The organism is Pseudomonas sp. LBUM1671, from assembly GCF_059695685.1.
The window spans coordinates 5,690,897-5,748,567 of the sequence record NZ_CP166782.1; the positions used below are offsets into that span (position 1 = coordinate 5,690,897).

The following is a 57,671-nucleotide window of genomic DNA, read 5'->3' on the forward strand; positions in this document are numbered from 1 at the left end:
CCATCGGCCAGCGCGCCTGCACGCTGATCGCCAGGCTTTCGTGCTGACCAGCCTGCAAGCGCTGGCAACCGGCAAACGCGATCATCGCGCCATTGTCGGTGCAGAACTCCGGGCGGGCATAAAACACATCGCCTTTCATGTCGCCGAGCATTTTTTCCAGTGAAGTGCGCAGTGCCTTGTTGGCGCTGACGCCTCCAGCGATCACCAGACGCTTCATGCCCGCCTGTTTCAGGGCGCGCTTGCACTTGATGGTCAAAGTCTCCACCACGGCCTGCTGGAACGCCAGCGAGATGTCGCAACGGGCTTGCTCGCTGTCGTCCCCGGCGCTGACGCTCTGTTGCCAGGTGTTCAGGGCGAAGGTTTTCAAGCCGCTAAAGCTGAAGGCCAAGCCCGGGCGGTCGCACATCGGACGCGGAAAGGTGAAACGTCCTGAAACGCCCCGCTCAGCCAGTTTGGCGATTTCCGGACCGCCTGGATAATTGAGGCCCATCATCTTCGCGGTCTTGTCGAACGCTTCACCGGCGGCATCGTCGAGGGTCTCGCCCAACAACGTGTAATGGCCGATCCCGTCGACCTGAACGAGCTGCGTATGACCGCCCGACACCAACAAAGCGACGAACGGGAATTGCGGCGGTTGCGGCTCCAGCATTGGCGCCAGCAAGTGCCCTTCCATGTGGTGCACACCGAGCGCCGGAATACCCCAGGCAAACGCCAGCGCCTGCGCGCAGGAGGCGCCCACCAGCAAGGCACCGACCAGGCCGGGACCCGCGGTATAAGCGATGGCATCGATCTCGGTCGGCACACAGTCAGCTTCGGCCAACACCTGACGAATCAAGGGCAGCATGCGTTTGACGTGGTCGCGCGAGGCCAGCTCCGGCACCACACCGCCATAGGCGCGGTGCAGGTCGATCTGACTGAACAGCGCGTCGGCCAGCAGGCCGCGTTCACTGTCATATAATGCGACACCGGTTTCGTCGCAGGAGGTTTCTAATCCCAGTACTAGCATGGGTTTGCGCCTTGTTTAGGCTGAATTCGAAGGCGCGCATAATAGTCGCCATGGGATGCCCCGACTAGCGGTTTTCGATCAGAGGCTTTGCATTCCGGTCGATGAGGAGTTAACATCCGCAACCCTTAAAAACCGACGTCTTCAAGTGCTCTTTTGCCGCGAGGATGTTGACCCCGGTAATGAATGAAGGTAGCTCTGGATGCCAGCCGTCAAAGTAAAAGAGAACGAACCCTTCGACGTAGCTCTGCGTCGTTTCAAGCGCTCCTGCGAAAAAGCCGGTGTACTGGCTGAAGTTCGTAGCCGCGAATTCTACGAGAAGCCTACTTCTGAGCGTAAGCGCAAAGCAGCAGCCGCTGTTAAGCGTCACGCGAAGAAAGTTCAGCGCGAACAGCGCCGCGCCGTTCGTCTGTACTAATACACAGACGTTCGTAGCAAGCTTCTGCCAAGCCCGGCCCTCAGCCGGGCTTATGGCATTTGCGGAAAACGCTTGATGCTTCACCGTCAAAGCCGCAGACGCGACCGAGACAAACCTGCTTCACAGCGTCAGACCTGGCTCTTTTGCCAGCGGTGCACGTCTTTTCTGACGAGCCTTCCAAGGCTACTGACGAGCACACCCACTGATTCCTCTCACGACGATCAGCCCAAGGCACCTTCTTGCGTGCCCGCTTATGAGCTATCCGAGGCCCTCGACTGGCCGCAGCGGATTTCAGCGCAACACTTTCAAATAGTCGAATACTGATTGGTACTAACGTCAGTGGATTTTCGGCAGATACACTTCCCGACAGCGATTACGCAGACGACACCGGTCGAGCCGCACATTTTGCGTGCCTCAAACAACGACCCGCGTTCGGCAGCTCATCGTTTTGGGTCCATTCAAGCGCAGATGACGAGAACGCCATGGCCGGGCTAATTCCCCAGAGCTTCATTGACGACCTTCTGAACCGCACCGACATCGTCGATGTGGTCAGCTCGCGCCTGCAAATGAAAAAGGCCGGCAAGAACTACACCGCCTGCTGCCCTTTTCATAAAGAGAAAACCCCGTCTTTCAGCGTCAGCCCTGATAAACAGTTCTATTACTGCTTCGGCTGCGGCGCTGGCGGCAACGCCCTCGGCTTCATGATGGACCACGACAACCTGGACTTCGTCCAGGCTGTTGAAGAACTGGCCAAAGCCGCCGGCATGGAAATCCCCCGCGAAGAAAGCGGTCGGCCGCACAAACCGCGGCAACCGACCGATTCGCCGCTGTACCCGCTGCTGACTGCGGCCGCCGATTTTTACCGCCAGGCCCTGAAAAGTCATCCATCGCGCAAAGCCGCTGTGGATTATTTGAAAGGTCGCGGGCTGACCGGCGAAATCGCCCGGGACTTCGGCCTCGGTTTCGCCCCGCCCGGCTGGGACAACCTGTTCAAGCACCTCAGCAGCGACACCCTGCAACAGAAAGCCATGGTCGACGCCGGCCTGCTGATCGAGAACGCCGAAACCGGCAAGCGCTATGACCGCTTTCGCGATCGCGTAATGTTCCCGATCCGCGACAGTCGAGGGCGCATCATCGCTTTCGGTGGCCGGGTATTGGGCGATGACAAGCCGAAATACCTGAACTCACCGGAAACCCCGGTATTCCATAAGGGCCAGGAACTCTACGGCCTTTATGAAGCACGCAAGAACAACCGCAACCTCGACGAAATCATCGTCGTCGAAGGCTACATGGACGTCATCGCCCTCGCCCAACAAGGCTTGCGCAATGCTGTCGCAACCCTGGGTACCGCCACCAGCGAAGAGCATATGAAGCGGCTGTTTCGCGTCGTGCCCAACGTACTGTTTTGCTTCGACGGCGACCAGGCCGGCCGCAACGCCGCATGGCGTGCGCTGGAAGCTACCCTGCCTTGCTTGCAAGACGGGCGGCGCGCACGCTTTCTGTTCCTGCCTGAGGGCGAGGACCCGGATACGCTGGTCCGCTCAGAGGGCACTGACGCGTTTCGCGCGCGAATCAACCAGCATGCCCAGCCATTGGCGGATTATTTCTTTCAGCAACTGACCGAGGAATCGGACCCGCGCTCGCTCGAAGGCAAGGCCCACATGGCCACCCTCGCCGCGCCGCTGATCGACAAGGTACCGGGCGCGAATCTACGCATCCTGATGCGTCAACGCCTGACCGAAATTACCGGCCTGAGCGGTGAAGCCGTGAGCCAGTTGGTGCAGAGCGCACCACAGGATGCGCCGCCGGCGTACGACCCAGGCATCGATTACGACGCCATGCCGGATTACAGCGACTACCATCAGCCGCAGGCACAAGAGATGTACGTGCCGCAGCAGGAGTGGACGCCGAAGAAACCCGGTGCAGGCGGCAAGAAGTGGGACAAGAAGCCCTGGGACAAGAATGGCAAGCGTGGTGGTGATCGCGATCAACCGAGCGCCCCACGCACACCGATTGCGGTGGAAGCCCCGACCCTGATTGCACTGCGCACACTCATCCATCACCCGGATCTGGCTGGCAAGGTGGAAACCGCCAACCATTTCGCCAATGAGAGCAATACCTACGCTCAGCTGCTGGTAGCTCTGATCGAGGCCGTGCAAAAAAATCCTAAGCTAAACTCAATTCAGTTAATGGCCCGGTGGCACGGGACCGAACAGGGTCGCTTGCTCAAGGCTTTGGCGGAAAAGGAGTGGCTGATTGCGGGTGACAACCTTGAACAACAGTTTTTAGACACCATTACTAGGTTATCAGCCTCTCAACACACCGATAGCCTGGAAGCACTAATCAGAAAAGCAAGGCAGCCAGGACTGACCGCGGAGGAAGCAAATCAGATCGCAAATCAGATGCGCGACCTATTAAAACGCAATATGGCTGTATCAACCCCGACCTCAACTGGCGCGTGAGGTCATAGCTCAGGTATAATCCTCGGCTTGTTTTTTGCCCGCCAAGACCTTCAGTGGATAGGGTGTTATGTCCGGAAAAGCGCAACAGCAGTCTCGTATCAAAGAGTTGATCACACTTGGTCGTGAGCAGGGTTACCTGACTTACGCGGAGGTCAACGACCACCTGCCGGAGGATATTTCAGATCCGGAACAGGTGGAAGACATCATCCGCATGATCAATGACATGGGGATCAACGTATTCGAGGTTGCGCCAGATAAGGATTCCCTTATGCTGGCCGACGCCGATACCGACGAAGCCGCGGCCGAAGAGGCAGCAGCAGCGTTGGCAGCGGTCGAGACCGACATTGGTCGCACCACCGACCCAGTGCGCATGTACATGCGTGAAATGGGTACGGTAGAGCTCCTCACACGTGAAGGCGAAATCGAAATCGCCAAACGTATTGAAGAGGGTATCCGTGAAGTGATGGGCGCAATCGCGCACTTCCCTGGCACGGTTGACCACATTCTCTCCGAGTACACTCGCGTCACCACCGAAGGTGGCCGCCTGTCCGACGTCCTGAGCGGTTATATCGACCCGGACGACGGCATTGCGCCGCCTGCAGCAGAAGTGCCGCCGCCTGTCGATCCGAAAGCCGTGAAAGCGGACGACGATACCGACGACGATGACGCCGAAGCGGCAACTGATGACGAAGAAGAAGCCGAAAGCGGTCCGGATCCGGTCATTGCAGCTCAGCGCTTTGGCGCTGTCTCCGATCAGATGGAAGTCACCCGCAAGGCGCTGAAAAAGCACGGTCGTGGCAACAAGCTGGCAATTGCCGAGCTGGTGCTGCTGGCTGAGCTGTTCATGCCGATCAAACTGGTTCCGAAGCAATTCGAAGGCCTGGTCGAGCGTGTTCGCAGTGCCCTGGATCGTCTGCGTCAGCAAGAGCGCGCGATCATGCAACTTTGCGTTCGTGATGCCCGCATGCCGCGTGCCGACTTCCTGCGCCAGTTCCCGGGCAACGAAGTTGACGAAAGTTGGACCGATGCACTGGCCAAAGGCAAAAGCAAATACGCTGAAGCCATTGGTCGCCTGCAACCGGACATCATTCGTTGCCAGCAGAAGCTGACCGCGCTGGAAACCGAAACCGGTTTGACGATCGCCGAGATCAAGGACATCAACCGTCGCATGTCGATCGGTGAGGCCAAGGCCCGCCGCGCGAAGAAAGAGATGGTTGAAGCGAACTTGCGTCTGGTGATCTCCATCGCCAAGAAGTACACCAACCGTGGCTTGCAATTCCTCGATCTGATCCAGGAAGGCAACATCGGTCTGATGAAAGCGGTAGACAAGTTCGAATACCGCCGCGGCTACAAATTCTCGACTTATGCCACCTGGTGGATCCGTCAGGCGATCACTCGCTCGATCGCCGACCAGGCACGCACCATCCGTATTCCGGTGCACATGATCGAGACGATCAACAAGCTCAACCGTATTTCCCGGCAGATGTTGCAGGAAATGGGTCGCGAACCGACCCCGGAAGAGCTGGGCGAACGCATGGAAATGCCTGAGGACAAGATCCGCAAGGTATTGAAGATCGCTAAAGAGCCGATCTCCATGGAAACCCCGATCGGTGATGACGAAGACTCCCATCTGGGTGACTTCATTGAAGACTCGACTATGCAGTCGCCAATCGATGTTGCCACTGTTGAGAGCCTTAAAGAAGCGACTCGCGAAGTTCTGTCCGGCCTCACTGCCCGTGAAGCCAAGGTTCTGCGCATGCGCTTCGGTATCGACATGAATACCGACCACACCCTCGAGGAGGTTGGTAAGCAGTTCGACGTGACCCGTGAACGGATTCGTCAGATCGAAGCCAAGGCGCTGCGCAAGCTGCGCCACCCGACGAGAAGCGAGCATTTGCGCTCCTTCCTCGACGAGTGATCACAGAACCCCCGGCCCAGGCCGGGGGTTTTGCTTTCTACAGATAAAATCCCCCGTACCTCCCCCCCGCCGAATTGCCCGTCTACACTCGAAACATTCCCCGAGCCATAACGAGACCGTTATGCCCAGACTGCCGACCGTGCTTTTTTTGCTGTCGCTGATGACCTGGACCGCAACGGCTGGCGCGCTGACTCTGACCGACGAAGAACGTAGCTGGCTGGCGGCTCACCCGGACTTGCGCCTGGGTGTCGACGCGTCTTGGCCGCCGTTTGAATTTCGTGACGACCAAGGCCGCTATCAGGGCCTGGCGGCGGACTACATCAACGTGATCCGTCAGCGGCTGGCCGTCAAACTGACGCCCATCGAACCGATCAGTTGGACCGAAGTCCTGCAGCAGGCCAAGCAAGGTAAGCTGGACGTCCTGCCGGGCATCATGTCGACCCCTGAACGCCAGTCGTACCTGTCATTCACTCGCCCCTATCTGGACTTTCCGATTGTCATCCTCGCCCATGTCGGCGGCCCCCAGCCGCGCAAGCTCGAAGACCTCTACGGGCTGAAGATCGCGGTGGTGGAAAACTATGCGCCCCACGAACTGCTGCGCACGCACCATCCCGACCTGAATCTGGTAGCGATGCCCAATGTCAGTTCGGCCTTGCAAGCGCTGGCCACCGATGAAGTGGACGCGGTCGTGGGCGATCTCGCCTCCAGCGTCTGGAGCCTGCGCCAGCTCAAGCTCGACGGCCTGTATGTCAGCGGTGAAACGCCCTACCGCTATCAATTGGCGATGGCCGTGCCCCCAAACAACAAAATGCTGGTCGGTATCCTGGATAAAGTTCTGGCGGACATGAGCTCAAGTGAAATCAGCGCCATTCAGGAGCACTGGATCGGTAACGTCCTGGATCATCGAACTTTTTGGTCGGATCTGCTGGTTTACGGTCTGCCAGGGCTGCTGTTTCTGATGATCATGCTGGCAGTGGTCATCCGGATCAACCGCCGCTTGAGTTCGGAAATTGCCCGGCGAGTCGATCTGGAACAAGAGCTACGCAGCAGCGAATATCATTACCGCGGGCTGGTGGAGAGCCTTTCCGCGATAGCCTGGGAAGCGCGAATCAGCGATTTCACCTACAGCTATGTGTCACCGCATGCCGAAGAACTCCTTGGCTATCCCCTTTCCCACTGGCTGATTCCGGGCTTCTGGCGCAACATCATCCACCCTGCGGACCTGACCCGGGCCCAGACCTTCTGCGATCACGAAGTGCTGGCCGGCCGCGATTACAGCGTCGATTACCGGGTCATCACCGCCGACGGCCGCTGCCTGTGGGTGCGCGATATCGTCAGTCTGATCGAGCACGGGCATGAGCCGGTGATGCGCGGACTGATGATCGACATCAGCGACGCCAAGCGCACGGAAGAGGCGCTGAGCCTGTCCGAGCAAAAATTCGCCTCCGTGTTTCAGCAATGCCCGGACATCCTGGTGATTGCGCGGCTTTCCGACGGTTGCCTGCTCGAAGTCAACAAAGCGTTCGAAGAACAGATTGGTCTCAAGGCCGAAGATGTCATTGGCCAGACCGCCACCGACCTGAATATCTGGGGTATCCCCGGCGTTGGCCCGGGTTTGCTGCAGCGCCTGCAAGCCGGCAGCATCCGCAACCTGGAGATGCCCTTTCGCCGCAATAATGGCCAGGTGTTCACCGGCCTGATTTCCGCCGAGCCCTTCGACCTCGACACGACTCCCGCGCTGGTCGTGGTCGTGCGCGATATCAGCCAGCTCAAGGAAACCCAGCAACAACTGCAAACCTCTGAAGAAAAGTTCGCCAAGGCCTTCCACGCCTCCCCGGATGGCCTGTTGCTGTCGCGGCAGAGCGACGGGTTGCTGCTGGAGGTCAACGAGGGTTTCAGTCGCATCACAGGCTTCAACAGCGCGATGTCGGTGGATCGTTCAGCCCTGGAGCTGGGGATATGGGTCAATCTCAACGAGCGCAAACAGATGCTCGATTTGCTGCACCGGGATGGCTTCGTTCGCGACTTCAGTTGCCATATCCGCCGCAGTGACGGGCAGATCCGTCTCTGCGAGGTGTCCAGCCGTCCGCTGCCCATCGGCGACGAAGACTGCATGTTGACCATTGCCCGGGACATCACCGAGCGGCATTTGATGCAGGAAAAACTGCAACAGGCCGCCACGGTGTTCGAGAGCACCGCCGAAGGTGTATTGATCACCGACACCCAACAACACATCAGCGCGGTCAACCGTGCGTTTACCGAGATCACCGGCTACAGCGAGAGCGAAGCACTGGGCCACACCCCTCGCCTGCTCGCCTCGGGCCTGCACGACAGCGCGTTTTATGCGGCGATGTGGCATCAACTGACAGACGAAGGTCACTGGCAAGGCGAGATTTCCAACCGACGCAAGAATGGCGAGCTCTATCCGAGCTGGCTGACCATCAGCGCCGTGCGCAACCGGGATAAATTTGTCACCCACTTCGTGGCGGTGTTCGCCGACATTTCCAGCCTCAAGCACGCGCAGGCCAAGCTCGACTACCAGGCGCACCACGACCCACTGACGGGCCTGCCAAATCGCACGCTGTTCGAGAGTCGACTGCTGACCGCACTCAATACCCAACAGGAAAACGGCGGTCAGGGCGCAGTGTTGTTCCTCGACCTGGACCGCTTCAAACACATCAACGACAGCCTTGGCCACCCGGTCGGTGACTTGCTGCTCAAAGGCATCGCCGTGCGCCTCAAAGAGCAGCTGCGCGATATCGATACCGTTGCGCGCCTGGGTGGCGACGAATTCATCATCCTGCTGCCCGGCCTGCAGCAGTCCAGCGATGCCGACAACATCGCCACCAAACTGCTCAATTGCTTCGCCGCACCGTTCCAGGCCGGCGAGCACGAGTTCTTCATCAGCGCCAGCATTGGCACCAGCCTGTATCCCAAGGACGGCTGCGACGTTGCCACGCTGGTCAAGAACGCCGATGCCGCGATGTATCGCTCCAAAGCCAAGGGCCGCAATCGGGTGGAAAGCTACACCCGCGACCTTACCGCCCAGGCCAGCGAGCGCGTGGCGCTGGAACATGAACTGCGGCGCGCCATCGAGCGCAACGAGCTCTATCTCTACTACCAACCGAAAATCAGCCTCGCCGACCATCGACTGGTCGGCGCCGAAGCGCTCATTCGCTGGCATCACCCGACCTTCGGTGCGGTACCGCCGGAACACTTCATTCCCTTGGCCGAAGAAAACGGCATGATCCTGCAAATCGGCGACTGGGTACTGGAGACCGCCTGCCGACAAATGTTTGAGTGGAACCAGGTCTATGAGTGCCTCGGCCCGCTGTCGGTCAACCTCGCCGGCGCTCAACTGCGCCAGCCGAATCTGCTCGGGCGGATCGAACAACTGCTCAAGGACAACGGCCTGGCACCCGGTTTTCTGCAACTGGAAATTACCGAAAACTTCATCATGAGCCAGGCCGAAGAAGCGCTGGCCGTGTTGCACCAACTCAAACACCTGGGCGTGCAATTGGCGATAGACGACTTCGGTACGGGCTACTCGTCCCTGAGCTACCTCAAGCGCCTGCCGCTGGACATCCTCAAGATCGACCAGTCCTTCGTCCGCGGCCTGCCTGACGATCCGCACGATGTGGCGATTGTTCGCGCAATTATCGCCTTGGGGCGCAGCATGCAATTCACCATCATTGCGGAGGGCGTCGAGACCCTGGCGCAGCAACAATTCCTGGCCGAAGAAGGCTGCGAACAGATCCAGGGCTACATCGTCAGCCTGCCCCTTCCCCCCGATGAATTCGCCGCGACGTTTCTTCGTATAGCCGTATCGGATTTTTCGGATAGCACAGCCGAGAAACCATCGCTATAATCCGCGGCCTACTGAGGGCCTATAGCTCAGTTGGTTAGAGCAGAGGACTCATAATCCTTTGGTCCACGGTTCAAATCCGTGTGGGCCCACCAATTAATAACTTAGGTCAACCCTTGCGGTTGGCCTTTTTTATTTCTGACGTACTTTTAAGCACTTCGTAAGCATTCAGCATAAAAAACCATTTCAGGGGACTTAGCCGGATGGTCTTGCGCGATCAAATCAGACCTACGGCAGCGCATTTTTCGGCAAGTCTTGCCCATAGCAACAATCAGATGGTCCCTGCCGCTTTTTTGCTCGCAACAACAGCTAACCTTGCAGCCGAATTCAAAAACTTCAGAGATAGGCTAGGAGTCAGCATGAACCCATCCGAGCATCAGGATCAGCTTCTGAAGATTGCTCGTCATGAAGCGGCCCACTTTACCGTCGCTGAAGCGATGGGATTCGTTGGAAAACGGATCTCGATTCATTATCAGGATACCGAGCGCTACCACGGTAAAGCGGATCATGATTTAACAGAGCGTTGCGGTTCTCTGCTTGCAGTTCAGCAATATGTCACTCGGCGAACCATAACTCTGATGGCTGGGGCCATCGGTGAGGCCCTAGGGTCTAACGGTCAAGTCGACGGGAAGGAGGCTTTCCGAATCTTCGAAGGTCCAAATACAGGGGCCGGCAGCGATAGATCTATGTCCCATGAGTTTATCCACCTCATCCATCACGTCAGTGAGCCTCAAACCTTTTCCCCTGCCGAGATAAAGAATCGACTATGGAAGCTTGCTTTGGCCGTAACGCTGATGCACTCAAATGTCGTGGAGAAAATCGCACAAGCGCTTCTCGCTACTATGGATCTTAAGCCCGACGGCCTTTATATGGAGCTGACCAACCAACAAGTCGGAATTCTGCTGGATGGAAATATTCCTAGGATGGATAGTCAACTGGACGAAATCATAATTCAAATTGAGGCCCTGCCCTCACCGTCGATTTAACAGAAATAGTCTGCTGTACGGTGCTTCCGGACTGGATCAACGGCAGTAAATCCAGATGCACAAGGTCAGTTGTCGGGTATGGACTCTTACCTTTGAGGGCTTACACTTCATCATCGCTCGTCGAACAATCTCAAGGAATGTGCGATGGACCCTAAAGCATACGGTGTGGCGCTGAATGCCCAACTCAGCTATCTCTTCACCTATACACAACTAATTAATGAGATCGACGTGGCTGCGGCACTGTTTGGGGAGTTTCGAGGCGCGCAAGACGCCGGATGGAACACTGTCGCGACCGCCCACGAGGTTTTTCATGAACTTCACACTCTTGCTAACAAGGGTTCACCCTTAACTATTCCGGAAATCCGGCAGCTCCTATGTCTGTACTCTCAGCTATCGGAAGCAGGCGGGGTATATGAAGGCCTGCTGAACACGATGCAGGTTGCTCAGTTGAAGCCCTACAGTCTCTGGCCATTCCAGAACTTGGTCCGCATCCGCAAAGAACCACGTGCAGTGATTGGCCCTAATGCCAACCTTATGTTTAGACGACTTGCTGAAGTAGCCTCCGAGATTGGAATGGTCGGGCTTTCGAAGCTTCTAGAAATGACCTTTCGCGATGATATCCGTAACGCGATAGCTCACGCGGACTACATTTTAATGCCCGACGGCTTAAGGGTTAGGCGAAGGAATGGCGGGCAACCCTTGCTAGTGACGAACCTTCAACTGGTGGCTGCGTTGCAGATTGGTTTGTTTTTCTTCGAGCTACTCCGCAACGCTCAACAGGCCATAATGCTGTCTTACCGTCCTGCCCGCACCGTGATTGGAAGGTTGAGCGTAAACCCGCCGATGCCTTGTACTATCGAATCCACTAACACGGGATTTAGCATTTCCAGTAGCTCACCAGGAGCGGTCGTTGATGCTGCCTATAAGCGACAGCAGCGAATAAATGATCTTCTTGGCGGTAGAGTAATATCTGCCTACCTAAGCCCCGAAACCGTCGTTCCGACTGGCCTATTTGAAGAGGCTTATTCATCAGGGTTTGATGTACTGAAGATTGATTTTGCGACAGAGTCAAAGCTTGATGATCTTCTGCGTGAAGTGACAGAGTCAGGGCTTTGGGACTTGCGGTATGTGCAGCATGACGATGCCGACGGCACGTTAATGGCTAGCCCTTTCGGGTTCCGACTGATTACATCCGGTGCAGAGTTCAAGTCGTGGCTACCGCCAGTCGAGGCGCTCAGCTTCGAATGAGCGCTGGCTTCGTAGCGTTGCGAACCTCTCAAATAAATATCGGCTGAGTGACCAAACCAGATGGTCTTGAACGATCAAGTCAGGACTGGGGCACGGTGCATTTGCCATTGAGCATCCGGCCATAACAGGTCGCTTGGGGTTGCACTGCGTCGGTGCTGCCATGACACACACCATTGACCATCAGCCCGAATCGCTTCTTCGGTCGGCCTTTATCTTGAAGCCAATACTGGCGAAGCGGATCTGATGGCGGCTATCAATACCATCAACAAATTGAACCACGACCTCTACAAACTGAATCTAGAGTTTGAAGGCGAATGGCACAACGTTTGGATGAAGAAATCAAAGCAGCCTAGCCATCCAGGCGACGACAACAATTGTTACCAAGGCCAGCGCGGCACCGAGCCCAAACGGCAACAGGATCGCACGGATGGCAGTCGGAGCCGGGCTGCGCATGTCTTCTGCCAAGGCGGCCACCTCTCGGCGCAACTGCTCAATGTTGGCTTGAGTCGTGGGTGGTGTGGACATATTGCGTCTTCCTGTAAGGATCACGGGTAGTGCCGTATGCGCGGCTCCGCAGCGGGCGTACGTCATATTTCCTGTCTGCCGCTTAGGTTAAATTTTACGCGCACATCGGTTTATCGGATGACGTCCCTTAAGGTTGTAGGCAAACTCCGAGAATTGCGTAGTGGGTGCGTTTGGGCACTTTGCCGCCTTGTTGGCGTTCTCTTCGACGGGATACTCTCCGGACGTCGCTGCAAATGCAGTGATCGGGTGTGGTAACCCGGCGAAACCAGCGCAACAGTGCACTCATCACGAAGATAGGCAGTTTTTTATGCCTGTAATCTCGATATGGCGGCTGTGCGTGGGACGCCTTTGGGCGTGCCGGTTTCCTTGGTTCCCGGTTTACCACCCTGCGTACAGCTGCCTCCCTTTCGTGTGGTAACGGAAGTGGCAGCTCCTCGAACCCAGGAGTTTTATCTTGAACAAAACAAATACATCCGCAATTTCAGACCTGAAAACCATCGGTTTCACCCCGCTCATCTACTGCTCGGATGAGGCGTTGTTCAACGTCCGCGCCGGCGTCCCCATCGTCGAAGCACTGGCACAGGCCTCCGATCTGCTGTTTCTCGCCAAATCATTTGCCGAGGACGCAGCCTACGCAAGAGACACCGACCGCCATGCTTGGGCCGCGCACTATCTGACGGCGATGGGTAAGGCAGTGATTGATGATGTGGTGAAGGTGCTTACACCGCGGCCTGCTCGGACGGCGACGGAGTCTGAAGAATAGCGCCAAATAAGACGCGGGATACCCCAAAGCAAGTCGCGCGTTCCACTTTAGAAATGCGTAACACTGGAAAATCCGTTTGATAGGCAGCACAAAGCCCCGGTGCTTTCGCATCGGGGCTTTAGGTAAGCATCTCCAATACTCTCGATCTAGCTAGCGTACGAGCCTTGCCTTCGCAATGCCCTGAAAATCATTGCGGGGCATGGTGAAGCAGGATGTAGACCAGTATCGTCAGGCAAGCTGATTTATAAGGAAGCCGGCAATGGCCGTGGGTAATTACATAGAAGCGGTTGAGATCATCCGGCGCTTGGAAGGCGGCATCACGCGTCCCTTCCTGTGCCGTGCCAGCAATGACAAGCACTATGTGGCCAAAGGGCTAGAGTTGCCGCCCAATGAGCGCATCGCCGAACTACTTTGTGCCCGCCTAGCCGCTCAATTCGGCTTACCGATTCCCGAGCATGGCTATATCTATATTGACCCCGCTCTTCTGCGCTACAACTTAGAGGCACGTAACGATCTCGGGCCCGGAGATAGCTATGCCCTGGCCTATGTCGCGGACGCTGCCGACCTGTTGTACTCACAAGCACAGCAGGTGCCGAGTGACCTGCAAAAAGCCGTTTTCATCTTTGATTACTGGGTAGGTAACGGTGATCGTCAATTAGGCCCCTTCGGCGGTCGCCCCAACCTACTGATGTGTGGGATTGACAATCGGCTTCAGCTGATCGATCACAACCAGGCGTTCAAATGGCCTCTGGATGCTCAAAAATTCGCGGAAAGCCATGTGTTTGGTCCGAGTAATCGAACATGGAAACTGGATCTGGTCGACAGAGTTGAATACAGCCAGCGGATGCACGACACTGCCATGCGATTTCATGACCTATGCTTGGACGTACCCGATGAATGGCGTGAATCCATTGGCAAACCGGGGCTCGACATTCTGCTCGAAGAAATTGAAAGTAACCTGATGCTTTGCCAATCGGACGACTTCTGGAGCGTCCTGCAATGAAATACACCTGCCTTTACAGCATCGTGCGCTTCGCGCCTTTTGCCGAAACCGAAGAGTTTGCCAACGTCGGCATCGTTCTCTCGGCACCGGCTATCGGGCGCATGGAGTACAGGCTCGCCCGTAAAAACCTGAAACGGGTCAATCAGTTCTTCGAATGCAGCAACCTCTTCGCTAAGGCTATGGAAATAGCCCAGAACGAACTGGATAGCGTTCGCCTCATGACAACAGAAGCTCAAGAGTCACAGATTGTTAACCACTTTCGCTTCCTGACCGAGCCGAAGGAATCACTGATTCGCTTCAGCCCCATGCGCTCGATCTTGGTGGAAAATTTCGACGCAACCCTTGCGACACTCTTTAGTCGTTATATCGACCGTCAAGGCATAGGCCGTGATCGACGCGAAGAGATCATGGTTCGGGAAATTCGAACCCTGTTTTCGGAAGCATCTATCCGTAGCTTTCGTGATGACACCCTTACCGGTGAACTGACCAAACTGCACCTGCCTCTGGTTCACAGAAATGAGATAGTGGCCGCGATCAAGCCCTTAGCCTTTGATCAGGCTGAGCCAAGCGCAATACTCGACCACTGCGACCAGTGGCTGATGAAGTTCGTACGCGCCGAACAGGAAGGGATTATTCAACTGAAAAACGTACTGATCCCTATATCCACTCCAGCGGAGAGTGAATCGCCCCGCCACCGTAAAGCAGTGGAGATTGCCAAGGCTAGCATTCAAGAACGTGGCCTGCAGCTGGTCGACTTTCAAGCTACTCAGGCAATTGCTGCTTTCGCTCAGAACTACGCTCAGTAATTTGTCTAAAGCTCGATTACTACGCTCTTCGGACATTCGTTAATGAAAAGCCGCGCAAATGCGCGGCTTTTCCGTTTTCAGCGTTCAAGTTTCCCAAGCGATTTTTCCGTCAGAAACATCTGAATTACCCAAAACCAGTTAACCTCGACCTGTCAGCAAACTAAAGTCGAGGACCAAAAGAAAAGGTGGAATTTATGTACCACTACGTAGAAAGCGGCCTAGCGAACGTATGGCTTAGCAATGGCTTCGTGGTGAAACAGACCGCATATGGCGAGTCTGTCGCCGTCACGGATGTGCAGGGCCTACATGACGTGATCGGTAAGGCCGTCGCTGAAAAGCCTTCAGTGCTGACGGGGGCTGAATTTGGATTTCTAAGAAAGGAGCTTGGGCTGTCCCGGGAAAGCCTCGCCGAGATCATCGGTTTGACGAGCCGGGGTGTAGCGATTTGGGAGAAAACCGACAAAATCCCGATGGTGAACGACCGGCACTTGCGAGGTCTTTACCTTGAAGCCAAAACTGGCGAAGCGGATCTGATGGCGGCTATCGATACCATCAACAAATTGAACCACGACCTCTACAAACTGAATCTGGCGTTTGAAGGTAAATGGCATAATCAAGCGAAAGCATTCGCTTGAGCCTGAATGCTGCAATTAAGCCCGACGAAGACGCCGGGCTTAATGAGCCCAGACACTTAACACCGGAATCGCCCGCACCAACCCCATCCGCTCAAGCCCCTCCCTTGTCAAAACACCCTCATACGTATCCGCCGCCCTGCCCCATTGCTCGACGATACCCATGCCATCCACCAACGCCTCGCCCAACCCAATAATCGTATCGGCCAGCTGCTCAACGATTGTTTGAGTCCGTAACCACAGGCGATCCGTAATCTCTTTCAGCTCGGCGGTTACGCGATCAGACGAAGCCGGATCCGTATCGGGGTAGGTGATGTTACGCAGCAAGTGCCGTAACTCCCTGATTTTTGCGTAGTCCTGTTCTGCCCCAAGTTCTCCCCTCAGGATGGCGGCCGCTTTCGGCTTATCGACGCGTTTGCCGGGCGAACGCTTTGAAGCCAATGACTGCGCCATGGCGCCCGCAAAGAGGACCATCATTCGGGCTTGCAGATGCTCCTTCATTGCCTCAATCGTCGTAATTGAACGCGCCAAGGTAATGGAAGCGCCCGCTTGATGCCTCAAGTCCATGGTCACTGTCAGGCTCACATCACCCGTTTCAAACCCCAAGACTCGGGCAACGACGTAGTGACCCATTTCGTGATTGGCAATCTGCACTGCGTGATCCCGGACAGCGGGAGGCATGTTCTTTGTCATTTTGATCACCTCGCATCCCTCGATTTCTCATTCGACTATGACTGACAGCTGGTGTCCATCCTGTCTTCCGCGCGCCGTCTGACGTTCTCAGACATCCGCCGTGCCAGCCGTGCTGTAACATGCCGACTCACTGATTTGTGTTGCTGGAGACGACCCTTGCCTGACACCCGCCCACCCGTTCTTGACGAAATCGACCGCCAACTGATCGCAGCCTTGCAGATCAATGCCCGTGAAAGCGTGGCCATGCTCGCTCGCCAATTGGGCATCGCACGGACCACGGTGACGTCACGTCTGGCACGGCTGGAGAAGGCCAAAGTCATCACCGGTTACGGCGTGCGTTTGGGTCAACGGGTGGTGGATGGTGGATTGCAGGCGTACGTCGGGATCACGGTGCAACCGCGCTCGGGCAAGGAAGTGCTGCGTCGGCTCAGCGCCATGGCCCAGGTGCAGCAGTTGTGTGCGGTGAGTGGCGAATTTGATTATGTCGCGTGGTTGCGCACTGAATCGCCGGAGCAACTGGATCAGTTGCTGGATCAGATTGGCAGTGTCGATGGGGTGGAGAAGACCACGACGTCGATCATCTTGAGCAGCAAGATTGATCGGGGGCAGCCGGTTTAAACGCGGTCCAGGGTGGGAGCGGGCTTGCTCGCGAAAAGGGAGTGTCAGTCGACATCTCTGCTGTCTGGCCCACCGCATTCGCGAGCAAGCCCGCTCCCACACTGGTCAGTGTGTAGCGATTGATCGTCATAGTGATCGAGTAATTGGCAAAACGACGACACATTGCGTCTTATTAACGTGTTCTACGCTCTCTAGAATGGCTGCCATCTTTTCCTATACTCAGATGCGCATTCCGCGTCGGGTCGCCAGTAAGGTCAGTCATGAACAAGAACAATCGCCATCCTGCAGACGGTAAAAAACCAGTCACCATTTTCGGCCCGGACTTTCCTTTCGGCTTTGACGACTGGATCGAACACCCGGCCGGCCTGGGCAGCATTCCAGCACACAATCATGGCGCTGAAGTGGCGATTGTCGGCGCGGGCATCGCCGGCCTGGTGGCCGCCTATGAACTGATGAAACTGGGCCTCAAGCCCGTCGTCTACGAAGCCTCGAAGATGGGCGGTCGTCTGCGTTCCCAAGCGTTCAACGGGACCGATGGCATCGTCGCCGAACTGGGCGGCATGCGCTTTCCGGTGTCGTCCACGGCGTTTTACCACTATGTCGACAAGCTCGGTCTCGAGACCAAACCCTTCCCCAATCCGCTGACGCCTGCCTCTGGCAGTACCGTGATCGACCTGGAAGGCAAAACCCACTACGCACAAAAGCTGGCCGACCTTCCTGCACTGTTCCAGGAAGTGGCTGACGCGTGGGCGGATGCGCTGGAGGCCGGTTCGCAGTTTTCCGATATCCAGCAAGCGATCCGCGACCGCGATGTGCCACGCCTCAAAGAGCTGTGGAACACCCTGGTTCCGCTGTGGGACGACCGCACCTTCTACGACTTTGTCGCCACCTCCGAAGCCTTCGCCAAGCTATCGTTCCATCACCGCGAAGTCTTCGGCCAGGTCGGTTTCGGCACTGGCGGCTGGGACTCAGACTTCCCGAACTCGATGCTGGAAATCTTCCGCGTCGTGATGACCAACTGCGACGATCATCAACATCTGGTCGTCGGCGGCGTCGAACAAGTGCCGCAAGGCATCTGGCGTCATGTGCCGGAACGTTGCGTGCACTGGCCCGAAGGCACCAGCCTCAAGTCGCTGCACAGAGGCGCGCCACGCTCCGGGGTTAAAAAAATCGCTCACGCCCCGGACGGCCGTTTTGCGGTCACCGATAACAACGGCGACACCCGCGAATACGCCGCGGTGCTGACCACCTGCCAGAGCTGGCTGCTGACCACCCAGATCGAATGCGACGAAACCCTGTTCTCGCAAAAGATGTGGATGGCCCTCGACCGCACGCGCTACATGCAGTCATCGAAAACCTTCGTGATGGTCGACCGCCCGTTCTGGAAGGACAAGGATCCGGAAACCGGCCGCGACCTGATGAGCATGACCCTCACCGATCGCCTGACCCGCGGCACCTATCTCTTCGATAACGGCGACGACAAACCAGGCGTTATTTGCCTGTCGTACTCGTGGATGAGCGACGCGCTGAAAATGCTTCCGCACCCGGTGGAAAAGCGCGTGAAACTGGCGCTGGATTCATTGAAAAAGATCTACCCGAAAGTCGACATCGCCGCGCGGATCATCGGCGACCCGATCACCGTGTCGTGGGAAGCCGACCCGCATTTCCTCGGCGCCTTCAAAGGTGCCTTGCCCGGTCACTATCGCTACAACCAGCGCATGTACGCGCACTTCATGCAGGACGACATGCCGGCCGAGCAACGCGGGATTTTCATCGCCGGCGACGACGTTTCGTGGACGCCGGCATGGGTAGAAGGCGCAGTACAGACCTCGCTCAACGCGGTGTGGGGCATCATGAAACACTTCGGCGGTGAAACTCACGCCGAGAACCCGGGTCCAGGTGATGTGTTCAACGAGATCGGTCCGATCGCCCTGCCCGAGTAAGAGGAATCCCAAATGCGCGTAGCCCTTTACCAATGTCCACCGCTGCCCCTTGACGTCGCAGGCAACCTGCAACGCCTGCATCAACTGGCGCTGGAGGCCAAGGGCGCCGACTTGCTGGTGCTGCCGGAGATGTTCCTGACCGGCTACAACATCGGCATCGATGCCGTCAGCGTGCTGGCGGAGGTGCACAACGGTGAGTCGGCGCAGCAGATCGCGCGCATCGCCAAGTCGGCCGGGATTGCCATTTTGTACGGCTACCCCGAGCGCACCGAGGACGGGCAGATCTACAACGCGGTGCAGTTGATCGACGCCAACGGCGAGCGCCTGTGCAACTACCGCAAGACACACCTGTTCGGCGATCTTGATCACTCGATGTTCAGCGCCGGGCAGGATGATTTTCCGTTGGTGGAACTCAATGGCTGGAAGCTCGGCTTTCTGATCTGCTACGACCTCGAGTTCCCGGAAAACGCCCGACGCCTGGCCTTGGCCGGCGCCGAGCTGATCCTGGTGCCGACGGCGAACATGATTCCTTTCGATTTCGTCGCCGATGTCACCGTTCGTTCCCGCGCCTTCGAAAACCAGTGCTATGTGGCGTACGCCAACTACTGCGGGCAGGAAGGCGAGATCAATTACTGCGGCCAGAGCAGCATCGCCGCGCCGGATGGTAGCCGCATCGCCCAGGCTGGCCTGGATGAAGCGCTGATTGTCGGTGAGCTCGATCGTCAGTTGATGGTCGATTCCCGTGCTGCCAATCGTTACTTGATCGATCGCCGTCCCGAGCTTTACGGCGACCTTAACAAGCGCTGATCCACCGTTATCCGCTAGCATTAGCGCTTCTCTGTTCTGGAAGTGCTCATGCCTGCGCTGAATCATCCCCGCCCCCACACCGAAACCCTGGCCAACGGCCTGCGGGTGACGCTGCGTCATGCTCCCGATTTGAAGCGCTGCGCTGCTGCGTTGCGGGTTTTCGCGGGCAGCCACGACGTGCCGCCGGCATGGCCCGGCCTCGCGCATTTTCTTGAGCATTTGTTGTTTCTGGGGACGGAGCGCTTTCCCGCAGGGCAAGGGCTGATGGCCTACGTGCAAAGTCACGGCGGCCAGGTGAATGCGCGCACCAGCGAGCGCACGACCGACTTCTTTTTCGAACTGCCGGCTCAGGCATTTAGCGGTGGGCTGGAGCGTCTGTCAGACATGCTCGCTCATCCGCGTATGAGTCCGGACGATCAGCGGCGGGAACGGGAAGTGCTGCACGCTGAATTTGTCGCATGGTCCCGGGATGCCACGGCTCAGCAGCAGTTCGCGCTGTTCGATGGGCTGTCAGCCGCTCACCCGCTTCGGGCATTTCATGCAGGCAACCGGTACAGCCTGCCGGTGCCGCAGCCGGAGTTTCAGCAAGCGTTGCAGGATTTCTATCAGCGGTTTTATCGGACCGGGCAGATGACGTTGAGCCTGACGGGCCCGCAAAGTCTCGATGAGTTGAGGGCAATGGCTCAGCGCTTTGGCGACCCTATCGCCGTAGGGGAAAAGGTCCAGCAAGAAGCACCTGCAGCGCTGATGGATTCTTCCGACACAAGTTATCAACAGGCTCGCGAACGTCGGCTCGATCTACTGTTCGCGTTCGAAGCGTTGCCAGACTCATCCCGCGAAGCATTAGCATTCCTGTGCCATTGGCTGAACGCGTCGAAACCTGGCGGTCTGTTGGCTGAATTGCGCGAACAAGGGCTGGCGGACAACCTGAAAGCCGCGCCGCTGTATCATTTCGCCGGGCAAGCGTTGCTGCACATTGAATTCAACACCGATAAACCGGGAAGCGCGATCAGCGAGCGGCTCGTGGATTGGCTGGGCTTTTTTGCTTCTCACCCGAGCTGGACCGAGTTGCGCAAAGAATACGCCGCCCTGCTCGACCGTCAGCAACAAGTGAGCGGCGCCCTGCAACGAGCCCGACTGGACAGCGAGCAGCTTGAAGCCGGTTTATCCGAACAAGGCGTCATAGCGCTCAACGACATCCTGAAAAAAATCGGCGCTGTGGATAACTTCAGCGGTGAATGGCAATTGCCGACGCCTAATCCGTTCTTACGGGCTGAAGTCGCTGTGGCCAATGCCGGGCTGATTCGCGGCCAGACCAGCAAACACCGTGGTCTGCGGACGTTCGCCCAGGATCGCTCGCGCAGCCGTCGCGAAAACTCTCCTATGCAGTTCAGTCAGGCGTTGCCGGATAACACTGACGAAGGCGCGATTTATCTGCGGTGGCGACTGCTGGCGAAACCTCACCCTCGTCTTCAATCGAGCCTGGAAAATCGCCTGCAACCCTTGCGCGAAGATGCCCGTCAGGCGGGCGTCGACTTTTCCTTCAGTGCGTCAGGCAATGAATGGCTGCTGAAATTGACTGGCCTGCAGGAGCCAATGCCGACCGTCCTCGAACATGCGCTGAAAGAGCTGACAAAACCCGACGCCGGTTTCCCACAGGAAGAACCGCCTAGCGTGCTGTTGATGCCGATCAGACAGCTGCTGAAGGCGCTGCCCGAGCATTGCCTTGAGCGCACCACTGAGACTGATGACGTGCAGCAGCTGTGGGCGAGTGCGCGCTGGCAGGGTCTGGCGACGGGCCTGTCGGCGCAGACGCAAGCGGCGATGGGCTTGGCGCTGAGCCGCGTGCCCGGTGTTGCGGACGATCAGCCGTCGCCGCCCGCCTCGATAAAATCGCTGCACCTTTGGAGCGTGATCGACACCGGCTCCAGCGAACACGCGTTGTTGCTGTTTTGTCCGACTTCCACGCGAGACATCGCTGACGAAGCCGCGTGGCGTCTGCTCGCGCACCTGTGCCAGATGCCGTTCTATCAGCGTCTGCGGGTTGAGCTGCAATTGGGTTACGCTGTGTTCAGCGGCCTGCGTCAGATTCATGGGCAGACCGGGCTGCTGTTCGGCGTTCAATCACCGAGTGTTGCGCCTCAGGATCTGCTGGAACACATGGAACGCTTCTTGAGCGAAATGCCCACGATGATTGAAGGCATTGATGAAGCGACTTTCATCGTTCAGCGCCAGGCTCTGGCCGATCAATTCCACACCACCGCACTGCCCCACGCACAGGCAGCCGAATTGCTCTGGCAGGGCAAACTGGCCGGCCACTCGTCGGATTATCTGGAGCGTCTGCCCGAAGCGATCCTGATGATCGATCGCAAAACGTTGAAAGCCGCCGCCCAACGACTGAATCAAGCCGAAGGTGGCTGGCGCTGCCTGGCCAGCAGTGCTTGCGCAAAGGCGCCTTGGCAAGTGACAAAATGATCATTACCGACGCTGCAATTAGCTTTCTCAAAGATTCGCGGCCAATCGCTCTGTAATTTTGAGTAACATAGCCACCTAACTATCTGAACATCTCCGGCTGGAGGTGGACTATATGTATAGATCTCAACTGTCCTATCACCTGAAGGAGCGCTTCCATGTCCTGGTCCAAACCCGCTTACACCGACCTGCGTATCGGCTTTGAAGTCACCATGTACTTCGCAAGCCGCTAAGGTCTGCCGTTGTCATGATGTGCAACGCCTCGGTTTACCGGGGCGTTTTTATTTTCAGCGTTGAAATGATGGAGCGTCCATGTTTGTCCAGATTCTAGGTTCCGCCGCCGGCGGCGGTTTCCCCCAGTGGAACTGCAACTGCGTGAACTGCGCCGGTTTTCGCAACGGCAGCCTGAACGCCAAGGCGCGTACCCAGTCGTCCATCGCCATTTCCGATGACGGCGTGAACTGGATCCTGTGTAACGCTTCGCCGGACATCCGTGCCCAACTCCAAAGCTTCTCCCCGATGCAACCGGGCCGCGCCCTGCGTGATACCGGCATCAGCGCGATCATCCTGATGGACAGCCAGATCGACCACACCACCGGCCTGCTCAGCCTGCGCGAAGGTTGCCCGCATCAGGTCTGGTGCACCGACATGGTCCACGAAGACCTGAGCACCGGTTTCCCGCTGTTCAACATGCTCAAGCACTGGAATGGCGGGCTGGACTGGAACCGTATCGAACTCGACCGCAGCTTCACCATCCCGGCCTGCCCGAGCCTGCGCTTCACCCCGCTGCCCCTGCGCAGCGCCGCGCCGCCCTACTCGCCGCACCGCTTCGACCCGCACCCGGGCGACAACATCGGCCTGATCGTCGAAGACCTGAACACCGGCGGCAAGCTGTTCTATGCGCCGGGCCTGGGCAAGGTCGATGCGCCGCTGCTGGAAATCATGGCCGGTAGCGATTGCCTGCTGGTGGACGGCACGATGTGGGATGACGACGAAATGCAGCGCCGTGGCGTCGGCACCCGCACCGGACGGGAAATGGGTCATCTGGCGCAAAACGGCCCCGGCGGCATGATTGAAGTGCTGGAGCAGTTACCCAAGCAGCGCAAGGTGCTTATCCACATCAACAACACCAACCCGATTCTTGATGAGGATTCGCCGGAGCGGGCCGAGCTGGTTCGGCGCAAGGTTGAAGTGGCCTATGACGGCATGAGTATTGTGTTGTAGGGCATCGAGACCGCTGCGCGGTCTATCGCCAGCAGGCTGGCTCCCACAGGGGAATGCGATCAACTGTGGGAGCCAGCCTGCTGGCGATGAGGCCGGACCAGACACAACAGAAACCACCGGTTGTTCCCGGAGAACCGCAATGACTGACACCCCAATGTCCCCAACCGAATTCGAAGCGGCCCTGCGCGCCAAGGGCGCCTATTACCACATCTATCACCCCTATCATGTGGCGATGTATGAAGGTCGGGCGACCCGCGAGCAGATCCAGGGTTGGGTCGCCAACCGCTTCTACTATCAGGTGAACATCCCCCTGAAGGACGCCGCCATCCTCGCCAACTGTCCGGACCGCGAGATCCGTCGCGAGTGGATTCAGCGCTTGCTGGACCATGACGGCGCCCCCGGCGAAGACGGCGGCATCGAAGCCTGGCTGCGTCTGGGCCAGGCCGTCGGCCTCGACCCGGATCAGCTGCGCTCGCAGGAACTGGTATTGCCCGGCGTGCGTTTCGCCGTGGACGCCTACGTCAACTTCACCCGCCGGGCCAGTTGGCAGGAAGCCGCCAGTAGCTCGCTGACCGAGTTGTTCGCGCCGCAGATCCACCAATCGCGCCTGGACAGCTGGCCGCAGCATTACCCGTGGATCGACCCGACCGGTTACGAGTATTTCCGCACACGCCTCGGCCAGGCGCGCCGGGATGTCGAGCATGGTCTGGCCATCACGTTGCAGCACTACACGACGCGGGAAGGCCAGGAGCGCATGCTAGAAATTCTCCAGTTCAAACTGGACATCCTTTGGAGCATGCTCGATGCCATGAGCATGGCCTACGAATTGAACCGCCCGCCGTATCACAGCGTGACCGACCAGCGGGTCTGGCATAAAGGAATCACCTTATGAGTTTCGATCGCAGCAAGATCCCGACCTGGCGTCAGGGCTACCGCTACCAGTACGAACCAGCGCAGAAAGGCCACGTGCTGCTCTACCCCGAAGGCATGATCAAACTCAATGAAAGCGCCGCGCTGATCGGCGGTTTGATCGATGGCCAGCGTAATGTCGCGGCGATCATCGCCGAACTGGATGCGCAGTTCCCCGGCGTGCCCGAGCTCGCTGAGGACATCGAGCAGTTCATGGAGGTTGCCCGTGTTCAGCACTGGATCGAACTTGCCTGATTCCGTGTCAGACAAGTTACCGCCCAAACCCGAAATCGGCCTGCCGCTGTGGTTGCTGGCCGAGCTGACCTATCGCTGCCCGCTGCAATGCCCGTACTGCTCCAATCCGCTGGATTTTGCCGAGCAAGGCAAAGAACTGAGCACCGAACAGTGGATCAAAGTGTTCAGCGAAGCGCGGGAGATGGGTGCAGCGCAACTGGGCTTCTCCGGCGGTGAGCCGCTGGTGCGTCAAGACCTCGCCGAGCTGATCACCGAGGCGCGCAAGCTGGGCTTCTACACCAACCTGATCACCTCCGGCATTGGTCTGACCGAGCAGAAAATCAGCGACTTCAAGAAGGCGGGTCTGGACCACATCCAGATCAGTTTCCAGGCCAGCGACGAGCAAGTGAATAACTTGCTGGCCGGTTCGAAAAAGGCCTTTGCACAGAAACTGGAAATGGCTCGCGCGGTAAAAGCCCATGGCTATCCGATGGTGCTGAACTTCGTGACCCATCGGCACAACATCGACAAGATCGACCGGATCATCGAGCTGTGCATCGCCCTTGAGGCCGACTTCGTCGAACTCGCGACGTGCCAGTTTTACGGCTGGGCGCAGCTCAATCGGGTCGGCCTGCTGCCGACCCGGGAACAGCTGGTCCGCGCCGAACGCATCACCAACGAATACCGCGCCAAGCTGGAAGCCGAAGGGCATCCTTGCAAGCTGATTTTCGTCACGCCGGACTACTACGAAGAACGCCCGAAAGCCTGTATGAACGGCTGGGGAAGCATCTTTCTGACCGTCACGCCGGACGGAACCGCTCTACCCTGTCACGGTGCCCGACAGATGCCGGTGCAATTTCCCAATGTGCGCGACCACAGCATGCAGCACATCTGGTACGACTCGTTCGGCTTCAACCGCTTTCGCGGTTACGAGTGGATGCCCGAACCGTGCCGCTCCTGCGACGAGAAAGAAAAAGACTTCGGCGGCTGCCGCTGCCAGGCGTTCATGCTCACGGGTGACGCGAGCAACGCCGACCCGGTGTGCAGCAAGTCGGAACATCATGGCGTGATTCTCAAGGCCCGCGAAGAAGCCGAACACGCGACCCAGACCATCGAGCAACTGGCCTTTCGCAATGAACGAAATTCACGCCTCATCGCTAAAAGCTGAACCCTTCAGCGCCTCCCGGGCCGTCGCGGCCGGTATCGACTTCGCCGAGCTGCTGGTCGGCAAACATGGCCTGTTCTGGAACGAATACCGACCCGAGGATGCCGCCTGCAGGATCTGGCATTGGCGCAACGGCCAGGCCCGTTGCCTGACGCCAGCGGGTTTCAGCGTGCGCAGTCGGGTGTACGAATACGGCGGTGGCGCGTTTTGTCTGACCGATGACGGGATTGTTTTCGTCAACGAGGCGGACCAACAGCTTTATCGACAATCGCTGGCGGGCGAGACGCCTGAGGTGCTGACCTCTGGGGAATGCCGTTACGGCGATCTGCAGTTTGCCAATGGCCAGGTGCTCGCGGTTGAAGAGAACCGTGACCGCCATCGTCTGGTGGCGATTGATGTAGCTGACGGCCAGCGCCATCTGCTGGCCGAGGGCGCCGACTTCTATGCTGCGCCGACATTGAGTCCTGACTCGCAACGATTGGCATGGATCGAATGGAGCTGCCCGGATCAGCCATGGACCGCAACTCGGCTGATGGTTGCCGAACGTCAGAACGATGGGCGCTTTACTCAACCGCGTTGCGTGGCGGGCGAAGGTGTTCAGGAGTCGCTGCAACAACCTCGTTTCGACAGCGGCGGCCGTCTGTTTTGCCTGACAGATCGCGCCGGCTACTGGCAGCCTTGGGTGGAATCCTCAGAAGGACTGAGCCCGTTGCCGAGTGCCGCTGCCGATCATGGCCCGGCGCCTTGGCAGCTGGGTGGCAGCACCTGGTTGCCGCTGGGCGAACGCCGTTACCTGGCCAGTTGGACCGAAGGCGGGTTTGGCAAATTGGCGCTTTGTAGTGACACCGTGGAAGACTTCACCGGTGATTACAGCCGCTTTCGTCACCTCGCACTGGATGAGCAATTCATCTACTGCATCGCGGCATCGCCGGTGAGTTCGTCGGCGGTCGTTGCCATCGACCGCGATACCCGACAGGTCAAGGTATTGGCTGGCGGGATTGCACCGCTGCCCGCCGAGCACATCAGCGTCCCGCAAACCTTGCGCTACCCGAGCGGTTCGGACGAGGCGCATGGCTTCTTCTATCCGGCGATGACCGGCGAAGCGAAACCGCCGCTGGTGGTGTTCATCCACGGCGGCCCGACCTCGGCCTGCTATCCGATGCTTGATCCCCGTATTCAGTACTGGGCGCAACGCGGTTTCGCCGTAGCCGATCTCAACTACCGCGGCAGCAGTGGTTATGGCCGGGCGTATCGCCAGGCCTTGCATTTGAGTTGGGGCGACGTGGACGTTGAAGATGCCTGCGCAGTCGTCGCTCATCTTGCCGAACGAGGAATGATCGACGGCGACAAGGCATTTATCCGTGGTGGCAGTGCCGGCGGTTACACCACCCTTTGTGCGTTGGCCTTTAACAATGTTTTCCGCGCGGGTGCCAGCCTTTACGGTGTCAGCGATCCCGTTGCACTGAGCCGTGCAACCCATAAGTTCGAAGGCGATTATCTGGATTGGCTGATCGGCGATCCGGTAGAGGATGCCGAACGCTACGCCGCACGCACGCCGCTGCTGCATGCGAGCAACATCAGTGTTCCGGTGATTTTCTTTCAGGGGGAACTGGACGCCGTCGTGGTGCCGCAACAGACCCGTGACATGGTCACGGCGCTACAGGACAACGGTATTCTGGTTGACGCGCATTACTACGCGGACGAACGTCATGGCTTTCGCAAGGCGGGGAACCAGGCCCATGCACTGGAGCAGGAATGGTTGTTTTATCGGCGGGTGATGGAGTTGGCGGACTGAGTTTCTGCGATCCGCGCGGAAATTGCGGCGCCTCATTCGCGAGCAAGCCCACACATTGGATTTGTAAACGACGCAAATCCCCTGTGGGAGCGAGCCTGCTCGCGATGCTATCTGTCAAACGCTGCAGAACTTAACGCTTGGCGATGATGTACACCGCGTGCACGATCCCCGGAATGTAGCCGCACAACGTCAGCAGGATATTCAGCCAGAACGCGCCGGCGAAACCGACTTGCAGAAACACACCCAGTGGTGGCAACAGAATGGCAATGATGATGCGAATGAAATCCATGGGGCAGCTCCTGATTTGAAGTGGGCTTGTAAAAGCCCTACAGCTAATCGACCTGCGCCGTTCGTCAGGGTTCAGCGCGGTTCTTCACGCAAGTATTTCCAGACCATGCTTCTGAACAATGCTCAGCAGCTTGAGCGCCATGCCACTGGGATGCTTGTCACCCGCCTCCCATTTTTTAACCGTCGAAGCACTGGTGTTTAGATAACGCGCAAATACTGGCTGGCTTACGTTGTTGCGCTCACGCAGGGCTTTGATTTGCTCAGCAGGGATCGCGTCTGGAACCGTCGCAAGACATGACTCATCGAATTCGCGCATGGTTGCCTTGCTGATTGCACCAATGGCAAACAAGGCACTAGCCGACTCGTGGATCGATTCCGATATTTCACTTTTGAATTTTTTACCCATGAGGTATCTCCACGAATTCCTTCATATCCAGCAAGCGCTGGATTTCCATCTCGGTCAGCCCTGCGTATGACTTGGCTAACTCTCGCAAGTCGGCCAATTGGCCCAAACTGATATTGCTCTGGTCTTTCTTGGCATACAGAAACTGATAAACCCAGTAGCGGCCACCCTTGGCCAGAACAATCGACCGATGGCGGTTGGCATTCAAACGTTTTTTCCAGACCCCACCGCCAAGATTGTCCGCTTTGCCATCGAGCATTTCAGTGAACGCCTCCCGAAGTTCCTCGTCACCGACCCAAGCCTTACTGGCCAGCATCGCAAAACGCTTTGTCTTGAATAACCTTAGTGACATCGGTATCCCTTCCAAAAACATACCACTCAGTGGTATAGATTTCAAAACCAGTTCTTCAACAAAGTTGATTCCTTGGTAGCGGCACTCCTTGCCGGCTCGCTCTAAAAAGCCACTGATTGGGAAGTCGCTCAGCGCTCATTGCTTTTGGCAAAACGCAGAGACAAAAAAACGCCCCACGCAAAAAGAATCAAACGTGGGGCGATGCGTTATTACCGCGAGACGGTTCTGGAATTCGTGCGGGAAAAGTCTGATCAGACCGCAATCCCTCTGCGGCACTGCAGTTGTGCGGTGCGTACGCGAGAAAAGGCGCGGGACAGGCGCAGGAGCATTTCGTCGATGTTGGCTTTGCTGACGGTGAGGGCCGGGGTGAAGCGCAGGCAATCGGGTTGCGGGGCGTCGAGCAACAAGCCTTCGTACAACGCTGACTTGACTACGGCATCCGCCGAATCATCGGACAGAGTCAGCCCCCAGAGCAGCCCTTGCCCGCGCAGTTCACCGTGACCGTAGCGATGGGATAACCGACTCAGTCCTTCGCGCAGGTGCTGACCGGTTTCGCCCACATGATCGAGAAAACCCTTGTCCTGGATCGTGTTGAACACGGCAAGACCGGCCGCCGTCATCAGCGCATTGCCATGGTGAGTTCCGCTCAGTTCGCCCACCTCGAAACAGCAGGCGTTACCTCGCGCCAACATCGCGGCCAGTGGTACACCGCCGCCAAGCCCTTTGCCGAGGACGACGATATCGGCTCGAACGCCAAAGGACTGTTCGGCTAGCAAGGTGCCGCAGCGACCGATGCCGGTTTGCACTTCGTCGAGGATCAACAGAATGCCCAGGTCTCGGCACAGCCGTTCGACGCCCTTGAGGTAATTCTCGGTGGCCGGAATCACCCCGGCTTCGTTCTGGATCGGTTCGAGCAGGATTGCCACGGTCCGAGCATCGACCGCCGCGTGCATCGCCGCAAGATCATTGAAGGGAACGTGGTGGAAGTCCGACACGGAAATTGTCCCGAGACTACGGCCATGGCAGCCGTTACTCGCAACGATGATCCGTGAAGCCCCGCCGCGATGCCGCTGACCCCATTTACGTGCCCGTTGAATCGCTGCATCACAGGCTTCCCTGCCACTGTTAAGCAGGTACGCCTGATCACTGCCGGTGCTAGCGCAGAGCCGCTCGGCAAGGTTAAGCATGCCGCGGTTATGCAGGGCAAAACCCGGATTGATCAGTAACTGAGCCTGTTCCGAGATCGCGTTGACCAGCACCGAAGGGCTGTGGCCGAGGCTATTGGCGCCGCCACCTTGCGAGAAATCCAGATAAGCGCGGTCATCGCTGTCCCACAACCATGAGCCTTGGCCGCGAACGAAAATCTGTTTCGGCCGCTCGACACTGGGTATCAGGCACTCGCTGGAAAGGTTGTCGCGTCTGGAAGACTGGAAAGTGTCCACGACCAAGTCATCGAGACTCGGGGGATTGCGACGCAAGCTAAATAAATTCATTGGTTCAAACCTCGCTTGAGGTTTTTTGCCTTACCTATGTAAACACCATCGACGTAAACGGTATTCATCGTGCGTTCCGGCCCTGTAAGCCTTGTGAATACGGTTAGACTAGGCTCAGGCACGGCGTTGAGCCATTTCGATTTCCCAGCATTTTCGATAAGCGCACCTTATGGATTTCAAGCAACTGCGTTATTTCGTCGCGGTCTACGAGGAAGGCCACGTGGGCCGGGCGGCCGAGCGACTGTCAATCTCCCAACCGGCACTGTCGCAACAGATCCGCCAACTCGAACAGAACCTCGATGTGAGCCTGTTCGAACGCAGCAGCAAGCGCCTGCTGCCTACCCTCGCCGCCCACACTTTGTACAACCATGCCGTGCCATTGCTTGATGGGCTGCAACGGGCGCGCGAAGCCTTGGGCAACTTCAAGGGCCAGGCGTTACGCACTCTGGCTATCGGCGTGTTGCAGACGGTTCACACCAGCCTGGTGCCGCAGATGCTCGAACGCGTGCGCAAGGCGCAGCCGCATCTGGTGGTGCAGATCTATGAGCTGACGGGGCTGGAAATCGAACGGCGGCTGCTCAATGGTTCGCTCGACATCGGCATCAGCTACCTGCCACCCCGTCAGCCGGGTTTACATGGCGTCATGCTGTACGAAGATGAACTGACCCTGGTCATCCCGGCGGACCACCCCCTGCGCGAATTCAAGAAAGTCTCGATGAGCCAGGCCGCCGAGTTACCCATGCTGTTGCTGGGAGAAGAGTTCCAGGTACGGCAGATCTGGCAGACACAACTGGCCAATCTGGGACGACGCCCGCAGGTGCAGGCAGAACTGAACAACATGGCGGGGATTCTCGACAGTCTGCCCCACACCCGCCTGGCCACCGTCCTGCCCGGGCGCTCGCAAAAGGCGCTCGGCAATAACGAACTGCTGTGGAAACCGCTGACCGAACCGCGAGTGCCGCTAAAAGTCGGATTGGTGTGTCGGGATGTGCAGCGGCAACAAGCCTCGCTGGCCTTGTTACGCACGCTGTTGGAGGAAGTGATGAACCGGCCGGACGACCGCTTGAACAGCCCGACTGCGCCCCACGGGCTGAGCTGAATACTTTTCTCGAGGCAAAAGAAAACCCCGCCGAAACGGGGCTTTGCAGACTGTTTCCCTGACATCCATTTCACTCCGCCGTCCTGGCAGAATCCTACGTGTCCGTGTTGTTGCTTTGCGCTTCCTGCGCGACGTCCATGTGAAGTAGATTAGCTCTGGATCCAATCTTCGCCTATGGGAGAACAGCAGCACGTCATGTAAGAGAATGCTTACATGACGCCACTGGCGTCAGAACTGTGCAGCGTCCAGCAGAAACAGCGACTCGCTCCCCGCCTTCACCGACGCGCTCAACGAATGAATACGCGGCAACAGACGGGCGAAATAGAACCGCGCCGTGCCCAACTTGCTCGCGTAGAAATCATCCTGCGCTTCTTTGCCCAGGGCTGCCTTGGCCATGAGCGCCCACATGTAGGCGTACGCCACGTAACCGAAAGTTTGCAAGTACTCGACCGACGCCGCGCCGATTTCGTTCGGGTTGTTTTTTGCCCGGTCCAGCAACCACGAGGTCAGTTCATCGAGTGTGGTCACGGCATCGTTGAGAGGCTTGGTGAACTCTGCCAAGTCAGCGCTGGCACTGGCGGTGAAGTGACGGATTTCGTCCGCAAACAGGTTGTAGAACGCTCCGCCGGTGCCGACGATCTTGCGTCCTACCAGGTCCAGCGCCTGAATACCGTTGGTGCCTTCGTAGATCTGGGTGATGCGCACATCACGAACCAGTTGCTCCTGGCCCCACTCACGGATGTAACCGTGGCCGCCGAACACTTGCTGGCCGTGAACGGTGGTCTCCAGACCGAGGTCGGTGAGGAACGCCTTGGCCACCGGGGTCAGCAAAGCGACCAGATCTTCCGCACGTTTGCGGGTGGTCGCGTCTTCGCTGAACTTGGCGGTGTCCAGTTGCATGGCCACGTAAGTGGAGAAGGCACGACCGCCTTCGTTTGAGGCTTTCATGGTCAGCAGCATGCGACGCACGTCTGGGTGGACGATGATCGGGTCAGCGACCTTGTCCTTGTTCTGCGCGCCGGTCGGCGAACGGCTTTGCAGACGGTCGCGGGCGTATTCGACGGCGTTCTGGTACGAGCGCTCGCCGGTGGCCAGGCCCTGGATACCGACGCCCAGACGCTCGTAGTTCATCATGGTGAACATCGCCGCCAGGCCTTTGTTCGGCTCGCCGACCAGGTAACCCACGGCTTCGTCGAAGTTCATCACGCAGGTCGCGGAGGCCTGGATGCCCATCTTGTGTTCGATCGAACCGCAGTTCGCCGGGTTGCGCGCGCCCAGGCTGCCATCGGCGTTGACCATGAACTTCGGCACAAGGAACAGCGAGATGCCTTTCGGCCCCGCCGGTGCGTCCGGCAGTTTGGCCAGCACCAGGTGGATGATGTTTTCGGTCAGGTCGTGTTCGCCACCGGTGATGAAAATCTTGGTGCCGCTGACTTTGTAGGAACCGTCGGCCTGAGGCTCGGCCTTGGTGCGGATGATCCCAAGGTCGGTACCGGCGTGCGGCTCGGTCAGGCACATGGAACCGGCCCAGACCCCGGCGTACATGTTCGGCAGGTACGCGGCTTTCAGCTCTTCGCTGGCGTGGGCGTTGATCGACAGGCAGGCACCGGCAGTCAGCATCGGGTACAGACCGAAGGACAGGCTGGCGGAGTTGACCATTTCTTCGACTTGCGCCGAAACGGCCTTGGGCATGCCCATGCCGCCGTAGGTCGGATCGCCACCGACACCGACCCAGCCGCCTTCGGCGTAAGTCTGATAAGCCTGTGGGAAACCGGCCGGCGTGGTGACGGCACCGTCCGCCCAATGGCAACCTTCTTCGTCCGCCGCACGGCTCAGCGGGGCAATGCTTTTGCTGGTGACCTTGCCGGCTTCTTCGAGAATGGCTTCGACGGTTTCCGCATCGACGGTCTCGGCCAGCGCCGGCAGCTCGGCCCAGAGTTTGGCGACCTCGAAGACTTCATTGAGGACGAAGCGCATATCGCGCAGGGGCGCTTTGTAGTCAGCCATGGCAAACCTCGCAAGATCTAAACAGGTGATTCGTGGGAATGGTGTTTTCGTTGGGTCCGAGTGTAACCCAACAACTTTTGCGACACATAGGGTCAGCCAGTGACCGTTTTGTAATGTTTAGTCACTGACCATTCAGTCATGAAAAAGCCCGCAAACGAGGCGGGCTTCTTTGTGTCTGGTTTTACAAAGACTAAAGCGCAAACAACTCCGCCGGCAGCTTCATCAGGCAATCGCTGCCCGCTTCGATGGCCGCCCGATGAGCGGCGGTGCGGGGCAGCAAACGCTTGAAGTAAAACTCGCTGGTTGCCAGTTTGCCCCGGCAGTAGTCGACATCGCCGATGCCCGCGTCAAGTTGTGCCTGAGCCACCAGCGCCATGCGCAGCCACAAATAGCCGAGGATGATGTAACCGCTGTACATCAGGTAATCCACCGACGCAGCACCGACTTCGTCCGGATTCTTCATCGCGGCCATGCCGACCTGGGTGGTCAACTCGCCCCATTGCTGATTCAGGCCATTGAGTTGCGCCACATAGCTGGCCAGTTGTGGATGCTCGGCATTCGCCGCACAGAACTTATGGACGATTTTGGTGAAGCCACGCAGGAGTTTGCCCTGGCTGCCCAGCACTTTGCGCCCGAGCAGATCCAGCGCCTGAATGCCGTTAGTGCCTTCGTAGATCGGCGCGATCCGGCAGTCACGAACCAGCTGCTCCATACCCCATTCACGGATGAACCCGTGGCCGCCAAACACTTGCATACCGTGGTTGGTCACTTCCAGCCCGGTATCGGTCATGAAGGCTTTGCAGATCGGTGTGAGGAATGCCAACAGGTCTTCGGCGTCCTGGCGCGCCGTTTCATCCGGGCTCAGATGCGCCGCGTCCAGCAACTGCGCGGTGAAATAGGTCAGGGCGCGGTTGCCTTCGTTGAAGGCTTTCATGGTCAGCAACATCCGGCGCACGTCGGGATGAACGATGATCGGATCGGCGGCTTTTTCCGGTGCTTTGGGACCGGTGAGCGAGCGCATTTGCAGGCGATCGTTGGCGTACTTGATAGCACCCTGAAAGCTCGCCTCACCCAGACACAGACCCTGCATGCCGGTGCCGAGCCGCGCGTGGTTCATCATGGTGAACATGCAGTTCAAGCCCTTGTTCGGCTCGCCGATCAGGAAGCCCTTGGCCTCGTCGAAGTTCAGCACGCAGGTGGCCGAGGCCTTGATGCCCATTTTGTGTTCGATCGAGCCGCAGGAAACGCCGTTGCGCTCGCCGGCTTCACCCTCGGCATTGGGTAGGAATTTGGGAACGATGAACAGGGAAATGCCCTTGGTGCCTGCCGGAGCGTCCGGCAGTTTCGCCAACACCAGATGAATGATGTTGTCGCTCATGTCGTGTTCGCCGGCCGAGATAAAGATCTTGCTGCCGGAAACCGCATAGCTGCCGTCGGCGGAAGGGACGGCGCGGGTTTTGATGATGCCCAGGTCAGTACCGCAATGGGCCTCGGTCAGGCACATGGTGCCGGTCCATTGGCCGGCCGTCAGTTTGCTCAGGTAGGTGTTTTTCTGCTCGTCGGTGCCGTGGGCATGGATGGCCGACATTGCACCGTGGGTCAGGCCGGGGTACATGCCCCAGGAGGTATTGCTGGAGCCAACCATTTCACTAATGACCAGGCCCAGGGAGCTTGGCAAACCCTGGCCGCCATACGCCGGATCAGCCGCCAGACCATGCCAGCCGCCTTCCACGTATTGTGCGAAAGCCTGCTTGAAACCTGTAGGCGTTGTCACCACGCCATTGTCGAAATGGCAGCCTTCTTCGTCGCCGCTGCGATTCAGCGGCGCCAGAACGTTCTCACAGAACTTCGCACCTTCTTCGAGGATCGCATTGACCATGTCCGGGCTGGCGTCGGTGGCACCCAGCGCGGCGTAGTTGGTGTGGAAGTCGAAGACGTGGTCGATCAGAAAGCGCATGTCGCGCAGGGGAGCTTTGTATTCGGGCATGGTCATTTCTCCGTCAGCAGATCCCTCAAACCTACTGCCGCCCACCTTGCCTCACAATCACAGTCCAGACGCTGAATGCGCCATCATCACTCAACCCGCAGCGGCGTCCATGCGCACCGCGCCACGGCGAGTCTGACCGAAGGCCACCACACAATTCCGCCCGGCGCCCTTGGCGCTGTAAAGCGCTTCGTCAGCGGACTTGAGCACTTTTTCGGGGGTTCGTTGCTCCACGCGTTCGGCGACACCGATGCTGACGGTGACCGACACACTTGAAGCGCCGGAGCCCGCGCGACGCTGACGCCCCTGTTGGTCGTCCTGCGGGCGGGCGTCTTGGTTGCGCAGTTGAATGTTGTAAGTGGCGATGGACTCGCGGATGACTTCCAGGTGCGGCATGCACTCTTCGAGGGTCTTGCCCGCGAACACCAGGGCAAATTCCTCACCGCCGTAGCGATACGCCCTACCGCCTCCGCCGATTTTCGACAGTTTGCTGGCGACCAGTCGCAGCACTTGGTCGCCGACATCGTGACCGTGGGTGTCGTTGAATTTCTTGAAGTGATCGACGTCGCTCATGGCCAGCACGTAATTGCGCCCCAACCGCTGCATCCGCTCGTTCAAGGCGCGACGACCCGGCAGGCCGGTGAGCTCGTCGCGGAAGGCCATTTGATACGCCTCGTGAGCGACCGCTGCGGCAATCATCAACATCACCTGGCTGCACATGATGTTCAGGGTGAACGGCAGGATGAAGGTTTTCGGCAGCGCCCAGAACAACCCGAGCAAACCCACCAGCTGTGCGGCGTGCAAGGGTCTCGGGTTACGCCAGTATTGCCAGCTCAGCAGCAGGAACGAGGCGATGAATACGGGATAGGACAGCTGAATCAGGCTCATCCAGGCGCCGTGCAGCGCTGGCCAGCGGATTTCCGAAAGCCACATCAGCAAGGCCTGGGGATAACTTTGCTCCAGCCCGAGCGCGACACTGCCGACGGCCAGCAACACTGCGAAACGCGCCACCATGTCCTGAAACAGATGAGTGCGTTCCTGCCAGGCTGCGAACACGCCGAACAACAGCGGCAGCAACAGGCAACACAGATGGAAAATCACTGCTGCGTCATCACGAACCTTGCCGTGGTCGCGGTAATAGTCGGTCTGGGTATCGAGCAGGAAGTAGGCGATGTACACCGTGACCATCAGAAACAGCTCACGCTGCCTTCGGTAAACCGCGCAGTACGCACCGCCGAGCAACAGCACCAGGGTTGGCAGCACGTTGAACAGCGAAGTGAAGAAGACGTTGAGATCCTTGATGTAAGCGGCCGCAAGCCCCGCAAGTAAAAGCAGTATCGACGGTAGGAAATGGCTGAGACGTACAGCGGAAGAACGCGGCAAGGGTAAAGCTCCGACCGTCATGACAATAGATGGCATTGTGCCCACCTACTGTAACGGCAGACATGTCGACTTACTGAGTCAATTGTCGGGTTTTTTTAGCGTGTGTGTCAGTGGCCGTAGACCGGGTGGGCAGTGCCTCGATCCCATCAACAATCGCGGGCGACTGCTTTTACTTTTCCCAAGAACAAAAAAGCCGCTACCCCCGAAGGGATAGCGGCTTTGTGAAGAACAGCGTTAAGGCTTAGTAGCCCAGCGCGAAGTCCTCTTCTTTCATGTCCATCAAGTTGTTGGCACCCGACAGCATGGTTGCAACGTGAGTGCGGGTACGCGGCAGGATGCGCTGGAAGTAGAAGCGCGCAGTCTGCAGCTTGGCGGTGTAGAACGCCTCTTCGGAAGTGCCGGCAGCCAGCTTCTCTGCAGCCAGACGCGCCATGTCAGCCCAGAAGTAGGCCAGGCAGGCGTAACCGGAGTACATCAGGTAGTCCACCGAGGCCGCGCCGACTTCTTCGCGATCTTTCATGGCGGCCATACCGACCTTCATGGTCAGCTCACCCCACTCTTTGTTCAGCGCAGCCAATGGCTCGACGAACTCTTTGACCGCTTCGTTGCCTTCGTTGGTCTGGCAGAACCTGTGGACGATCTTGGTGAAGCCTTTCAGGGCTTCGCCTTGAGTCATCAGCACTTTACGGCCCAGCAGGTCGAGCGCCTGGATACCGGTGGTGCCTTCGTACAGCATCGAAATGCGGCTGTCGCGAACGTTCTGCTCCATGCCCCACTCGGCGATGAAGCCGTGGCCGCCGTAGATTTGCACGCCGTGGTTGGCGGATTCGAAGCCGACTTCAGTCATGAAGGCTTTGGCGATTGGAGTCATGAAGGCCAGCAGTGCGTCGGCTTTCTTCTTCTCTTCTTCGTCTACGCCGTATTTGACGATGTCGACTTGCTTGGCGGTGAAGTAAACCATTGCGCGGTTGCCTTCGGCGAACGCTTTCATGGTCAACAGCATGCGACGCACGTCAGGGTGAACGATGATCGGGTCAGCGGCTTTTTCCGGCGCTTTCGGGCCAGTCAGCGAACGCATTTGCAGGCGATCGCGAGCGTATTTCAGGCCGCCCTGGAAGCCGATCTCGGCGTGGGCCAGACCTTGCAGCGCGGTACCCAGACGTGCGGTGTTCATGAAGGTGAACATGCAGTTCAGGCCTTTGTTCGCCGGGCCGATCAGGTAACCGGTGGCCGAATCGAAGTTCATCACGCAGGTGGCGTTACCGTGGATGCCCATTTTGTGTTCCAGGGAACCACAGGTCACAGCGTTGCGCGCGCCGATCGAGCCGTCAGCGTTCGGCATGAACTTCGGCACGATGAACAGCGAAATGCCTTTGGTGCCAGCCGGTGCATCCGGCAGACGTGCCAGCACGATGTGGACGATGTTGTCGGCCATGTCGTGTTCGCCGGCCGAGATGAAGATCTTGGTGCCGGAAACTTTGTAGGAACCGTCGGCCTGAGGCTCGGCCTTGGTGCGCAGCATGCCCAGGTCGGTGCCGCAGTGCGGTTCGGTCAGGCACATGGTGCCGGTCCATTCGCCGGACACCAGTTTAGTCAGGTAAGCCTCTTGCTGCTCAGGCGTACCGTGCTCGGAAATGGTGTTCATCGCGCCGTGCGACAGGCCTGGGTACATGCCCCACGACCAGTTGGCTTCGCCAACCATTTCGCTGACCGCCAGACCCAGAGACTCCGGCAGGCCTTGGCCGCCGTGCTCTACGTCGTGGGCCAGGCTTGGCCAGCCGCCTTCAACGAATTGCTTGTAGGCTTCTTTGAAGCCGGTCGGGGTTTTAACGCCGGACTCGCTCCAGGTGCAGCCTTCGGTGTCACCCACGCGGTTCAGCGGAGCCAGTACCTGCTCACAAAACTTGGCGCCTTCTTCGAGAATGGCGCTAACCATGTCAGGAGTTGCGTCTGCACAAGCCGGAAGGCTCTGATAGTGCGCTTCGTAGCCGAGCAGTTCGTCACGAACGAAGCGAATATCACGCAAGGGGGCCTTGTAGTCAGGCATAGCGATAAACCTCTGCTGATGTAACCGGGAATGAACGACCGTGTTGATTTGTTGTGACGGTCAAACAGTTGTTTGAAACATACGTTTACGACCAAATCTTGTCAAGCGCCGATCTTTTGCCGTTCGTCATCACGCCACGCAAATGCCGGACACGCGGCCGCGCTGCCGCCGTTGACAACGCAACAGGCCTTGCAGGAAAGATTAGTTGAGGGAGAAGGACTTACGCACAAAAATGCCGCGAATAATCGCGGCGTTTTAGTGATGCGGATTCAGCGAGGGATCAAGCGAAAGTATCGATCAACGTGCCAAGCACTTCATCGGAAGCCTTGGCGGCTTTGGCACCCGCCTCAACCTGAAACTTGCCCTGGGCCATCTCGACCATGTTGCTGGCCAGGTCAGATTGCTGACTGCGGTCTACCGAACGCAGGCGATCGATCTGGACCTCGGAAGACTGGCTGATCACCGAGCGCTCGATGGTGCTGCTGGCGATCTGGCTGGAAGCCTGATCGACACGGTTCTGCCCTGTCTGAATAGTGCTCAGACCGGCATAAAAAGCGGTGTTTCCTGAGATTTCCATAGGGGAACTCGTCCTACAAAGGATCAATGGCGGCCATTGAAACAGACCCGATGGCAAAAGGCCCGACAAAAACACTAATGGCACAGTGCCTTGTCATAGGCAAAATCTCAATCCAGCAGATCCAGTTGCAGATGTTCCGCCACCGCTTCTGCCGTGACTGATTTGAGTTTTGGCACTCGTCCAAGACAAGGCGCGGGAATACGCTCGGCGAGGGTCGCGAGGTTCTCTTCCAGACGCGAGGTTTTCGGATCGATGATATTGGCCACCCATCCCGCCAGCTGCAAACCGTCCTGAGCAATCGCCTCGGCTGTCAGCAGTGCATGATTGATGCAACCCAGGCGCACGCCGACCACCAGGATCACCGGTAGGCCCAGCGCCATCGCCAGATCCGACAGATTGTCCTGATCCGCCAGCGGCACGCGCCAGCCGCCGGCGCCTTCGATCAAGGTGAAATCCGCCTGCATGTCGAGAATGTCGAGCATCGGCGTCAACAATGATTGCACCGTCAGCGCCACGCCCGCCTCCCGTGCAGCCAGGTGCGGAGCGATCGGCGGTTCGAACGCCACCGGATTGACCTGTGCATAAGTCAAAGGCAACGAGCACTCGGCCAACAGCGCCAGCGCATCGGAATTACGCAACCCCTTGGGCGTCACATCACAGCCGGAGGCGACCGGCTTGCCCGCCGCCGTGCTCATGCCTGCCGACCGCGCGGCATGCAACAAGCCTGCAGCAATGGTGGTCTTGCCGACATCAGTGTCGGTGCCGGTGATGAAATAGGCAGCGCTCATACGGGTTTCTCCAACACGGCGTAGACCACCTGATAAGTCGCTGGCAATCCTTCGGCCTGACGAAACTGCTCATAAGCCTCGATCAATCCTAGGATTCGCGCGCGACCGGTCAAACCACCTGGCCGACCGGGATTCAAGTTGTGCGCGCCCAGTGCCTTGAGTTCATGCGTCAGGCTGCGCACATCCGGGTAATGCAACACATGCGCACGGGTTTGCAGGCCGACGACCTTCAAGCCACTGGACGCGCACAAATGTTGATAAACCCCCAACTCGCGGAAGCGATTGACGTGCACCATGCCATCCACCTGCCGCCAGCTGTCACGCAACTCAAACAACGTTCCTACGCAAAGACTAGCAAACGCGAAAATCCCACCCGGTTTCAGGGCCCGATACGCCTCACTGAGCACCGATTCGAAATCCGCACACCACTGCACCGCCAGGCTCGAGAAGATCAGATCACAGGTCGAATCCTGCAGCGGCAAGTGCTCGGCATCACCGGCGATGAAATGCGTGGCGCCGCCCAGTGGCCGGGCGTGGTTGAGCATGCCTTCGGCGATGTCCATTGCCAGTCCGTGACCGGCAGGAAAGCGCTCGCCCAATGCCCGGCTGAAATGCCCGGTGCCGCATCCCAGATCCAGCCAGACACCCGGTACAAAATCATCCGGCAAACGGCTCAACAACTGGCTGCCGACATCGCGCTGCAGTTCAGCCACGCTGTCGTAGCTCGCCGCCGCGCGGGAAAAGGAGGCCGCTACCTGGCGCTTGTCGGGCAAGCCGCCGGGCAGATTGGGAAGGGATAAATCAGTCATCACCGGACTCGTGCAAAAAGGCCTGGATCGCCCCCGCCACACCGTGGGGATCTTCCAGAAGAAATGCATGGCTGGCCTGTTCAATCAGACCGATTTCGACGTCCGGCAGCAAGGCCAACAAATCACCCGCCGCTTCCGCCGGAACCAGACCGTCGAGGCCGGCGAACAAATGCAGTTGTGGACCGCGAAATGCCTGCAACGCTTGACGGGTATCCAGTTGGGCGAGCACTTCCAGTCCGCTCATCAGCACCGCTTCTGAGGTATGCGGCGCCCCACCGAGCAACAACCGCGACAGCCCGCGAGGATCTTCCGAGCCTTGGGCGCAAAGGAGTGAAAAGCGCTTCAACGTCATCCGCGGGTCGGCTTTGCAACCGGCGAGAAACGCATCGAAGGTTTCGCCAGGCATCGCACTCGGCCACTGCTCATGGGCGACAAAAGAAGGATTGCTCGCCAAGGTCAGCAAGCCGCAGCAACGATCACCCCGACGCGCCGCCAGCTCAGACGCAAGCATGCCGCCGAGGGACCAGCCACCGAGCCAGGCGTCTTGCGGGATCGTCGAATCCAGCTCATCGAGCCACTCTTCAAGCTCGCTCGATTCCAGTTCCGGCAACGGCTCGATCTCGACCCGCAGATGCTCATCCAGCCCCTGCAACGCGGCTGCCAACGGTTCCAGCGGTGAAATTCCGAGGCCCCAACCTGGCAGCAGAATCAGTCGATCACGCATGGTTTGGCTCCGGTCCAAGTTGTTGGAAACAATCGGCCAGTCCATTCAACAATAGCTGCACCTGCGCCTCGCTGTGGGCGGCGGTCAGGGTCACGCGCAGACGGGCGCTGCCGGCAGGCACGGTGGGCGGTCGAATCGCCGTGACCATCAGCCCGCGCTCGCGCAGCATCTGCGACAGTCGCATCGCACGCCCGGCATCGCCGATCATGATCGGCTGGATCGGCGTGAAGCTGTCCATCAACTCAAGGCCGATCTGCTCGGCGCCATGACGGAACTGGCGGATCAAGACTTTCAGATGCTCGCGACGCCAATGTTCAGTGCGCAGCAGCTCGAGGCTTTTGAGCGTCGCACAGGCCAGGGCCGGCGGTTGGCTGGTGGTGTAGATGTAGGGGCGGGAAAACTGGATCAGGCTTTCGATCAGCTCTTCGCTGCCGGCCACAAAGGCACCCGCGGTGCCGAACGCTTTGCCAAGGGTGCCGACCAATACCGGCACGTCTTCCTGGCTCAGACCGAAATGCTCGACGATCCCGCCGCCGTTGGCGCCCAGCGGACCGAAGCCATGGGCGTCATCGACCATCAGCCACGCGCCTTTGGCCTTGGCTTCACGGGCCAGCGCCGGCAAGTCCGCGATATCGCCGTCCATGCTGAACACGCCGTCGGTGACCACCAGCGTATTGCCGGTCGCCTTCTCCAGACGCTTGGCCAGACTCGCCGCGTCGTTGTGCAGATAACGATTGAAACGCGCGCCGGACAACAATCCAGCATCCAGCAACGATGCGTGATTGAGTCGGTCTTCCAGAACCGTATCGCCCTGCCCGATCAACGCGGTGACCGCGCCAAGGTTGGCCATGTAACCGGTGGTGAACAGCAGCGCACGCGGGCGACCCGTCAGATCCGCCAACGCTTCCTCCAGCTCATGGTGTGGCGTGCTGTGGCCGATGACCAGGTGCGACGCCCCGCCACCGACGCCCCAACGGGCCGCACCGGCGCGCCAGGCTTCGATCACTTGCGGGTGATTGGCGAGGCCCAGATAGTCGTTGTTGCAGAACGCCAGCAACGGCTGACCGTCGACCACCACTTCCGGGCCTTGAGGGCTTTCGAGCAGCGGGCGCTGGCGATAAAGGTTTTCGGCACGACGGGCAGCAAGGCGTGCGGCGAGATCGAAAGACATGCAGGCCTCGAGGATCAGTATGGGTTTTCACCCAGTCCCAGTGTGGGAGCGGGCTTGCTCGCGAAGGGGCCGTCACATCCAACATTGATGGTGACTGAAACTCCGCCTTCGCGAGCAAGCCCGCTCCCACATTGGATTTGTGTCGGGGTCAGACGGCGGCGTTATAGAACTGCTCGCTGCTCTTCTGCTCCACCAGCGCTTGTTCGATCGCCGCCTGATGCACCTCGTCCGCGTGCTCTTCGCGCGCTTCCGGCAGGATCCCCAGGCGCGAGAACAGTTGCATGTCCTTGTCGGCCTGCGGGTTGGCGGTGGTGAGCAGTTTGTCGCCGTAGAAAATCGAGTTGGCACCGGCGAAGAACGCCAAAGCCTGCATCTGCTCGTTCATCGCTTCGCGGCCGGCGGACAGGCGCACGTGGGATTGCGGCATCATGATGCGCGCGACGGCGAGCATGCGGATGAAGTCGAATGGGTCGATGTCTTCGGCATTTTCCAGCGGCGTGCCGGCGACTTTCACCAGCATGTTGATCGGCACTGACTCCGGATGCTCCGGGAGGTTGGCTAACTGGATCAGCAGATTGGCGCGATCATCGAGAGACTCGCCCATGCCGAGAATGCCGCCGGAGCATATCTTCATCCCGGACTCACGCACGTAGGCCAGCGTTTGCAGGCGCTCGCTGTAAGTGCGGGTGGTGATGATGCTGCCGTAGAACTCAGGCGAGGTATCGAGGTTGTGGTTGTAGTAGTCGAGGCCGGCGTCAGCCAGAGCGACGGTCTGGTCCTGATCCAGTCGCCCTAGGGTCATGCAGGTTTCCAGGCCCATGGCTTTCACGCCTTTGACCATTTCCAACACGTACGGCATGTCTTTGGCCGATGGGTGTTTCCAGGCAGCGCCCATGCAGAAACGGGTCGAACCGATGGCCTTGGCGCGAGCGGCCTCTTCGAGGACCTTCTGCACTTCCATCAGTTTTTCTTTTTCCAGGCCGGTGTTGTAGTGACCGGACTGTGGACAATATTTGCAATCTTCCGGGCAGGCGCCGGTTTTGATCGAGAGCAGGGTGGAAACCTGGACGCGATTGGCGTCGAAATGCGCGCGGTGCACCGTCTGCGCCTGGAACAACAGGTCGTTGAATGGCTGTACGAAGAGTGCTTTGACTTCGGCCAAAGACCAGTCATGACGCAGGGTTGCAGAGGTGCTGGCGCTCATGGGCGTTTCCTTTGTTTTATGCTTGGCAAGCGGTCGGGGGATGGAATACCCACAGACGCGACACGGATGTTCGGCATATTTAAGGAAGAGCGATGCGCTGTCAACCACCATACGTAGGACCGGTTTACATCTGGTTAAACAATGATCAACACTGCTTACTCTGCAGCGAGGCCACCGAAGAAGTCAGGCCCATCTGCATGGCCTGCGAAACGGACCTGCCCTGGCTGGGGGATCACTGCCAGACCTGCGCCCTGCCATTGCCTGCGGCGGGCCTGACGTGTGGCCCATGTTTAAAACGGCCGCCGGCTTTCGAGCGGGTCGCTGCGCCCTGGACTTACAGTTTTCCGGTGGACACGTTGATCACGCGCTTCAAGCACAGCGCCAAGTGGCCGTTTGGCCGCCTGCTCGGCGAACTTCTCGCGCAATACCTGCAACATCGCTTCGATGAGGACCTTGATCGGCCCGATGTTCTGGTCCCGGTTCCGCTGGCCGCCAAACGCCTGCGTCAACGGGGTTTCAACCAGGCCTCGATGCTTGCACGCTGGCTCAGTGACAGTCTCGGCATCCCTTGCGATGAAAAACTGCTGCTGAGGATTCAGGACACCAGCGCGCAACAAGTCCTGAATGCCGATGCGCGCAAGAAGAACCTGCGCAATGCTTTTGCGCTGGTGCCCGAAGCATCCATCAAGGGCCGGCACCTGGCGATCGTGGACGACGTGCTGACTACTGGCGCCACCGCACAGGCCCTGGCCCGCCTGTTGATAGACGCTGGCGCGGCACGGGTCGATGTTTACTGCCTGGCCCGCACGCCCAAACCCGGCGAAGCGGTTTAACCCAGGGGCGCAAAACCTGGGGGAGCAGGCTTGCTCGCGAAGGCGGCTTGGCATTCAACATCGATGTCGACTGAACCGACGCCTTCGCGAGCAAGCCCGCTCCCACAGGGTTTGTGGTCTGACTTGACTCCAGCAGTCCAAGCCGCCAACGTCCTCCCCATCGCCACAACCCAAAGCCTCTCTCCATGTCCTTGCCCACCTTGTTGTCTCAGCACATTGCCCGTCGCCCGCAGCGCATCGCGTTGCTGCAGCACATCGCCGAACAGGGCTCGATCACCCGCGCCGCGAAAAGCGCGGGGCTGAGCTACAAGGCGGCCTGGGATGCCATCGATGAGCTGAACAACCTCGCGCAAAAACCGCTGGTGGAACGCAGCGTCGGCGGCAAGGGCGGCGGTGGCGCCAAGCTCTCCAGCGAAGGTGAGCGCGTGCTGCGCCTGTATCAAAAGCTGCAAGCGTTGCAGGCCCAGGTGCTGGAAGCCGCGGAAGATGCCAGCGACCTGGACCTGCTCGGTCGGCTGATGCTCAGAACCAGCGCGCGCAATCAATTGCACGGAAAGATCGTGGCGATCCGCAGCCAGGGGCACAACGATCGAGTCCGTCTTGAACTGGCCGAAGGCTTGACCCTCGATGCGCAGATCACTCACGACAGCACCCTGCGCATGGAGCTGGAGACCGGCACCGAAGTCGTGGCCCTGATCAAGGCCGGTTGGCTGGAGTTGCTGGGCATCGATCAACAAACAACACCCGGCAACAATTGCCTCACGGGCATGATCGAAACCATTCTCGATGCCAAAGACGGCCCCAGCGAAGTGCGAATCGGCCTTCCCAACGGCCAGACCCTCTGCGCACTGGCCGAGCCGCTGCACTTGCGAACGCTAGGTCTTGCCGCAGACAAACCGGTGCGGGTGCAGTTCGCGCCGTCCAATGTTTTGCTCGGCACTCCACTCTGAAACAAAAGCTTCATCGACGCTCTTTAAGGTGGCTGCAAAAACCAACAGGGAGCCTGATGTGAGCCTATTAGAAGAAAACCAGTCCACCGACCTCGAGAAAATGGTCGGTCTCAGCCGCCGTGGCTTCATCAGCGCCGGTGCCCTCTGCGGTGCGGCCATGTTCCTCGGCGGCAACCTTCTGAGCCGCAGCGTGCTGGCCGCGAGTGTCAGTGCAGGCTCCAGCAAACTGTTGGGTTTTGACAGCATTCCCGCCGCCACCAGCGACGCTATTACCTTGCCGCCGGGTTACAAGTCCTCGGTGTTGATCAGTTGGGGCCAGCCTTTACAGAAAAACGGTCCAGCGTTCGACCCGAGTGGCAACGGCACCGCCGAGCAGCAGGAAGTCCAGTTCGGCGACAACAACGACGGCATGAGCCTGTTCGAGTTTCCTGGCGAGAAAGACCGGGCGCTGATGGCGATCAACAACGAATACACCAACTACCGCTACCTCTACCCGCACGGCGGCATGCCGCAATCGGCGCAAGAGGTGCACAAGGCACTGGCCTGCGAAGGCGTGTCGGTGATCGAAGTGCAGCGCAAGAACGGCCAATGGCAATTCGTCCAGGGCTCGCGCTACAACCGCCGCATCCACGGCAACGCGCCGATCAACCTGAGCGGCCCGGCCGCCGGTCATGCCTTGGTGAAAACCAGCGCCGACCCACAGGGCAAGCATGTCCTCGGCACTTTCCAGAACTGCGCTAACGGCAAGACGCCGTGGGGCACCTATCTGACCTGTGAAGAAAACTTCACCGATTGTTTCGGCAGCAGCAATGCCGAGCAGAAGTTCGATGCCGCACAAAAACGCTACGGCGCAGTGGCTGCCAGCAAAGAGATCAACTGGCATCAACACGATGAGCGGTTCGACCTGGCGAAGAATCCGAACGAGCTCAACCGCCACGGCTGGGTCGTGGAAATCGACCCGTTCGATCCGCAATCGACGCCGGTCAAGCGCACCGCCCTGGGCCGCTTCAAACACGAAAACGCTGCCCTCGCCGAAACCAATGACGGCCACGCCGTGGTGTACATGGGCGACGATGAGCGCGGCGAGTTCATCTACAAATTCGTCAGCCGCGACAAGATCAACCACAAAAACCCCAAGGCCAACCGCGACCTGCTGGACCACGGCACGTTGTACGTGGCGCGTTTCGATGCGGGCGACAGCAACGCCGATCACCCCAAAGGCCAGGGCGAATGGATCGAACTGACCCACGGTAAAAACGGCATCGACGCCAGCAGTGGTTTTGCCGATCAGGCCGAAGTCTTGATTAACGCGCGCCTCGCGGCCAGCGTGGTGAAAGCCACACGCATGGACCGTCCGGAATGGATCGTCGTCAGCCCGAAAGATGGCCAGGTTTACTGCACGCTGACCAACAACGCCAAACGCGGCGAAGACGGCCAGCCCGTGGGCGGACCGAACCCGCGCGAGAAGAACATCTACGGGCAGATCCTGCGCTGGCGCACCGACCGCGACGATCACGGCTCGAAAAGCTTTGCCTGGGACCTGTTTGTGGTCGCCGGCAACCCGGGCGTCCACGCTGGCACGCCGAAGGGCGGTTCGTCGAACATCACGCCACAGAACATGTTCAACAGCCCGGATGGTTTGGGCTTCGACAAGGCCGGACGGTTGTGGATTCTCACGGATGGCGATTCGAGCAATGCCGGGGATTTTGCCGGTATGGGTAACAACCAGATGCTCTGCGCCGATCCGGTGACCGGGGAGATTCGTCGGTTCATGGTGGGGCCGGTGGGTTGCGAGGTGACGGGGATCAGCTTTTCACCGGATCAGAAGACGCTGTTTGTCGGGATTCAGCATCCGGGGGAGAACGGGGGATCGACGTTCCCTGAGCATCTGCCGAATGGCAAGCCGCGGTCATCGGTGATGGCGATTTCCCGCGAGGATGGCGGGATCGTCGGCGCCTGACAGGGCCCCATCGCGAGCAGGCTCGCACACACTGGATCTGCGACACACCGCAAATCCCCTGTGGGAGCTAGCCTGCTAGCGATGGCAACACCACTCATCTCAAGCCTTAACACTAAAGACGGCCCGTCTGCGCTACCATGCTTGGCCGGACGCGGCAGCCTGCTGCGCGCAGGAGTCAGCATGGCCCACCCGTTTGCAACCCTCACCCCAGACCTCGTGCTCGATGCCGTCGAAAGCATCGGCTTTCTCAGCGACGCGCGCATTCTGGCGCTCAACAGCTACGAGAACCGCGTCTACCAAGTCGGCATCGAAGACTCCGAGCCGCTGATCGCCAAGTTCTATCGCCCACAACGCTGGACCAACGAAGCGATTCTCGAAGAGCACCAGTTCACCTTCGAACTCGCCGAATGCGACGTACCGGTGGTCGCGCCGATGATTCACAACGGCGCCAGCCTGCACGAACATGCCGGGTTCCGTTTCACCCTGTTCCCCCGCCGTGGCGGCCGTGCGCCGGAGCCGGGCAATCTCGATCAGCTGTATCGCCTGGGCCAACTGCTCGGCAGGCTGCACGCCGTCGGTGCGACCAAGCCGTTTGAACACCGTGAAGCGCTGGGTGTAAAGAACTTCGGTCACGATTCGCTGACCACCTTGCTCGAAGGCAACTTCGTGCCCAAAAGCCTGCTGCCAGCCTACGAGTCCGTGGCCCGCGACCTGCTCAAGCGCGTGGAAGAGGTCTACAAGGCGACGCCACACCAGAACATCCGCATGCACGGCGATTGCCACCCCGGCAACATGATGTGTCGCGACGAGATGTTCCACATCGTCGACCTCGACGACTGTCGCATGGGCCCGGCGGTCCAGGACATCTGGATGATGCTGGCCGGTGATCGCCAGGAATGTCTCGGCCAGTTATCAGAATTGATGGACGGCTACAACGAATTCCACGACTTCGACCCGCGCGAACTGGCGCTGATCGAACCGCTGCGCGCCTTGCGCCTGATGCACTACAGCGCCTGGCTCGCCCGCCGCTGGGACGACCCGGCATTCCCCCACAGTTTTCCGTGGTTTGGCAGTGAACGGTATTGGGGAGATCAGGTATTGGCGTTGCGTGAGCAATTGGCTGCGCTAAATGAAGAACCCCTGAAACTCTTCTGATAAATACAGATCCCCTGTGGGAGCGGGCTTGCTCGCGAAGATGGACTGGCATTCACCGATGATGTCGCCTGTACTGACGCCTTCGCGAGCAAGCCCGCTCCCACATTGGTCCGCGACCATTCCTGCAAATCTCCTTACAATCCCCCTCTTTGTTAGCTGCCTAAGCAAGGATTCTGCATGCAAGCTGCCAACCCGCGTCGCGGGTACATCCTGGGCCTGAGTGCCTACAGCATTTGGGGCCTGTTCCCGATCTACTTCAAAGCCATCGCCAACGTGCCCTCCGTGGAGATCATCATCCACCGCGTGCTGTGGTCAGCGCTGTTCGGCGCCTTGCTGCTGATGGTGTGGAAGCATCCGGGCTGGTGGCGTGAGTTGCGTGACAACCCGAAACGACTGGCGATTCTGGCCCTGAGCGGCACGCTGATTGCGGCCAACTGGTTGACTTACGTCTGGTCGGTGAACAACGGGCGCATGCTCGAGGCCAGCCTCGGTTACTACATCAACCCTCTGGTCAACGTGCTGCTGGGGATGTTGATCCTCGGCGAGCGGCTGCGGCGCATGCAGTGGATCGCCGTGGGACTGGCGGCAGTCGGCGTGGCGCAACAGGTGTGGCAGGTCGGCAGTCTGCCGTGGGTTTCGCTGGTGCTGGCGCTGACGTTTGGCTTCTACGGCCTGATCCGCAAGCAAGCGCCGGTCAAAGCACTGCCCGGTCTTGTTGTGGAAACCTGGATGCTGGTGCCGATTGCCATTGCCTGGCTGCTGTTCAATCAGACGGCCATGAGTGCTCAGCCCGAGTTCTGGACCACCTCCGAAGCCTGGTGGCTCGTGGCGGCCGGGCCGGTGACGTTGGTGCCGCTGGTGTGTTTCAACGCCGCCGCACGGCATTTGCCCTACACCACACTGGGATTTCTCCAGTACCTGGCGCCGACGCTGGTGCTGTTGCAAGCCGTGTTGCTGTTTGGCGAGCACTTGTCTTCCAGCACGTTGGTCGCGTTTATCTTTATCTGGGCCGGCTTGGCGATTTACAGCGTCGATGCGGTGATCAGTATGCGCCGCCGCAGCTGATCAAAAAACATACAAACCTCTACAGGCCACGCCCTTCGTGGCCTGTATTGATCCTTCCCAAGGTTATCCACAGCGTGATCCCCGCCGTTTGTGCGCAACTTGTTGAAACTGCTGGTTTTTTGATCAGTTCCTGAAGAAGCCCGGCCGGCGTGGGCTGGCGGGCTGTCTCTACAGGTTATCCACAGGCAGGTGCACGTATAACTTGGATAACCCTGTCAGGGTTCGCTGCGCAGCACCAACTCCACCATCAGGTCGTCGGCCAAGGTTTCCAGCCGTGACTGCAATACATCCAGAGACAAGGTGAGCGGCACCGCCAGAATGGCTTCAGCGTGAAACAGCGGCTCGCTGCTCATCGGCGCCGGACGCACTTCGGTCACCAGTCGCTCCAGGTTCACCCCTTGTTCACTCAGCAAGCGGGTAATGTCGCGGACAATCCCGGGGCGGTCATTACCCACCAATTCCATGGCAATAGGCTTCCAGGTGCAGGATTGCTCGATGCCGCTTTCGGCGATCAGCACGCGAATACCGTGGGCGGACAACGCCTTCAGAGCATCGACCAGCTCATCGTAGGCTTCGGCCGGCACACCCACCCGGAGAATCCCGGCAAACTGCCCGGCCATACGCGACATGCGGCTCTCCAGCCAGTTGCCGCCATGCTCGGCAATGCACTGGGCAATGCGCTCGACCTGCCCTGGCTTGTCCGGAGCGAAAACAGTGAGTACGAGGTGGTCCATGGCGCAGCCCTCTAGTCATGACTTTTGTTATAGAAAAGCAAGTATAGGCAAGGGCCGTTTCTGCGCTGGTCCTGCGCTGAATCGCCTGACGCCTTCGCGAGCAAGCCCGCTCCCACAAGGATTGCGCAGGACCTGTGGGAGCGGGCTTGCTCGCGAAGGCAAGCGCCGCCTATACCGCTAAAAAAAACAAATCGTGTACAACTTCATATATTTAACTGGAACAATCTAATACTTTTTTGAGAACATCCCCATCCCCGACGTGACCGCAATGCGTCATGGGGTCGCAGAACGACGTAATTAGTCTAATTTTCACAAGCGCAATTCATCATGTAGTATGCCGCAGCGCGCACTACATAACGTTGGATCGATGTCTGCCACCGGCACAGTCGCAGCCCTGAAAGCCCTATCAGCAAGGCCTCAACGCCGTTGATCGGTTCCATCCCAGCCGCCCGAAATGGCATGTACTGGTGGAAGGGGTTTGTGGTTTAAATAGCCAGAGGCTTCATTGTTAATTTGAAGAGCTGAAAAGCGAAATAGCTGAGCAGAGTGAGGCAAGCAATGACTGAACACGTTCAAGTCGGTGGCCTGCAGGTCGCCAAAGTCCTGTTCGACTTCGTGAACAACGAAGCCATTCCCGGTACCGGCCTCACCGCCGATAAGTTCTGGGCCGGTGCCGACAAGGTCATTCATGACCTGGCGCCGAAGAACAAAGCCCTACTCGCCAAACGCGATGATTTCCAGGCTCGTATCGATGGCTGGCACCAATCCCGTGCCGGTCAATCACACGACGCTGTGGCCTATAAAGCCTTCTTGCAAGACATCGGTTATCTGCTGCCAGAAGCGGCCGATTTCCAGGCAACGACGCAAAACGTCGATGACGAAATCGCCCGCATGGCCGGTCCACAGCTCGTGGTGCCGGTAATGAATGCCCGTTTCGCGCTCAATGCCTCGAACGCCCGCTGGGGTTCGTTGTACGACGCGCTCTACGGCACCGACGCCATCAGCGAAGCCGACGGCGCGGAAAAAGGCAAAGGCTATAACAAGGTTCGCGGCGACAAGGTCATTGCCTTCGCCCGCGCCTTCCTCGACGAAGCCGCGCCCTTGGCGGCCGGCACTCACGTCGATTCCACCGGCTACAAGATCGTTGACGGCAAACTGGTGGTCGCCCTTAAAGGCGGCAGCAACACCGGCCTGCGCAACGACGCTCAGCTGATCGGCTTCCACGGCGATGCGACTGCACCGACCGCGATCCTGCTGAAAAACAATGGCCTGCATTTCGAAATCCAGGTGGACGCCAGCACCCCGGTCGGCCAGACCGACGCTGCCGGCATCAAAGACATCCTGATGGAAGCCGCGTTGACCACCATCATGGACTGCGAAGACTCCGTCGCCGCTGTCGATGCCGATGACAAAGTGGTGATCTACCGCAACTGGCTCGGCCTGATGAAGGGCGACCTGTCGGAAGAAGTCTCCAAGGGCGGTCAGACTTTTACCCGCACCATGAACGCTGATCGCACCTACACCGGTGTCGACGGCAAAGAACTGAGCCTGCACGGTCGTTCGTTGTTGTTCGTGCGTAACGTCGGTCACCTGATGACCATCGATGCGATTCTCGACAAAGACGGCAACGAAGTGCCGGAAGGCATTCTTGACGGCCTGATCACCAGCCTGGCGGCGATCCACAGCCTAAATGGCAACAGCTCGCGCAAGAACAGCCGCACCGGTTCGGTCTACATTGTGAAACCGAAAATGCACGGCCCGGAAGAAGCTGCGTTCACCAACGAGCTGTTCGGTCGTATCGAAGAAGTCCTCGGTCTGCCGCGCAACACGCTGAAAGTCGGGATCATGGACGAGGAGCGCCGGACCACGGTCAACCTCAAGGCCTGCATCAAGGCCGCCAGCGAGCGCGTAGTGTTCATCAACACTGGTTTCCTCGACCGCACCGGCGACGAAATCCACACCTCCATGGAAGCCGGCCCGATGGTGCGCAAGGCTGACATGAAGGCTGAAAAGTGGATCGGCGCCTACGAGAACTGGAACGTCGATATCGGTTTGAGCACCGGCCTGCAAGGTCGCGCCCAGATCGGTAAAGGCATGTGGGCGATGCCCGACCTGATGGCCGCGATGCTCGAACAGAAAATCGCTCACCCGCTGGCCGGCGCCAACACGGCTTGGGTTCCATCGCCGACCGCCGCTGCGCTGCACGCGCTGCATTACCACAAGGTTGACGTGTTCGCCCGTCAGGCCGAGCTGGCCAAACGCGCCCGTGCTTCGGTGGACGACATCCTGAGCATCCCGCTGGCCGTGAACCCGAGCTGGACCGCGGAACAGATCAAGAACGAACTGGACAACAACGCCCAGGGCATTCTCGGTTACGTGGTGCGCTGGATCGATCAGGGCGTGGGTTGCTCGAAGGTGCCGGACATCAATGACATCGGCCTGATGGAAGACCGTGCGACGCTACGTATTTCCAGCCAGCACATCGCCAACTGGCTGCGTCATGGCATCGTCACGCAAGATCAGGTCATGGAAAGCCTCAAGCGCATGGCGCCGGTGGTTGACCGTCAGAACGCCAACGACGCGCTGTACCGTCCTTTGGCACCCAACTTCGACAGCAACATCGCCTTCCAGGCGGCGGTCGAACTGGTGGTTGAAGGCACGAAGCAGCCGAATGGCTACACCGAGCCGGTCCTGCACCGTCGTCGTCGCGAGTTCAAGGCTGCCAATGGCCTGTAACTGAACGCTGACGCCGGACAAAAAAAGGCCCTGATCGAAAGATCAGGGCCTTTTTGTTTTAAATCGGTGTGTGCTCATCCATTATTCCCAGCTCGTGTTTGACCAGCTCTAACAGCTTGCCGGTATCGACAGGTTTGAGCAGGAAGTCGACCACGCTCAGATGCATTGCGGCAATCGCGTCTTGCACATCGGCATCACCGGAAACGATGATGAACGGCATTGCTGCCCTGACCGACTCGCGCACCTGGCGGATCAGGTCCAGGCCATCGATGTGGCCCATTCGCAAATCGGTAATCACCAGGCCAATCGTTGGTTTCTCGATCACCATTTTGAGTGCGGTTTCGCCACTGGCGGCAGTCATGCAACGAATACCGTCCAACGCAAGAATCTCCGACAACAACTCCCGCGCATCTTTATCGTCATCGACGATCAGCACCCGCTGCGGCGGCAAGTCAGGTTCAAGCATGACGGCACTCAGCGCCTCGCGCTCGGCGTCACTCAAAATATCGTGGTCGGACATGGCTTTCTCTACGTTTTCAATTCAATCCCCTAGCACTTCCGTCAGACATCGCTAAGCAGACCTACAATGTGCACTTCGTCGGAAACTTTTCCTATAGCCAATGTAGGAGGTTTTTCCTGCATTTGCGTCAGACATTTCCTAACTTCCGACGCCTGCAACGCCCGACCTAGACTTACGTCCAATGGGCACCCCGCGCGCAGGGGCCGACCATGGCTGAGTCATCCGACAACAACAATTCAAAAAAAGACTGCGGTCATGGTTATGAGTAAAGCGGACGCCTTCACCCAGGCAGGGAAAACCGCGGTGTTGCAGAACATCCAGGGCACTTTGCAATTCCTTCAGCGATTCCCGCCGTTCAATCAAATGGAACACGCGCACCTGGCGTACCTGGTCGAACAATGCCAGATGCGTTTCTACGCCCCGGGCGAGAGCATCATCAAACCTGCCGATGGGCCGGTTGAGCATTTCTATATCGTCAAGCAAGGTCGGGTCGTGGGTGAACGCCCGCATACGGCCAAGGGCGGCACCGAAACCACCTTTGAAATCACCACCGGCGAGTGTTTCCCCCTCGCCGCGCTACTGGGTGAGCGCGCAACCCGTACCGAACACCTGGCGGCCGAAGACACCTTCTGCCTACAGCTGAACAAGCTGGCGTTCATCAAGCTGTTCGCACTTTCCACCACGTTTCGTGACTTTGCCCTACGTGGTGTCAGCAGTCTGCTGGATCAGGTCAATCAGCAAGTCCAGCAAAAAGCCGTGGAAACCCTCGGCACTCAATATTCACTGAACACGCGGCTGGGCGAATTGGCCATGCGTCATCCGGTGACCTGCAGCCCCGCCACGCCATTGCGTGAAGCCGTGACCCTGATGCATGAGCAACAGGTCGGCAGCATCGTGATCGTCGACGAGCACAAAGCCCCGCTGGGCATTTTCACCCTACGCGACCTGCGCCATGTGGTGGCCGACGGCACTGACGACTTCAATGAAGCCATCGAACAGCACATGACCCGGGCGCCGTTTTTCCTGTCGCCGGACCACAGCGCTTTCGATGCGGCGATCGCCATGACCGAGCGCCACATCGCCCACGTCTGCCTGGTGAAAGACCATCGTCTGTGTGGCGTGGTGTCCGAGCGGGATCTGTTTTCACTGCAACGGGTCGACCTGGTGCACCTGGCGCGGACCATTCGCAGCGCCCAGAAACTGGAAAACCTGGTGGCGATTCGCGGCGAGATCGGCCAATTGGTCGAACGCATGCTGGCGCACGGTGCCTCCTCGACCCAGATCACCCACATCATCACCCTGCTCAACGATCACACGGTGTGCCGGGTGATCGAACTGACCCTCGCCGAGAAAGGTGACCCAGGCATTCCGTTCAGCTGGCTGTGTTTCGGTAGCGAAGGTCGCCGCGAACAGACGCTGCATACCGATCAGGACAACGGCATTCTGTTCGAAGCCCGGGACGCGGCCCATGCCGCCGAAATCCGAGGTCAATTGCTGCCGATTGCCCAGCACATCAACCAGAGCCTGGCGCTCTGCGGCTTCACGCTGTGCAAGGGCAACATCATGGCCGGCAACCCCGAACTGTGTTTGTCCCGGGCCGAATGGGCGCGACGCTTTGCGGCGTTTATTCGCGAGGCGACGCCAGAGAATCTGCTGGGTTCGAGCATTTATTTTGACCTGCGCGTGGTCTGGGGCGACGAGCAGGGCTGCGATCAGCTGCGTCAGGGCATTCTCGATCAGGTGAACGACAACCGGCTGTTCCAGCGGATGATGGCCGAGAACGCCTTGCGCAACCGTCCGCCCGTAGGACGTTTCCGGGAGTTCGTGCTGGCGCGCAAGAATGGCGAGAAAGCCACGCTGGATCTCAAGGTTCAGGGCCTGACGCCTTTCGTCGACGGCGCTCGATTGCTGGCCCTGGCCCATGGCATCGAGTCCAACAACACCCTGGAGCGCTTTCGCGAATTGGTGGCCAAAGAGGTCATTGAACGGCTGGACGGTGCTGCGTATGAAGAGGCGTATCACTTCATCCAGCAAACCCGCATGCAGCAACATCAGCTACAGACCCGGGAGAACTTGCCTTACTCCAACCGGGTCGATCCGGAAAGCCTCAATCACCTGGACCGACGGATCCTTCGTGAATCCCTGCGCCAGGCTCAACGCCTGCAAAGCAGCCTGGCCCTGCGGTATCAGCTATGAGCCTGTTTTCGTGGCTGCGCCCGGCAGGCCCAAGCCTGACCGGCGAACTCCAGCAGCGCCTGCAACGCTTGCCCTCGGCGGCAGAGCTGAGCGAGTGCAGCCTGCGCGAGCAGCGTTGGGTGGTGCTCGATCTGGAAACCACTGGCCTGAACTTGAACAAGGATCGGGTGTTGTCGATCGGCGCGGTGGTGATCGAGGACGGCGCAATCGATTTCAGCCAGCAATTCGAACGCACGCTGCAATGCGCCGATATGAAGCTGGGGCCCAGCGTATTGATTCATGGCCTGGGGCCGAGTGAGATTGCCGCCGGTAGCGATCCGGGACTGGCGCTGCTCGACTTCATGGAATTCGTCGGTGACAGTCCGGTACTGGCGTTTCATGCGCCGTTCGATCAACACATGCTTGGGCGTTCGTTGAAGGACCATTTGGGCTACAAATTGCAGCATCCGTTTCTGGATGTGGCGGACATCGCACCGCTGCTGTGTCCGCAGGCGCACATTCGCGATGCCGGGCTGGATGAGTGGATCGACTGGTTCAAGCTGGAAGTCTTCGAACGGCATAACGCCAGCGCCGATGCGTTGGCCACGGCGGAACTGGCGTTGATTTTGTTCAGCCGGGCGCGGCAACAGCAGATTCATAGCCCGTTGAATTTGCAGCAGCGGGTGAGCCAATGGAAACGCCGGCAGCGGGTGCCATCCTTTTAAGACAAGCAAATCTTCTGTGGCGAGGGAGCTTGCTCCCGCTCGGCTGCGCAGCAGTCGTCAATCAGCGATACGGGTCTGCCTGGATAAATGCAAGGGGCCGCTTCGCGCCCCAGCGGGAGCAAGCTCCCTCGCCACAGGTTACTTTGCACAATGCCCTGGAAACTCACCTGACCAGTGGCCAATTGCTTACCTCCCCCGCCTCTGCCACAATCGCGAACAATTCTCGTTAGTTAACACTTCCCAATCGGTGATGCTGCGTGTCGTCAGTCCAAAGCCCCCAAAGTGAGCTCGTTGGTGCGTTGTATCGCGACCATCGCGGTTGGCTATTGGCTTGGTTACGACGCAATGTGGCCTGTCCGCAACGGGCTGAAGACCTGAGCCAGGACACCTTCGTGCGCTTGCTGGGCCGCGATGAACTGAAGGAGCCTCGCGAACCGCGGGCGTTTCTGGTGGCGATCGCCAAGGGCTTGCTGTTCGACTATTTCCGTCGCGCAGCGCTGGAACAGGCCTACCTCACCGAATTGATGCTGATCCCCGAAGGCGAACAACCGTCGGTGGAAGAACAGCAGCTGATCCTCGAAGACCTGAAAAACATCGACCGCCTGCTCGGCAAGCTTTCAAGCAAGGCCCGGGCGGCGTTTCTCTATAGCCGTCTCGACGGCCTCGGACACGCGGAAATCGCCGAGCGTCTGGGCGTGTCGGTGCCCCGGGTTCGTCAGTACCTGGCACAAGGCATTCGTCAGTGCTACATCGCGCTGTACGGTGAGCCGGTATGAGCCCGGTCAGTTCCAAACCGGTATCCGCCCACGTGCTGGATGCCGCGATTGCCTGGCAATTGTCCCTGGATTCCGGCAATCCGGTGGAGCGAGAAGAGTTCGCCAAATGGCACGCCGCCCACGAGGAACACGCTCGGGCGTGGCGCCAGTTGGGCATGCTCGACCAGCGTTTCAGCGTCGCCAGCGGCCCGGCTCGCACGGCGTTACTGCAATCGCGCGAAAGC

50 protein-coding genes and 1 tRNA gene (2 of these 51 running past the window's edge) are annotated in these 57,671 nt (G+C 58.8%); 32 read left to right on the forward strand and 19 right to left on the reverse strand.

Features of this window, described 5'->3' with window-relative positions:
* Positions 1-1,006: the 5' portion of a tRNA (adenosine(37)-N6)-threonylcarbamoyltransferase complex transferase subunit TsaD gene (tsaD, locus tag ACA060_RS26385; protein WP_010467153.1), read on the reverse strand. Its footprint begins 20 nt before the window's first position; 1,006 of the gene's 1,026 nt are visible here — the first part of the coding sequence; it begins with the start codon at positions 1,004-1,006; its stop codon lies off the left edge, out of view.
* 199 nt (positions 1,007-1,205) lie between these two features.
* On the opposite strand from tsaD, the gene rpsU reads away from it, so the two are divergent.
* The 7 genes from rpsU (at position 1,206) to ACA060_RS26420 (ending at position 11,900) form a co-directional block, all read left to right on the forward strand.
* A complete protein-coding gene (gene rpsU, locus ACA060_RS26390) occupies positions 1,206-1,421 on the forward strand; it encodes a 30S ribosomal protein S21 (protein ID WP_002551877.1) in 216 nt (71 codons plus the stop codon).
* A 482-nt stretch (positions 1,422-1,903) separates the two neighbouring features.
* On the forward strand, positions 1,904-3,883 hold the full coding sequence (gene dnaG, locus ACA060_RS26395; protein ID WP_109635335.1) for a DNA primase: 1,980 nt from the start codon (positions 1,904-1,906) through the stop codon (positions 3,881-3,883).
* Positions 3,884-3,950: 67 nt separating this feature from the next.
* Entirely contained in the window at positions 3,951-5,801 is a 1,851-nt protein-coding gene (gene rpoD / locus ACA060_RS26400) for an RNA polymerase sigma factor RpoD (RefSeq protein WP_109635336.1), read from the forward strand.
* Positions 5,802-5,922: 121 nt separating this feature from the next.
* Positions 5,923-9,669, forward strand: a complete 3,747-nt coding sequence (locus tag ACA060_RS26405; protein ID WP_497314081.1) for a bifunctional diguanylate cyclase/phosphodiesterase — start codon at positions 5,923-5,925, stop codon at positions 9,667-9,669.
* A gap of 15 nt (positions 9,670-9,684) precedes the next feature.
* Positions 9,685-9,761: transfer RNA gene (locus ACA060_RS26410), tRNA-Ile, on the forward strand.
* 264 nt (positions 9,762-10,025) lie between these two features.
* Positions 10,026-10,652, forward strand: a complete 627-nt coding sequence (locus tag ACA060_RS26415; RefSeq protein WP_497314083.1) for a hypothetical protein — start codon at positions 10,026-10,028, stop codon at positions 10,650-10,652.
* Between the two features lie 144 nt (positions 10,653-10,796).
* Positions 10,797-11,900 carry a hypothetical protein gene (locus ACA060_RS26420; RefSeq protein ID WP_497314085.1) on the forward strand — a complete coding sequence of 368 codons (1,104 nt, stop codon included), beginning with the start codon at positions 10,797-10,799 and terminating at the stop codon, positions 11,898-11,900.
* A 339-nt stretch (positions 11,901-12,239) separates the two neighbouring features.
* Here the strand turns inward: ACA060_RS26420 and ACA060_RS26425 are convergent, their stop codons facing one another.
* Positions 12,240-12,425: a hypothetical protein gene (locus ACA060_RS26425; protein ID WP_497314087.1), complete on the reverse strand. Its 186-nt coding sequence runs from the start codon at positions 12,423-12,425 to the stop codon at positions 12,240-12,242.
* 454 nt (positions 12,426-12,879) lie between these two features.
* Between ACA060_RS26425 and ACA060_RS26430 the strand changes: the two genes are divergently transcribed.
* The 4 genes from ACA060_RS26430 to ACA060_RS26445 all read left to right on the forward strand — a co-directional run bounded on the left by ACA060_RS26430 (position 12,880) and on the right by ACA060_RS26445 (position 15,632).
* Complete coding sequence (locus ACA060_RS26430; protein WP_497314088.1) at positions 12,880-13,188, forward strand: DUF3077 domain-containing protein; 309 nt, start codon at positions 12,880-12,882, stop codon at positions 13,186-13,188.
* Between the two features lie 259 nt (positions 13,189-13,447).
* On the forward strand, positions 13,448-14,191 hold the full coding sequence (locus ACA060_RS26435) for a HipA family kinase (protein ID WP_154501922.1): 744 nt from the start codon (positions 13,448-13,450) through the stop codon (positions 14,189-14,191).
* Positions 14,188-14,997 (forward strand): DUF3037 domain-containing protein, encoded by an 810-nt coding sequence (locus ACA060_RS26440; RefSeq protein ID WP_497314090.1) that lies wholly within the window; start codon positions 14,188-14,190, stop codon positions 14,995-14,997. Before ACA060_RS26435 ends, ACA060_RS26440 begins: the two co-directional genes overlap by 4 nt.
* 194 nt (positions 14,998-15,191) lie before the next feature.
* Entirely contained in the window at positions 15,192-15,632 is a 441-nt protein-coding gene (locus ACA060_RS26445; protein ID WP_497314092.1) for a helix-turn-helix domain-containing protein, read from the forward strand.
* A 39-nt stretch (positions 15,633-15,671) separates the two neighbouring features.
* On the opposite strand, the gene ACA060_RS26450 is transcribed toward ACA060_RS26445, so the two are convergent.
* Positions 15,672-16,322 carry a peptidase M41 gene (locus ACA060_RS26450; protein WP_497314094.1) on the reverse strand — a complete coding sequence of 217 codons (651 nt, stop codon included), beginning with the start codon at positions 16,320-16,322 and terminating at the stop codon, positions 15,672-15,674.
* A 156-nt stretch (positions 16,323-16,478) separates the two neighbouring features.
* Between ACA060_RS26450 and ACA060_RS26455 the strand changes: the two genes are divergently transcribed.
* The 10 genes from ACA060_RS26455 to ACA060_RS26500 all read left to right on the forward strand — a co-directional run bounded on the left by ACA060_RS26455 (position 16,479) and on the right by ACA060_RS26500 (position 27,489).
* Positions 16,479-16,940 (forward strand): Lrp/AsnC family transcriptional regulator, encoded by a 462-nt coding sequence (locus tag ACA060_RS26455; RefSeq protein ID WP_109635345.1) that lies wholly within the window; start codon positions 16,479-16,481, stop codon positions 16,938-16,940.
* Between the two features lie 260 nt (positions 16,941-17,200).
* Entirely contained in the window at positions 17,201-18,883 is a 1,683-nt protein-coding gene (locus tag ACA060_RS26460) for a flavin monoamine oxidase family protein (protein WP_109635346.1), read from the forward strand.
* Between the two features lie 12 nt (positions 18,884-18,895).
* Positions 18,896-19,690 (forward strand): carbon-nitrogen hydrolase family protein, encoded by a 795-nt coding sequence (locus ACA060_RS26465; RefSeq protein ID WP_497314096.1) that lies wholly within the window; start codon positions 18,896-18,898, stop codon positions 19,688-19,690.
* A gap of 48 nt (positions 19,691-19,738) precedes the next feature.
* On the forward strand, positions 19,739-22,165 hold the full coding sequence (gene pqqF, locus ACA060_RS26470; protein ID WP_497314098.1) for a pyrroloquinoline quinone biosynthesis protein PqqF: 2,427 nt from the start codon (positions 19,739-19,741) through the stop codon (positions 22,163-22,165).
* A gap of 155 nt (positions 22,166-22,320) precedes the next feature.
* On the forward strand, positions 22,321-22,395 hold the full coding sequence (pqqA, locus tag ACA060_RS26475) for a pyrroloquinoline quinone precursor peptide PqqA (RefSeq protein WP_009045898.1): 75 nt from the start codon (positions 22,321-22,323) through the stop codon (positions 22,393-22,395).
* 79 nt (positions 22,396-22,474) lie between these two features.
* Positions 22,475-23,386 (forward strand): pyrroloquinoline quinone biosynthesis protein PqqB, encoded by a 912-nt coding sequence (pqqB, locus tag ACA060_RS26480; protein ID WP_497314100.1) that lies wholly within the window; start codon positions 22,475-22,477, stop codon positions 23,384-23,386.
* A 139-nt stretch (positions 23,387-23,525) separates the two neighbouring features.
* A complete protein-coding gene (gene pqqC / locus ACA060_RS26485) occupies positions 23,526-24,278 on the forward strand; it encodes a pyrroloquinoline-quinone synthase PqqC (protein ID WP_497314102.1) in 753 nt (250 codons plus the stop codon).
* Positions 24,275-24,550 (forward strand): pyrroloquinoline quinone biosynthesis peptide chaperone PqqD, encoded by a 276-nt coding sequence (pqqD, locus tag ACA060_RS26490; protein WP_497314104.1) that lies wholly within the window; start codon positions 24,275-24,277, stop codon positions 24,548-24,550. The genes pqqC and pqqD overlap by 4 nt, the downstream gene beginning before the upstream one ends.
* Before the next feature lie 4 nt (positions 24,551-24,554).
* Complete coding sequence (pqqE, locus tag ACA060_RS26495; RefSeq protein ID WP_497318354.1) at positions 24,555-25,697, forward strand: pyrroloquinoline quinone biosynthesis protein PqqE; 1,143 nt, start codon at positions 24,555-24,557, stop codon at positions 25,695-25,697.
* The gene (locus tag ACA060_RS26500; protein WP_497314105.1) at positions 25,663-27,489 is read left to right on the forward strand and encodes an alpha/beta hydrolase family protein; all 1,827 of its coding nucleotides are present in this window, start codon (positions 25,663-25,665) and stop codon (positions 27,487-27,489) included. Before pqqE ends, ACA060_RS26500 begins: the two co-directional genes overlap by 35 nt.
* Positions 27,490-27,619: 130 nt before the next feature.
* On the opposite strand, the gene ACA060_RS26505 is transcribed toward ACA060_RS26500, so the two are convergent.
* From ACA060_RS26505 to ACA060_RS26520, 4 genes are all read right to left on the reverse strand, one after another.
* Positions 27,620-27,778 (reverse strand): YqaE/Pmp3 family membrane protein, encoded by a 159-nt coding sequence (locus tag ACA060_RS26505; protein ID WP_007904205.1) that lies wholly within the window; start codon positions 27,776-27,778, stop codon positions 27,620-27,622.
* Positions 27,779-27,862: 84 nt separating this feature from the next.
* Positions 27,863-28,183, reverse strand: a complete 321-nt coding sequence (locus ACA060_RS26510; protein WP_497314107.1) for a helix-turn-helix domain-containing protein — start codon at positions 28,181-28,183, stop codon at positions 27,863-27,865.
* On the reverse strand, positions 28,176-28,532 hold the full coding sequence (locus ACA060_RS26515) for a type II toxin-antitoxin system RelE/ParE family toxin (protein WP_497318356.1): 357 nt from the start codon (positions 28,530-28,532) through the stop codon (positions 28,176-28,178). The genes ACA060_RS26510 and ACA060_RS26515 overlap by 8 nt, the downstream gene beginning before the upstream one ends.
* A gap of 251 nt (positions 28,533-28,783) precedes the next feature.
* On the reverse strand, positions 28,784-30,025 hold the full coding sequence (locus tag ACA060_RS26520) for an aspartate aminotransferase family protein (RefSeq protein ID WP_497314109.1): 1,242 nt from the start codon (positions 30,023-30,025) through the stop codon (positions 28,784-28,786).
* A gap of 169 nt (positions 30,026-30,194) precedes the next feature.
* On the opposite strand from ACA060_RS26520, the gene ACA060_RS26525 reads away from it, so the two are divergent.
* On the forward strand, positions 30,195-31,124 hold the full coding sequence (locus ACA060_RS26525) for a LysR family transcriptional regulator (RefSeq protein WP_109635359.1): 930 nt from the start codon (positions 30,195-30,197) through the stop codon (positions 31,122-31,124).
* Positions 31,125-31,352: 228 nt separating this feature from the next.
* Here ACA060_RS26525 and ACA060_RS26530 read toward each other — a convergent pair whose 3' ends face one another.
* The 10 genes from ACA060_RS26530 to bioB all read right to left on the reverse strand — a co-directional run bounded on the left by ACA060_RS26530 (position 31,353) and on the right by bioB (position 43,818).
* A complete protein-coding gene (locus tag ACA060_RS26530; protein WP_109635361.1) occupies positions 31,353-33,131 on the reverse strand; it encodes an acyl-CoA dehydrogenase C-terminal domain-containing protein in 1,779 nt (592 codons plus the stop codon).
* Between the two features lie 190 nt (positions 33,132-33,321).
* Entirely contained in the window at positions 33,322-35,118 is a 1,797-nt protein-coding gene (locus ACA060_RS26535; RefSeq protein WP_497314111.1) for an acyl-CoA dehydrogenase C-terminal domain-containing protein, read from the reverse strand.
* Positions 35,119-35,208: 90 nt separating this feature from the next.
* The gene (locus ACA060_RS26540; protein ID WP_109635364.1) at positions 35,209-36,498 is read right to left on the reverse strand and encodes a GGDEF domain-containing protein; all 1,290 of its coding nucleotides are present in this window, start codon (positions 36,496-36,498) and stop codon (positions 35,209-35,211) included.
* A gap of 241 nt (positions 36,499-36,739) precedes the next feature.
* Complete coding sequence (locus ACA060_RS26545; RefSeq protein ID WP_497314113.1) at positions 36,740-38,545, reverse strand: phenylacyl-CoA dehydrogenase; 1,806 nt, start codon at positions 38,543-38,545, stop codon at positions 36,740-36,742.
* Positions 38,546-38,825: 280 nt separating this feature from the next.
* The gene (locus ACA060_RS26550) at positions 38,826-39,122 is read right to left on the reverse strand and encodes a pyrroloquinoline quinone biosynthesis protein PqqE (protein WP_497314114.1); all 297 of its coding nucleotides are present in this window, start codon (positions 39,120-39,122) and stop codon (positions 38,826-38,828) included.
* Positions 39,123-39,229: 107 nt separating this feature from the next.
* Entirely contained in the window at positions 39,230-39,910 is a 681-nt protein-coding gene (gene bioD, locus ACA060_RS26555; RefSeq protein WP_497314116.1) for a dethiobiotin synthase, read from the reverse strand.
* Positions 39,907-40,719, reverse strand: coding sequence for a malonyl-ACP O-methyltransferase BioC (gene bioC / locus ACA060_RS26560; protein ID WP_109635372.1), 813 nt, complete (start codon positions 40,717-40,719; stop codon positions 39,907-39,909). The genes bioD and bioC overlap by 4 nt, the downstream gene beginning before the upstream one ends.
* Positions 40,712-41,443: an alpha/beta fold hydrolase gene (locus ACA060_RS26565; RefSeq protein ID WP_497314118.1), complete on the reverse strand. Its 732-nt coding sequence runs from the start codon at positions 41,441-41,443 to the stop codon at positions 40,712-40,714. Before ACA060_RS26565 ends, bioC begins: the two co-directional genes overlap by 8 nt.
* Positions 41,436-42,614, reverse strand: a complete 1,179-nt coding sequence (bioF, locus tag ACA060_RS26570) for an 8-amino-7-oxononanoate synthase (RefSeq protein ID WP_497314120.1) — start codon at positions 42,612-42,614, stop codon at positions 41,436-41,438. The genes ACA060_RS26565 and bioF overlap by 8 nt, the downstream gene beginning before the upstream one ends.
* 148 nt (positions 42,615-42,762) lie before the next feature.
* On the reverse strand, positions 42,763-43,818 hold the full coding sequence (gene bioB, locus ACA060_RS26575) for a biotin synthase BioB (RefSeq protein ID WP_497314122.1): 1,056 nt from the start codon (positions 43,816-43,818) through the stop codon (positions 42,763-42,765).
* A 92-nt stretch (positions 43,819-43,910) separates the two neighbouring features.
* On the opposite strand from bioB, the gene ACA060_RS26580 reads away from it, so the two are divergent.
* The 5 genes from ACA060_RS26580 (at position 43,911) to rarD (ending at position 49,781) form a co-directional block, all read left to right on the forward strand.
* Positions 43,911-44,651, forward strand: coding sequence for a ComF family protein (locus ACA060_RS26580; RefSeq protein WP_497314124.1), 741 nt, complete (start codon positions 43,911-43,913; stop codon positions 44,649-44,651).
* A 185-nt stretch (positions 44,652-44,836) separates the two neighbouring features.
* A complete protein-coding gene (locus ACA060_RS26585) occupies positions 44,837-45,601 on the forward strand; it encodes a TOBE domain-containing protein (protein WP_497314126.1) in 765 nt (254 codons plus the stop codon).
* Between the two features lie 58 nt (positions 45,602-45,659).
* Positions 45,660-47,561, forward strand: coding sequence for a PhoX family protein (locus ACA060_RS26590; RefSeq protein WP_497314127.1), 1,902 nt, complete (start codon positions 45,660-45,662; stop codon positions 47,559-47,561).
* Between the two features lie 180 nt (positions 47,562-47,741).
* Entirely contained in the window at positions 47,742-48,716 is a 975-nt protein-coding gene (locus tag ACA060_RS26595) for a serine/threonine protein kinase (RefSeq protein ID WP_109635384.1), read from the forward strand.
* A 177-nt stretch (positions 48,717-48,893) separates the two neighbouring features.
* Positions 48,894-49,781, forward strand: a complete 888-nt coding sequence (gene rarD / locus ACA060_RS26600) for an EamA family transporter RarD (RefSeq protein ID WP_497314129.1) — start codon at positions 48,894-48,896, stop codon at positions 49,779-49,781.
* Positions 49,782-49,996: 215 nt separating this feature from the next.
* On the opposite strand, the gene ACA060_RS26605 is transcribed toward rarD, so the two are convergent.
* Entirely contained in the window at positions 49,997-50,515 is a 519-nt protein-coding gene (locus ACA060_RS26605) for a glycine cleavage system transcriptional repressor (protein ID WP_094470306.1), read from the reverse strand.
* A 558-nt stretch (positions 50,516-51,073) separates the two neighbouring features.
* On the opposite strand from ACA060_RS26605, the gene ACA060_RS26610 reads away from it, so the two are divergent.
* Positions 51,074-53,251, forward strand: a complete 2,178-nt coding sequence (locus tag ACA060_RS26610) for a malate synthase G (protein ID WP_497314131.1) — start codon at positions 51,074-51,076, stop codon at positions 53,249-53,251.
* Positions 53,252-53,309: 58 nt separating this feature from the next.
* Here the strand turns inward: ACA060_RS26610 and ACA060_RS26615 are convergent, their stop codons facing one another.
* Positions 53,310-53,771, reverse strand: a complete 462-nt coding sequence (locus ACA060_RS26615) for a response regulator (RefSeq protein WP_497314133.1) — start codon at positions 53,769-53,771, stop codon at positions 53,310-53,312.
* Positions 53,772-54,026: 255 nt separating this feature from the next.
* Between ACA060_RS26615 and ACA060_RS26620 the strand changes: the two genes are divergently transcribed.
* From ACA060_RS26620 to ACA060_RS26635, 4 genes are all read left to right on the forward strand, one after another.
* Positions 54,027-55,967: a putative nucleotidyltransferase substrate binding domain-containing protein gene (locus ACA060_RS26620; protein WP_109635394.1), complete on the forward strand. Its 1,941-nt coding sequence runs from the start codon at positions 54,027-54,029 to the stop codon at positions 55,965-55,967.
* Positions 55,964-56,671, forward strand: coding sequence for a 3'-5' exonuclease (locus ACA060_RS26625; RefSeq protein WP_109635396.1), 708 nt, complete (start codon positions 55,964-55,966; stop codon positions 56,669-56,671). The genes ACA060_RS26620 and ACA060_RS26625 overlap by 4 nt, the downstream gene beginning before the upstream one ends.
* Before the next feature lie 257 nt (positions 56,672-56,928).
* On the forward strand, positions 56,929-57,447 hold the full coding sequence (locus ACA060_RS26630; RefSeq protein ID WP_497314135.1) for an RNA polymerase sigma factor: 519 nt from the start codon (positions 56,929-56,931) through the stop codon (positions 57,445-57,447).
* Positions 57,444-57,671, forward strand: partial view of a FecR domain-containing protein gene (locus ACA060_RS26635; protein ID WP_497314137.1) — the start only. It continues 744 nt past the right edge of the window; only the first 228 of its 972 coding nucleotides appear in the window; it begins with the start codon at positions 57,444-57,446; the stop codon falls past the right edge of the window. The genes ACA060_RS26630 and ACA060_RS26635 overlap by 4 nt, the downstream gene beginning before the upstream one ends.

Bases quoted from the DNA above. Each gene is read 5' to 3' on its own strand.
- ACA060_RS26625 (WP_109635396.1), top strand. From the start codon at position 55,964: ATGAGCCTGTTTTCGTGGCTGCGCCCGGCAGGCCCAAGCCTGACCGGC.
- ACA060_RS26460 (WP_109635346.1), top strand. From the start codon at position 17,201: ATGAACAAGAACAATCGCCATCCTGCAGACGGTAAAAAACCAGTCACC.
- pqqB (WP_497314100.1), top strand. From the start codon at position 22,475: ATGTTTGTCCAGATTCTAGGTTCCGCCGCCGGCGGCGGTTTCCCCCAG.
- ACA060_RS26450 (WP_497314094.1), bottom strand. From the start codon at position 16,322: ATGACAAAGAACATGCCTCCCGCTGTCCGGGATCACGCAGTGCAGATT.
- bioC (WP_109635372.1), bottom strand. From the start codon at position 40,719: ATGACTGATTTATCCCTTCCCAATCTGCCCGGCGGCTTGCCCGACAAG.
- bioF (WP_497314120.1), bottom strand. From the start codon at position 42,614: ATGTCTTTCGATCTCGCCGCACGCCTTGCTGCCCGTCGTGCCGAAAAC.
- ACA060_RS26415 (WP_497314083.1), top strand. From the start codon at position 10,026: ATGAACCCATCCGAGCATCAGGATCAGCTTCTGAAGATTGCTCGTCAT.
- ACA060_RS26605 (WP_094470306.1), bottom strand. From the start codon at position 50,515: ATGGACCACCTCGTACTCACTGTTTTCGCTCCGGACAAGCCAGGGCAG.
- bioB (WP_497314122.1), bottom strand. From the start codon at position 43,818: ATGAGCGCCAGCACCTCTGCAACCCTGCGTCATGACTGGTCTTTGGCC.
- ACA060_RS26525 (WP_109635359.1), top strand. From the start codon at position 30,195: ATGGATTTCAAGCAACTGCGTTATTTCGTCGCGGTCTACGAGGAAGGC.
- rpsU (WP_002551877.1), top strand. From the start codon at position 1,206: ATGCCAGCCGTCAAAGTAAAAGAGAACGAACCCTTCGACGTAGCTCTG.
- ACA060_RS26515 (WP_497318356.1), bottom strand. From the start codon at position 28,532: ATGTCACTAAGGTTATTCAAGACAAAGCGTTTTGCGATGCTGGCCAGT.
- ACA060_RS26585 (WP_497314126.1), top strand. From the start codon at position 44,837: ATGTCCTTGCCCACCTTGTTGTCTCAGCACATTGCCCGTCGCCCGCAG.
- bioD (WP_497314116.1), bottom strand. From the start codon at position 39,910: ATGAGCGCTGCCTATTTCATCACCGGCACCGACACTGATGTCGGCAAG.
- ACA060_RS26595 (WP_109635384.1), top strand. From the start codon at position 47,742: ATGGCCCACCCGTTTGCAACCCTCACCCCAGACCTCGTGCTCGATGCC.
- ACA060_RS26535 (WP_497314111.1), bottom strand. From the start codon at position 35,118: ATGCCCGAATACAAAGCTCCCCTGCGCGACATGCGCTTTCTGATCGAC.
- ACA060_RS26580 (WP_497314124.1), top strand. From the start codon at position 43,911: ATGCGCTGTCAACCACCATACGTAGGACCGGTTTACATCTGGTTAAAC.
- pqqF (WP_497314098.1), top strand. From the start codon at position 19,739: ATGCCTGCGCTGAATCATCCCCGCCCCCACACCGAAACCCTGGCCAAC.
- ACA060_RS26465 (WP_497314096.1), top strand. From the start codon at position 18,896: ATGCGCGTAGCCCTTTACCAATGTCCACCGCTGCCCCTTGACGTCGCA.
- ACA060_RS26505 (WP_007904205.1), bottom strand. From the start codon at position 27,778: ATGGATTTCATTCGCATCATCATTGCCATTCTGTTGCCACCACTGGGT.
- ACA060_RS26510 (WP_497314107.1), bottom strand. From the start codon at position 28,183: ATGGGTAAAAAATTCAAAAGTGAAATATCGGAATCGATCCACGAGTCG.
- pqqC (WP_497314102.1), top strand. From the start codon at position 23,526: ATGACTGACACCCCAATGTCCCCAACCGAATTCGAAGCGGCCCTGCGC.
- ACA060_RS26565 (WP_497314118.1), bottom strand. From the start codon at position 41,443: ATGCGTGATCGACTGATTCTGCTGCCAGGTTGGGGCCTCGGAATTTCA.
- rpoD (WP_109635336.1), top strand. From the start codon at position 3,951: ATGTCCGGAAAAGCGCAACAGCAGTCTCGTATCAAAGAGTTGATCACA.
- ACA060_RS26420 (WP_497314085.1), top strand. From the start codon at position 10,797: ATGGACCCTAAAGCATACGGTGTGGCGCTGAATGCCCAACTCAGCTAT.
- rarD (WP_497314129.1), top strand. From the start codon at position 48,894: ATGCAAGCTGCCAACCCGCGTCGCGGGTACATCCTGGGCCTGAGTGCC.
- ACA060_RS26550 (WP_497314114.1), bottom strand. From the start codon at position 39,122: ATGGAAATCTCAGGAAACACCGCTTTTTATGCCGGTCTGAGCACTATT.
- ACA060_RS26405 (WP_497314081.1), top strand. From the start codon at position 5,923: ATGCCCAGACTGCCGACCGTGCTTTTTTTGCTGTCGCTGATGACCTGG.
- ACA060_RS26545 (WP_497314113.1), bottom strand. From the start codon at position 38,545: ATGCCTGACTACAAGGCCCCCTTGCGTGATATTCGCTTCGTTCGTGAC.
- ACA060_RS26520 (WP_497314109.1), bottom strand. From the start codon at position 30,025: ATGAATTTATTTAGCTTGCGTCGCAATCCCCCGAGTCTCGATGACTTG.
- dnaG (WP_109635335.1), top strand. From the start codon at position 1,904: ATGGCCGGGCTAATTCCCCAGAGCTTCATTGACGACCTTCTGAACCGC.
- ACA060_RS26425 (WP_497314087.1), bottom strand. From the start codon at position 12,425: ATGTCCACACCACCCACGACTCAAGCCAACATTGAGCAGTTGCGCCGA.
- ACA060_RS26440 (WP_497314090.1), top strand. From the start codon at position 14,188: ATGAAATACACCTGCCTTTACAGCATCGTGCGCTTCGCGCCTTTTGCC.
- ACA060_RS26445 (WP_497314092.1), top strand. From the start codon at position 15,192: ATGTACCACTACGTAGAAAGCGGCCTAGCGAACGTATGGCTTAGCAAT.
- ACA060_RS26610 (WP_497314131.1), top strand. From the start codon at position 51,074: ATGACTGAACACGTTCAAGTCGGTGGCCTGCAGGTCGCCAAAGTCCTG.
- ACA060_RS26620 (WP_109635394.1), top strand. From the start codon at position 54,027: ATGGTTATGAGTAAAGCGGACGCCTTCACCCAGGCAGGGAAAACCGCG.
- ACA060_RS26500 (WP_497314105.1), top strand. From the start codon at position 25,663: ATGAACGAAATTCACGCCTCATCGCTAAAAGCTGAACCCTTCAGCGCC.
- pqqD (WP_497314104.1), top strand. From the start codon at position 24,275: ATGAGTTTCGATCGCAGCAAGATCCCGACCTGGCGTCAGGGCTACCGC.
- ACA060_RS26615 (WP_497314133.1), bottom strand. From the start codon at position 53,771: ATGTCCGACCACGATATTTTGAGTGACGCCGAGCGCGAGGCGCTGAGT.
- ACA060_RS26530 (WP_109635361.1), bottom strand. From the start codon at position 33,131: ATGGCTGACTACAAAGCGCCCCTGCGCGATATGCGCTTCGTCCTCAAT.
- ACA060_RS26435 (WP_154501922.1), top strand. From the start codon at position 13,448: ATGGCCGTGGGTAATTACATAGAAGCGGTTGAGATCATCCGGCGCTTG.